This is a genomic window from Candidatus Nitrotoga sp. BS, assembly GCF_927797785.1.
GTDB lineage: Bacteria > Pseudomonadota > Gammaproteobacteria > Burkholderiales > Gallionellaceae > Nitrotoga.
In genome coordinates this window covers 1-40,661 of the sequence record NZ_CAKMLL010000085.1, presented here as the reverse complement: position 1 = coordinate 40,661, position 40,661 = coordinate 1, and the positions used below count along the sequence as shown (strand labels likewise).

The 40,661-nt window shown below is 50.4% G+C and carries 31 protein-coding genes, 1 tRNA gene and 1 pseudogene; 24 read left to right on the top strand and 9 right to left on the bottom strand.

The annotated features are described in order from the left end of the window. The first annotated feature begins 1,104 nt into the window (after positions 1-1,104). The gene (locus tag MJ769_RS10905) at positions 1,105-1,710 is read left to right on the top strand and encodes a 2OG-Fe(II) oxygenase (RefSeq protein ID WP_239237156.1); all 606 of its coding nucleotides are present in this window, start codon (positions 1,105-1,107) and stop codon (positions 1,708-1,710) included. Between the two features lie 328 nt (positions 1,711-2,038). Further along, positions 2,039-3,235 carry a tyrosine--tRNA ligase gene (tyrS, locus tag MJ769_RS10900; protein ID WP_239237154.1) on the top strand — a complete coding sequence of 399 codons (1,197 nt, stop codon included), beginning with the start codon at positions 2,039-2,041 and terminating at the stop codon, positions 3,233-3,235. A 27-nt stretch (positions 3,236-3,262) separates the two neighbouring features. On the opposite strand, the gene folB is transcribed toward tyrS, so the two are convergent. Then, a complete protein-coding gene (gene folB / locus MJ769_RS10895) occupies positions 3,263-3,625 on the bottom strand; it encodes a dihydroneopterin aldolase (RefSeq protein WP_239237152.1) in 363 nt (120 codons plus the stop codon). A 90-nt stretch (positions 3,626-3,715) separates the two neighbouring features. On the opposite strand from folB, the gene plsY reads away from it, so the two are divergent. Beyond that, a complete protein-coding gene (plsY, locus tag MJ769_RS10890; protein WP_239237150.1) occupies positions 3,716-4,330 on the top strand; it encodes a glycerol-3-phosphate 1-O-acyltransferase PlsY in 615 nt (204 codons plus the stop codon). Here plsY and tsaD read toward each other — a convergent pair. Then, a complete protein-coding gene (gene tsaD, locus MJ769_RS10885; RefSeq protein ID WP_239237149.1) occupies positions 4,318-5,340 on the bottom strand; it encodes a tRNA (adenosine(37)-N6)-threonylcarbamoyltransferase complex transferase subunit TsaD in 1,023 nt (340 codons plus the stop codon). The two genes, plsY and tsaD, sit on opposite strands and share 13 nt — an antisense overlap. Positions 5,341-5,687: 347 nt before the next feature. On the opposite strand from tsaD, the gene MJ769_RS10880 reads away from it, so the two are divergent. From MJ769_RS10880 to MJ769_RS10815, 14 genes and pseudogenes are all read left to right on the top strand, one after another. Next, on the top strand, positions 5,688-7,706 hold the full coding sequence (locus MJ769_RS10880) for a TonB-dependent receptor plug domain-containing protein (protein WP_239237148.1): 2,019 nt from the start codon (positions 5,688-5,690) through the stop codon (positions 7,704-7,706). A gap of 3 nt (positions 7,707-7,709) precedes the next feature. Further along, positions 7,710-8,246, top strand: a complete 537-nt coding sequence (locus MJ769_RS10875) for a YfiR family protein (RefSeq protein WP_239237147.1) — start codon at positions 7,710-7,712, stop codon at positions 8,244-8,246. Beyond that, positions 8,243-10,222: a TonB-dependent receptor plug domain-containing protein gene (locus MJ769_RS10870; RefSeq protein ID WP_239237146.1), complete on the top strand. Its 1,980-nt coding sequence runs from the start codon at positions 8,243-8,245 to the stop codon at positions 10,220-10,222. Before MJ769_RS10875 ends, MJ769_RS10870 begins: the two co-directional genes overlap by 4 nt. Positions 10,223-10,249: 27 nt before the next feature. After that, on the top strand, positions 10,250-10,810 hold the full coding sequence (locus MJ769_RS10865; protein WP_239237145.1) for a YfiR family protein: 561 nt from the start codon (positions 10,250-10,252) through the stop codon (positions 10,808-10,810). Next, on the top strand, positions 10,807-13,635 hold the full coding sequence (locus MJ769_RS10860; RefSeq protein WP_239237144.1) for a response regulator: 2,829 nt from the start codon (positions 10,807-10,809) through the stop codon (positions 13,633-13,635). The genes MJ769_RS10865 and MJ769_RS10860 overlap by 4 nt, the downstream gene beginning before the upstream one ends. Further along, a complete protein-coding gene (locus MJ769_RS10855) occupies positions 13,632-15,776 on the top strand; it encodes a two-component system response regulator (RefSeq protein WP_239237143.1) in 2,145 nt (714 codons plus the stop codon). The genes MJ769_RS10860 and MJ769_RS10855 overlap by 4 nt, the downstream gene beginning before the upstream one ends. After that, on the top strand, positions 15,773-17,671 hold the full coding sequence (locus tag MJ769_RS10850) for a GGDEF domain-containing response regulator (protein WP_239237142.1): 1,899 nt from the start codon (positions 15,773-15,775) through the stop codon (positions 17,669-17,671). Before MJ769_RS10855 ends, MJ769_RS10850 begins: the two co-directional genes overlap by 4 nt. Before the next feature lie 454 nt (positions 17,672-18,125). After that, positions 18,126-18,605 carry an rRNA maturation RNase YbeY gene (gene ybeY / locus MJ769_RS10845; protein WP_239237141.1) on the top strand — a complete coding sequence of 160 codons (480 nt, stop codon included), beginning with the start codon at positions 18,126-18,128 and terminating at the stop codon, positions 18,603-18,605. A 65-nt stretch (positions 18,606-18,670) separates the two neighbouring features. Further along, positions 18,671-18,973 (top strand): annotated as a pseudogene (locus MJ769_RS10840) (transposase); the annotation flags it as partial. Positions 18,974-19,274: 301 nt separating this feature from the next. Continuing rightward, positions 19,275-19,541 carry a BolA/IbaG family iron-sulfur metabolism protein gene (locus MJ769_RS10835; RefSeq protein WP_239237140.1) on the top strand — a complete coding sequence of 89 codons (267 nt, stop codon included), beginning with the start codon at positions 19,275-19,277 and terminating at the stop codon, positions 19,539-19,541. 453 nt (positions 19,542-19,994) lie between these two features. Further along, positions 19,995-20,285: a co-chaperone GroES gene (locus tag MJ769_RS10830; RefSeq protein ID WP_239237139.1), complete on the top strand. Its 291-nt coding sequence runs from the start codon at positions 19,995-19,997 to the stop codon at positions 20,283-20,285. 97 nt (positions 20,286-20,382) lie between these two features. Next, positions 20,383-22,050 (top strand): chaperonin GroEL, encoded by a 1,668-nt coding sequence (groL, locus tag MJ769_RS10825; RefSeq protein WP_239237138.1) that lies wholly within the window; start codon positions 20,383-20,385, stop codon positions 22,048-22,050. A gap of 162 nt (positions 22,051-22,212) precedes the next feature. Continuing rightward, a tRNA-Phe gene (locus tag MJ769_RS10820) sits at positions 22,213-22,288 on the top strand. 560 nt (positions 22,289-22,848) lie between these two features. Continuing rightward, positions 22,849-23,010, top strand: coding sequence for a hypothetical protein (locus tag MJ769_RS10815; RefSeq protein WP_239237137.1), 162 nt, complete (start codon positions 22,849-22,851; stop codon positions 23,008-23,010). Between the two features lie 474 nt (positions 23,011-23,484). Here MJ769_RS10815 and MJ769_RS10810 read toward each other — a convergent pair whose 3' ends face one another. The 3 genes from MJ769_RS10810 to MJ769_RS10800 all read right to left on the bottom strand — a co-directional run bounded on the left by MJ769_RS10810 (position 23,485) and on the right by MJ769_RS10800 (position 28,493). Next, complete coding sequence (locus tag MJ769_RS10810) at positions 23,485-26,022, bottom strand: [protein-PII] uridylyltransferase (protein WP_239237136.1); 2,538 nt, start codon at positions 26,020-26,022, stop codon at positions 23,485-23,487. 7 nt (positions 26,023-26,029) lie between these two features. Further along, positions 26,030-26,821, bottom strand: a complete 792-nt coding sequence (map, locus tag MJ769_RS10805; protein WP_239237135.1) for a type I methionyl aminopeptidase — start codon at positions 26,819-26,821, stop codon at positions 26,030-26,032. A 313-nt stretch (positions 26,822-27,134) separates the two neighbouring features. Continuing rightward, on the bottom strand, positions 27,135-28,493 hold the full coding sequence (locus MJ769_RS10800) for a DEAD/DEAH box helicase (RefSeq protein ID WP_239237165.1): 1,359 nt from the start codon (positions 28,491-28,493) through the stop codon (positions 27,135-27,137). A 408-nt stretch (positions 28,494-28,901) separates the two neighbouring features. Here MJ769_RS10800 and typA point away from each other — a divergent pair, with 408 nt between their 5' ends. Next, positions 28,902-30,707, top strand: coding sequence for a translational GTPase TypA (gene typA / locus MJ769_RS10795; RefSeq protein ID WP_239237134.1), 1,806 nt, complete (start codon positions 28,902-28,904; stop codon positions 30,705-30,707). 315 nt (positions 30,708-31,022) lie between these two features. Here typA and MJ769_RS10790 read toward each other — a convergent pair whose 3' ends face one another. The 4 genes from MJ769_RS10790 to ftsY all read right to left on the bottom strand — a co-directional run bounded on the left by MJ769_RS10790 (position 31,023) and on the right by ftsY (position 35,480). Further along, a complete protein-coding gene (locus MJ769_RS10790) occupies positions 31,023-32,234 on the bottom strand; it encodes a tetratricopeptide repeat protein (protein WP_239237133.1) in 1,212 nt (403 codons plus the stop codon). Between the two features lie 716 nt (positions 32,235-32,950). Further along, complete coding sequence (gene ftsX / locus MJ769_RS10785) at positions 32,951-33,859, bottom strand: permease-like cell division protein FtsX (protein ID WP_239237132.1); 909 nt, start codon at positions 33,857-33,859, stop codon at positions 32,951-32,953. After that, positions 33,856-34,509 carry a cell division ATP-binding protein FtsE gene (ftsE, locus tag MJ769_RS10780; RefSeq protein WP_239237131.1) on the bottom strand — a complete coding sequence of 218 codons (654 nt, stop codon included), beginning with the start codon at positions 34,507-34,509 and terminating at the stop codon, positions 33,856-33,858. The genes ftsX and ftsE overlap by 4 nt, the downstream gene beginning before the upstream one ends. Beyond that, positions 34,506-35,480, bottom strand: coding sequence for a signal recognition particle-docking protein FtsY (gene ftsY / locus MJ769_RS10775; protein ID WP_239237164.1), 975 nt, complete (start codon positions 35,478-35,480; stop codon positions 34,506-34,508). The genes ftsE and ftsY overlap by 4 nt, the downstream gene beginning before the upstream one ends. 120 nt (positions 35,481-35,600) lie before the next feature. Here ftsY and MJ769_RS10770 point away from each other — a divergent pair, with 120 nt between their 5' ends. Genes MJ769_RS10770 through MJ769_RS10745 form a run of 6 tightly spaced genes read left to right on the top strand, consistent with a single transcriptional unit; the run spans position 35,601 to position 40,570 of the window. Next, entirely contained in the window at positions 35,601-36,986 is a 1,386-nt protein-coding gene (locus tag MJ769_RS10770; protein WP_239237130.1) for a M16 family metallopeptidase, read from the top strand. After that, positions 36,976-38,319 carry a M16 family metallopeptidase gene (locus tag MJ769_RS10765; RefSeq protein WP_239237129.1) on the top strand — a complete coding sequence of 448 codons (1,344 nt, stop codon included), beginning with the start codon at positions 36,976-36,978 and terminating at the stop codon, positions 38,317-38,319. The genes MJ769_RS10770 and MJ769_RS10765 overlap by 11 nt, the downstream gene beginning before the upstream one ends. After that, positions 38,316-38,867, top strand: coding sequence for a 16S rRNA (guanine(966)-N(2))-methyltransferase RsmD (gene rsmD, locus MJ769_RS10760; protein ID WP_239237163.1), 552 nt, complete (start codon positions 38,316-38,318; stop codon positions 38,865-38,867). Before MJ769_RS10765 ends, rsmD begins: the two co-directional genes overlap by 4 nt. Then, complete coding sequence (gene coaD, locus MJ769_RS10755; RefSeq protein ID WP_239237128.1) at positions 38,860-39,339, top strand: pantetheine-phosphate adenylyltransferase; 480 nt, start codon at positions 38,860-38,862, stop codon at positions 39,337-39,339. The genes rsmD and coaD overlap by 8 nt, the downstream gene beginning before the upstream one ends. A gap of 11 nt (positions 39,340-39,350) precedes the next feature. Next, a complete protein-coding gene (locus tag MJ769_RS10750) occupies positions 39,351-39,608 on the top strand; it encodes a YfhL family 4Fe-4S dicluster ferredoxin (protein WP_239237127.1) in 258 nt (85 codons plus the stop codon). Between the two features lie 53 nt (positions 39,609-39,661). Next, positions 39,662-40,570 (top strand): D-hexose-6-phosphate mutarotase, encoded by a 909-nt coding sequence (locus MJ769_RS10745; RefSeq protein WP_239237126.1) that lies wholly within the window; start codon positions 39,662-39,664, stop codon positions 40,568-40,570. The last annotated feature ends 91 nt before the right edge of the window (positions 40,571-40,661 follow it).

Genomic DNA, 40,661 nt, shown 5'->3' with positions numbered 1-40,661 from the left:
TAAAAACCTGTCAAGTGTTTTCTTGATTATTTATAGGGGTGAGTAGTTACAAAATACTATGGGAGCCATTGGGGGGCTTCGATTTCCGGGATTATGGAAGGTGACGACGAAGTTCGAGTACACCGCAATGGTGTAGCGGTCCAAGGATGGTTCGTACAACCTCTGAGTAAGCGTTGGGCTGCCAGCGCGGGTATGGGGCCTTATGTAGCGATTAATAAACGAGGGAAGGACGATCATCAATTGCATAGCCTGATTTCGTTTCAAGTAGAGCGATATATTGATACTGCATGGAAGGGATTTGTTAACTTCAGCCGAGTCACCACCTTTACATCAAAAAACGATCGAGACCTCTTCAGGATAGGCCTCATGAAACAGTTTGTATTTAGGTTGTATTCCTCATAAAAATGGCAACTCAACTACCACTTGCTAAAGCGTGGTAGGTTGTGCTGGCTGAATAATTTACCTATGGTTGTCTCCAAGCCTCATAGTAAATCTTAAGGGAGCCTCTAAAAATCCAATTTTGCGAGCAGCCGCTTTGCGGCTTGCCTGCTTACCCCAATTCGTCACAATACTGCGTTACTCGAAAAAAATTATCGCTTACATATCAACTATATGCCGCGCTAAAATTTTTTACTTGCGCCTTGACTTGTCTAGAAAATTGAATTTTTAGAGGCACCCTTAAGGCGACAACTAGCCTGACACGGAGCCCCCGTCCCGGTGTAAATCGTCTGACAATTCTGGATGTGCTATCGTTTTTGTGCCATGATTCATTGCGGTCTTCAGAGTTTTATTAGATGCGTGCATGTCATCCATCCTAAGCTCTCTTGCGAGACAGCTTTGTTACTTAACGCGGAAAGTTTTGTGCGTTTTAAGGAGGGTTTGGCTCCGCAGCTATAACTTTAATTTGTAAAGTAATAAAAGATTGGCCTGAATTTATTTAATATAAATTTAAATGCAGGTGATGCGGCAATGTAAATCAAGATACGATGCTGATCTTGGGATTATTATGGATCTACCATGACGGACAGCAATATATGCATGTAGTTTGTGCATTATTTAAAAACTGATGAACCAGGAATTCTGACTTTTTGGGATTAAATAAAAATGATAATTTTACATAGCAAAGATTACATAGCACCTAAATGCGGAGTATTTACACAGGTCGCTAGTGATATATTTTCGACTCCTTTTTGGACGCCTGAATTTTGTGCGGGTCTTATTAAAGAGTTAGATTCAAGACCAGAATTATTTTATGCGCACAATCCAGATGGATATGCCGCTTCTGAACTTAACCTTCATAATTTAAGCAGAGTGTTTTCAATCGATATTTGCAAACAAATTATGGACAAATGTCTTCCTTCGCTTCTTTATGTCTATCCACTGTTGAATATTCTAGGATTTACTTCTCCTTATTTGGTACGTTATGGAGAAAATGATGTAAAAAACATGAGGCTACATCATGATGTCTCTCTTGTATCAATGCTTGTAAAGCTTAATAATGATTATACTGGGGGCGGCCTTTCTTTTCCTCGGCAAGATTACAACAACAAAGATCTTCCCGTTGGGCATGCACTTTTTTGGCCGGGACAGGTTACGCACCCTCATCAAGCTCTTGATGTAACATCTGGAACTAAATACGCATTAACTGTTTGGTCGTGGCCTGTTCCATGGTCTAGTGAGCATGGAATTTCAATTGAGTCTTTAAAATAATGCGGACTCAATTTCGAAGTACCACACTTAGTGGTGGCTTGGTATAGTGCATCGGTGTTTTAGAAAAATAATTACATTTGTTTTTAATTCAATAAGTTATGATAATTGGCAGCGCAATCCACGGCACGTTGTACTTTTCCCCAGGTCACTTGGTTAACCACTAAACGGAGCGGGAGGCAGATAACTCAACCGAACCTGCTTGCGCTGTAGCCTTAAAACATTCCGATCAAATATATCCAATAACGCACGCAAATTTGCGAGCGTTGTTTGGTTTTATGGGTAAATTATTATTTGCCTTGATTAACGAACATAAAAGAATCTGCTCAACATGACATTACAAGAATCAATAGGCGTGATCAAACGTGGTTGCGACGAGTTGCTGTTGGAAACCGAATTAAATCAAAAATTGGTACTGGGACGCCCTTTGCGCATCAAGGCTGGATTTGATCCCACCGCACCGGATTTGCATCTTGGGCATACTGTGTTGCTTAATAAAATGCGGCAGTTACAGGATCTCGGTCACCATGCGCTATTTTTGATTGGCGACTTTACCGGCATGATAGGCGATCCGACTGGCAAAAATACGACTCGCCCACCGCTATCTCGTGAACAGGTAGTAGAAAATGCAGAAAGTTACCGAGAGCAAGTATTCAAGGTGCTGGATCCGGATAAAACCGAAATTGTTTTTAATGCTACTTGGATGGATAAATTTAGCGCGGCTGATTTAATTAAGCTCGCAGCTACCCATACTGTTGCGCGTATGCTGGAGCGCGATGATTTCGGCAAACGCTACAAGAACAGCCAGGCAATCGCGATCCATGAATTTATTTATCCCTTGATACAGGGTTACGACTCAGTGGCGCTCAAAGCTGACTTAGAGTTAGGCGGTTCTGACCAGAAATTCAACCTGCTCATGGGGCGTGAGCTACAAAAACATTACGGCCAGCCTCCGCAGTGCGTGCTTACCATGCCATTATTGTTGGGCTTGGATGGGGTAAACAAGATGTCCAAATCTCTTGGAAATTATATTGGCATCACTGAATCTCCGCAGGAAATGTTTGGCAAGTTAATGTCTGTTTCAGACAAGTTGATGTGGAGTTATCTGGAGTTGCTATCATTTGAGTCGATGAGCACCATTGCCAAATGGCGCGCAGAAGTAGCGCAAGAACGTAATCCACGCGATATCAAAGTATTGCTGGCGCAAGAAATAGTCACGCGCTTCCATAGTCGAGCCGCAGCTGAGAATGCTTTAGCTGAATTCGAGGCGCGTTTCAGGCAAGGTGTGCTGCCAGAAGACATGCCGGAAGTAACGGTTTCCGCCAGTACAGGGAATATCGGTATTGCTCAATTACTCAAGCAGGCCGGGCTGGTGGAAAGTACATCGGAAGCCTTGCGTATGATTACTCAGGGAGCAGTCAAGCTGGATGGTGAAAAGGTCATCGACAAAGCTCTGCAATTGCAAACGGGTGCAGTGGTGGTGGCTCAGGTAGGCAAGCGCAAATTTGGGCGAGTGACGGTAAGCTAGATGAATCAGTTGTGAGAAGTTTCTGTATCAGTTCGGTTTGGTCTGACTGCGTTCAATGCTGATGCCCACCATGCGGTTATTACGTATAGCGTTTAATTTGGCGACACTAACTTTGACCCAAGGTACGTTGAAGTCAGTAAGCAGAATCTGGGCAATGTGTTCAGCCAGTGCTTCCAGCAGGTTGAAGTGGTGGCTGCTTAGTGTGTTTTGGATGTGACGCACGATTTCGGAGTAATCAAGTGCGTCGTGTATATCGTCACTTTGACAGGCACGAGTATTCGGCAGCGCAATCTCCATATCCAGTTGCAGAGTTTGCGGAACGCGCTTCTCCCATTCGTATACACCGATAAGTGTTTCGATTTTAAGTTCGCGTAGAAAAATAATATCCATGAAAAAGCAGTGTGAGTTTGATAGGTTTGGCGTTTGCTGGCTTTGTAAATTTAAAAAAATTTGCCATTAGCACATTTTAAGGTATTTCAAATGATGAACCTGTTTTTTGTTGTATGCGCTTATTTCCTGGGTTCGATTTCTTTCGCGGTGATAATGAGCCGATTGTTTGCATTACCTGATCCACGCACTTACGGTTCGCATAACCCGGGTGCGACCAATGTGCTGCGTAGTGGCAATAAATGGGCTGCGATATTAACATTGTTGGGTGATGCAGCAAAAGGCTGGCTGGCGGTATGGTTGGCTCAACACTTTGAGCCACAGGACGGCAACTTGATGGTGGTTGCAGCAGTGGCGCTTGCAGTATTTCTGGGTCATCTTTTTCCTGTTTTTCTACGCTTCAACGGTGGCAAGGGCGTGGCTACTGGATTGGGTGTGCTGCTAGCGCTTAATGTGTGGTTAGGATTGGCGGTATTGGCGACTTGGGTGTTGGTTGCAATGTTGTTCCGCCTATCTTCATTGGCGGCATTAGTGGCAGCTGTGAGTGCACCTATCTATGCCATGATATTGGATTTACCGTCTGAATATCTGCTGACGTTAACGGGAATTTCATTATTGTTGATTTGGCGCCACAAGAGCAATATTCAGAATTTCTGGGCGGGCAAGGAAAGCCGCATTCTCAAGAAGGGCAGCAATCATTCGGAATAGTTGAGTTGTTGCAAATCCCAGCGCGGTTTGACATTGAAACGATAGTCGCTTTTCGTCTCTTGTTCTTGCAGGCGAAGCGCGGCGGCAAAGGCGATCATGGCACCATTGTCGGTGCAAAATTCAAGCTCAGGATAAAACACGCGAAAGCCGCCATTGCTGGCCGCTTCCTTGAGTCGTGCGCGAAGCTGTTGGTTTGCACTTACTCCGCCGGCGATCACCAGTTGATTAAGTCCAGTTTGCTTTACTGCAGCCACGGACTTGGTGGTGAGTACATCCACGATTGCTTCTTGTGCGGCATAGGCGATGTCAGCACGAGTTTGTTCATCTAGCGTGTGTTTACGCGTTAGAGTTAACACGGCAGTCTTCAGTCCGCTGAAGCTGAAATCCAGATTGCCACTATGTTGCATGGGGCGCGGCAAATGGAATCGACCGGGCCGACCTTGATTAGCCAGCTTAGCCAGTTCGGGGCCGCCTGGGTAGCAAAGGCCAATAAGCTTGGCACTCTTATCGAAAGCTTCACCAGCGGCATCATCTAATGTATCCCCTAACAAAGTGTATTTGCCCACACCATCCACGCGCATGAGTTGAGTATGTCCGCCGGAAACTAACAGTGCGATGAAAGGAAAATTCAGGGCGGAGTCGGATAACAGAGGGGATAACAAATGTCCTTCCAGATGGTGGATGCCAATGGCAGGAATATTGAGTGAATACGCCAGCGAGCAAGCGATACTTGCGCCTACTAATAGCGCACCAGACAAACCGGGGCCTTGGGTATAAGCGATAGCGTTCACATCTTGCAGGCGGCATTTGGCTTCAGTTGCCACCAAGCGTATCAAGGGAAGCATGCGATGGATGTGATCGCGTGACGCCAGTTCCGGCACCACGCCGCCATATTCATTGTGCATGGCCACTTGTGTATGTAGTGCATGAGCCAGCAATCCACGCTCAACGTGATACATGGCGACACCGGTTTCATCGCAAGAGCTTTCAATACCCAATATCAGTTTCATAGCGGCAGTTCATTTAATAATGAGGGACATATTGTAGCGTTTTGCAAGTATGAACACTCAATGTGCAGACTTAGTGCAGTGCTTGTGAATTATTTTAACGGGTCAACTCTTCGCTTGCTGCGCATCGCGGAAATTCTTCATGTGGTGGTCATTATCCACTTCACACCGTGCGCATTTGCAAGGGCTTTGGCACCCTGCGGGCGAGAGCTTTTGTAGATCTAAATAAATAAATCTGAAACAAACGCTCTGCAGAAGGTTTCCTCGTAAGGCATATTGCCGAGATTAAAGTACAGCCCTTGGTTGCCGACAATAGCTATTAGACTTGATCGATTGTAGTTTTTATTGCCATGAATAATGACCTGAATTTGACTTCAAAACGCATCCCCCCAATATTAATCAGCCTCGTCCTGGCGGTAGCCCCTGCGCATTGGGCACATGCCGACAGCGACCTGGCGGCGCTCGACCTCAGTCTGGAAGAGCTGATGCAAGTGGTGGTGACCTCCGTGACTAAGAAGGAGCAGACCCTGCACAAGACGGCGGCGGCAGCCTTCGTCATTCAAGCCGAGGAGATTCGCCGTAGCGGCGCCTCTAATATACCTGAGGCCCTGCGCCTGGCGCCAGGGGTGCAGGTCTCCGCCCTCGGTAACAACAAATGGGCGGTATCCATCCGTGGCCAGGCTGACCGCTTTAGCAACAAACTTTTGGTGCTGGTGGACGGGCGCAGCGTGTACAACCCTGTATTCTCTGGTGTGCTGTGGGAGGCGCTGGACATTCCGCTGGAAAATATTGCCCGTATTGAAGTGATCCGCGGACCCGGTGCCGCAGTCTGGGGCGCCAATGCTGTGAACGGTGTGATCAACATTATCACCAGCTCCCCCTCTCAAAATTTAGGTGGCAAGGTTGTCCTTGCTGCGGGCAGTGAGTTGCGCGGCTACACTCTGGCACGTTACGGCTGGAATCTTGATCCGGACACGTCCGTGCAGATTCACGCCAAGGCGCATGACTACGACGTTTCCCAAAGCGTCACCGGTGGAAAAGGTGCCGACGACTGGCGCAACCAAAGCGCCGGCTTCAAGCTTGAAAGTTTGAAAGAGGCAGGCAGCCTGCAACTACAAGGCGGTGTTTACAATTCTCGCGCGGGGGACGAACTGACGATGATCAGCGCGCCGCCAGCCAACACCCTGGTGCGCGCTACTCAGGAGATGTCAGGCAGCCATTTGCTGGCCCGCTGGGACGACAAGGCAAGTACAACTCGTCAGAACAGCTTTCAGGTTTCTCTGGAGCAATCGAGCTATAAGCATGTCATCTTAACCGAGCAACATTTTACACTGGACCTGCAATATAAGCAGCGGCTGGGCTTGGGTGATCACCATGATGTGTTATGGGGGTTGGATTACCGGCACATCAGCGACCGCATTGACAGCTCTCCCCTGCTCATAGTGAGCGACAGGAAGCGTAACACCGCCCAGTACAGCATCTTCCTGCAGGACGAGATCGTCCTGCAACCTGATCTCTGGAGTTTGAGTATGGGCGCGCGTCTGGAACACAACAATTACATCGGCGCCGTGTTACAACCCAACCTGCGTCTTATGTGGACCCCCGATAAGCAAAATAGCGTCTGGTTATCCTTGGCGCGGGCAGTCCGCACGCCCTCACGCAGTGAGCGCGGCGCGGCAATCAATGTGCAGGCAGATCCGGTTGGAGTGCCGCCTTTTGTACCGCCCTTCGTAGTGCAATTCTTGAACAACCAGTTGCAGGAAGAAAAACTGGATGCCCTGGACCTGGGCTGGCGCTTTCAGATCAACCCAACCACCAGTGTGGATCTGGCCGCTTTTCTTTATCGTTATGACCAACTGCGTGGTGCCGCTAACGCAGCACCCACATTGATACTGCCGGCCGGTTATCTACTTTTCCAGACCCAGGAAAATAATGCCAACAGTGGCCGTGCTCATGGCTTGGAGGCCGCTCTAGACTGGCGACCCAAACCGGACTGGCGGTTGCAGGCAAACTACAGCTGGCTGAACCTGGCGGTGCAGACCGCTGACTTGCCCGGGCAAACCCCTAGCGGATATGCCGACACCTCGCCGGCTCACCAATTCTCACTACGCTCTTCTCTCGATCTGACCAGAAAGGTGCGCTGGGACGCCTGGATGCGGTATGTCAGCGAAATCAAACGATACGCTATTCCCGCCTACACCACCTTGGATATGCGTTTGGCCTGGCAGCCTGAAAAAGATTTGGAGGTTTCCCTGGTCGGTCAAAACCTGCTTGATAGCGCCCATCCAGAGTTTGGCAATCAATTTATACAGTCCACCCTCAACGAGGTGCAGCGCGGTTTCTATGTAAAAGCAGACTGGAAATTCTAAATTATGTCTGTAACCTCAATTTTTGCCTGGCAAAGGGCTTTGCTAGCGTTGCTGATGCTACTGTCTGGGGTAGTCCATGCCGACACCCAGAAGGAAGACAGCATCAAGGCGGGCTTCCTATTCAACTTCGCTAAATATGTGGAGTGGCCCGCCAAGACCATGAAGGATGGCAAGTTGCGGGTCTGCGGTCTGAGTTCTGAACCTTTGTCCGGCAATCTTGTTAAGTTACAGGGTCGTGTGATACAGGAGCGCGTGATACAGGTTTACACGTCGGTGGGCCCGGATGACTGGCACAACTGCCATGTATTGTTTATTTCTGCCGATGAATCGCAACGCGTAGAAACACTGCTGCGTGCGGTGGCCAAAGCTCCGGTGCTGACAGTGAGTGACAGCGAAGACTTCACCAATTCCGGCGGCATAATTGGACTGAAGCTGCACATCGGACGAATACGTTTCAATATCAACCAGGGCGTTGCCAACAAGGCAGGTCTTATTATGAGTAGCCAATTGTTAAAACTTGCTGATGAGGTGCTGCCATGAAAGCACCCGTTAATCACTTCTCTTCCCGCCTTTCCATCCTGATCTTGCTTTCGGCCACCGTTTGGGGTGAAGCTGCCTGGGCAAAGAAAGATCTGACCGAATTAAGTCTGGAAGAGCTACTCAACGTCACCATTGTCGGTGCTTCCAAATACGAGCAAAAGCAAAGCAAGGTTCCCGCAGCAGTCAGCGTTATTACCCGCCAGGAGATCAAGACCTTCGGCTGGCGTACACTGGCAGAGGCAATGGCCAGCTTGCCCGGTATGCAAATCACTTACGACCGTCAGTACACCTATCTCGGCACACGTGGCTTAGGTCTGCCAGGCGATCTGACGGCGCGTGTGCTGATCACTGTCAACGGCAACCGCGTCAACGATCCCGTTTATGACGGTGGTCCCGCAGGACGGGAGTTTCCACTCGACATGGATATGATTGAGCGCATCGAATTTATCCCCGGTCCAGGCGGCGCGGTGTATGGCCAAAATGCCATGTTCGGCGTGGTCAACGTCATCACACGTACCGGTGCCGATGTAGGCGGTACAGAGCTGAGCGCGGCCTACTATGGCTCACAAGCCGCGAACGAAGGGCGAGCAAGCTGGGGCAAGGTGCTCGACAACGGCATCGATGTACTGGTGTCGGTGTCTAGCCTGCGCGCGCGCGGTGAAGACCGCTTCTTTGATTTCGGCTCGACCGGCATTTCCGGCGTGGCCGCTGGCATGGATGCAGAGAGCAGCCAGAAGTTCTTCGCGAGCATCGCCCGCGGCCCCTGGTCTTTCAATCTGGTACATGGCGATCGCAGCAAGGACGATCCCACTGGCGGATTTCGCTCGGACCCGCTTGTAGCAGGGCAGTATCAGGGCGACCGCTATAACTTGGCGCAGCTGCAGTACCAGGACGCCTTCGTCGACGATACGCTGCACGTGTTTGGACGGCTGTTCACGGGTAATTACCGCTACCGTAGTATCCTCAGCTACGACACCTTAGTCTCCTTTCCTGCCAATGGTGACTGGTATGGTGCCGAGTGGCGCCTGATATCCACAGCGGTGGCCGGACACAAGTTGATGATGGGGGTCGAAGCCCAGGACAACGCGCATACAGACCAGGCAGTGCTCGACCTTGCCAACCCGAACAACAACGTCAGTATCACGAAGTCGGGCTACCGCATCGGCACTTATGTCCAGGACGAATGGCGCATCGCCGAGACGCTGACGGGCACCGTGGGCCTGCGGGTTGATCGCAACGATGTCACCGGGATCAAGTCGAGCCCTCGCGCGGCCCTGATCTGGCAGGCCACGGCGGCCACCACATTCAAAATGCTGGCCGGTCGAGCACATCGTGCCCCCAACGTCTACGAACGTGATTTCTACGATGGCCTGGCGCAGGCCCGCAATCCAGAGCTGAAAGGCGAGAGCATCGACACGATGGAAATCGTCGCTGATCATCGTGTGGGCAACGATCTGACGCTGCGAAGCTCGGTATACCAGTGGACCATGCGAGACCTCATCACGCTGGGCATAGATCCGGCGAGTGGCCTGGCGCAATATCAGTCGGGCGAGACAGTCAAAGCCCACGGGCTGGAGCTGTCGGCCGACAAGACCTGGGAAGCGGGCGCACGCCTGCGCGGCAGTATGTCGATGCAGAACTTGGCCTACACCAGCGGTGCCAAGCTGCTCAACTCGCCCAAGGTGTTGGGCAAGCTGAACCTGTCCGCCCCCTTGCCGTGGGCCGGCCTGCGCGCGGGCTATGAGTTTCGCTACGACAGCAAACGACAGAGCTTGGATAGCAGTAATCTGGGCGGCTACGCAATTTCGAACCTGAACCTGAGTACCGAGGCTCTGGCCAAGGGACTGGGCCTTTCGCTGGCTATCTACAACCTGTTCGACAAGCGCTACGCGCACCCGGGCGCCGACACCAATTGGCAGAACGCCTTGGAGCAAGACGGCCTAAGTATTCGGCTGAAAATGCGTTACAGTTTCTGATGCTCGAAGACTTTATATCAATAGCGTATGTTTTGTGAGATCAAGGTGCGCCTGATTAGAAGCTACTCAACCCTAATTCTCGGCTTGACGCTGACAGCCTTTACGGGCTTGGTCTGGGCGGAGTACACCGAGGTTGAGATCAAGGCTGCTTTCATACTCAACTTCGCCAAGTACGTGGAGTGGCCCGCCAATTCCCTGAATGACACGCCGGGGAAGCTGACCATGTGCATGGTGGGTAAGCGGGATGCACTGTTCGATACACTGACGGCGATGGAGGGCAAGATCGTCAATAACCTCAGCCTGCGAGTGCGCGCCGCCGACCGCAACGACAATCTCATGGGCTGTCACGTGCTGGTGATGGCCGAGAGCGAGGCGGAGCACTTCGAGAAAGTCCTCAGACCTCTGGTTGGGACGCCGGTACTGACGGTGAACGGCTCAAGCCGCTTCCTCGAAGCCGGCGGGATCGTCAGTCTGATTGTCGAGAACAACAAGGTGCGCTTCGACATCAACCTGAGCGCGGCACGGCGCAACAAAATTGTGATGTCATCCAATCTACTCAAACTGGCCAGACAAGTGAGGCAGCTATGAAGAATATTTTGAACCAAACTTCTCTAAAACAACGCCTGATATGGCTGCTGGCGGGTATGGCCATGCTGGCTCTGACTCTGTCTTCACTCATCTTCTTCGCGACTGGCGTTCTGCGGCAGCAGGCTGCCATCATGGATCAATTATATGGTATGGCAGAAGTTGTGGCGGCTAATGCTGAATCGGCTGTCGTGTTCGGTGACAGCAAGGCAGCGGGGGTAAGTCTGTCCAGCCTGGGCAATCGGAGAGAAATCCTCGCCGCCCGGATTGTGCTGCCCAATGAACAAGTATTCGCGACCTATCCAGAACATAGTGCGCCCGAGATGTTCACCAAGCTAACGCCCCATTCTTTCACAGAGCGCATGCCGTTCACTGGCTTGCGCCTGAGAGTGGACCACAAATTATCGGCACGAGACGGCAGCGAGTTGCATGGTGGCGCCCAAGGCAGCACGGAAAAACTGGGTACCCTGTCCATTGTCATAGATTTGTCCGACATGTGGAGGCAAATCCGCCAGGATATTTTGACTACTTTTGGAATAAGCTTGCTGGTATTTCTGGTAGCAGTACTGGCGGCAGTACGCCTGCAGCGCCGCATCAGCGAACCAATCCTGAAGCTGGCCGAAGTCGCCCGCCGCGTAGCCCATACCAAAGATTTCGAGTCGCGCATTATAAAGACCAGCAATGACGAGATAGGTATTCTGGTGGACAGCTTTAACGACATGTTGAGCAATATTCAGAGCCGTGAAGAAAACCTGAATAAACATCGGGATCATCTGGAAGAAATGGTGGAGTCACGCACTGCCGAGCTGCGCGCGGCGATGGAGCAGGCCAAAGCGGCCAGCCGAACCAAGAGCGAATTCCTGGCCACCATGAGCCATGAGATTCGCACCCCAATGAACGGTGTGCTGGGCATGAGCGAGCTGTTGTTCGATACCCGTCTGGACGCTACCCAGCGGCGTTACACCGAGTCGGTGCTGAATTCCGGCCGGCATTTGCTGGGCATCATCAACGACATCCTGGATTTCTCCAAGATCGAGTCCGGACACATGGAGCTGGAGGCCGTGGAGTTCAGTCTGGGCGATCTGTTGGAGGAGACGGTCGCTATGTTTATCCAACAAGCTGAGGAGAAAAAACTGGAGCTGGCGATCCAGCTGTCTCCCCCCAATATACCCATCAAGGTGCGCGGCGACCCGCTGCGCCTGCGCCAAATACTGGCCAATCTTCTCAACAATGCGATGAAATTCACGAACAAGGGAGAGGTGGTCGTGCGTGCGCAAGCGAATGTCGAAATGGAGCAGGATGTCCGCATCTATCTGAGCGTGGAGGACTCCGGCATCGGCATTGCGCCAGAGGCCCACGAAAAGATATTCGAGCATTTTGCCCAGGCCGACGGATCTACCACCCGACAGTTCGGTGGCACCGGGCTCGGTCTTGCCATCTGCAAACGTCTGGTGGAGTTGATGGGCGGTAAAATAGGGGTGGAAAGCACGCTGGGGAAGGGTTCCAAATTTTGGATCAACTTCGTCCTACCCAAGAGTCAAGACATGGTGCTCATGCCGGCCTTCAGCCCCAGCCTGGACGGAGTGCGCGTATTGGCGGTGGACGACAGTCACACCAATCTGGAGATCCTGCGGCTCCAGATGACTGGATGGAACATGCATGTGACTTGTGCAGAAAGCGGCGATCAGGCCTTGGAGAAGATGGTCTCGGCCACAGCAGCCGGCACGCCTTTCGATCTAGTGATTCTGGATATGCACATGCCGCAGATGGACGGTTTACAGTTGGCGCACGCCATCACGGCTAGGCCAGAACTGGCCAGATCACGCCTGATTATGCTCACTTCCACTTACATGGTCGGCAATTCCCAGGAACGCAAGCAGGCCGGGATATTGCGCTGCATCAGCAAACCCATCCGTCAGTCAGAGTTGTACGAGGTCATTTGCTGGGCGTTAAAGGAAGGCCAGTCTGATATCAGTTCGGTAGAGGTGGATGGAGAAACTGCGGCAATGACAATAGTTGCACCTAAATCTGTCCTGCATGGTGCTGTCCTGCTTGCTGAGGATAATCGGGTCAACCAGGAAGTGGCCAAAGCCATGCTGGGCAGCCTGGGTCTGACTGCGGATGTCGTCAACAATGGTGAAGAGGCGTTGGCGATCATAAAGAAAAAGTCTTACGACATCGTTCTGATGGATTGTCAGATGCCGGTGATGGACGGCTATCAGGCTACAGCGGCCATTCGCAAGCGTGAAGTAGGCAACGCCAGACGACTGCCCATAGTCGCCATGACGGCCAACACCATGGAGGGCGATCGCGACCAGTGCCTCGCGGCTGGTATGGACGACTACCTGTCCAAGCCCTATTCCAAGAAACAGTTGCAACAGGTTCTTGTCCGCTGGCTGCAGCCAGAAACAAAAGCAGGGATTGCCCCATCTGAAGTAACGGTGGTAGATACGCCCGTTGCAGCAAACCGGGCTGCTGCCATCAACACGAAGTTCATGGGTCAACTGCGCGAATTGGATCCCTCAGGCGGCTTTGATCTGGCACGACAGATTATGCAGGTTTACCTGGAGAGTACAGGCAACATGGTGTGTCAGGTCGAGCAGGCGATCGCCGCAGGCGATTCCGAGGCCTTGCGCCGCGCCGTCCATTCCCTTAAGTCCAGTTCTGCCAACGTGGGAGCCGAGACGTTGTCCGGTCTGTTCAGGCAACTGGAGGGATTGGGTCGAGAGGGTAAGCTGGATGAGGCAAGCGCTCTTTTCGGCGTGGCGCGGCGGGAATACGATCAGGCAGTGAATGAGATCCGCGCCTTACTGGTGGAGTGCGCATGAGCCATCAACCTATGCGCATTCTGGTCGTTGACGATGATCCCACCGCCCGTCTGCTGATGCGGGCGGCACTGGAGAAGTCCGGCTACGAAGTCTGTCTGGCCGAGAATGGCAAGGATGCCCTGTGCCAGATTCGCCTCCAATCTTTTGATCTAGTCATGCTGGATGTGGAAATGCCCGGACTGAACGGCTATCAAGTCTGCGGCCAGTTGCGTCAAGAGATGGGCAACGAGCTGCCCATCATCATGGTAACCGGCATGGATGACTATGAGTCCATCGAGAAAGCCTTTGCTTCGGGCGCCACGGACTTTATTGCCAAGCCTATCAGCTGGGGGCTCATCGGTCATCGGGTGAAATATCTGCTGCGCGCCTATCGAGTGTTGCAGGATCTGCACGCCTCCAATGCGCGCAACCTGGCGATCTTGAATGCCATCCCCGATCTCCTGTTCGAAATGGACTTGGACGGCCGCTACCTGGATTTTCACTCACCACATAGCGACCAGTTGGCCGTGCCGCCCACCCAGCTCTTGGGTAAAACGGTCACAGAAGTTCTTCCACCAGAGGCGGCAGCCACCTGCTTGTCGGCACTGCGGGAGGCGTATGAACAAGGCAGGTCTATCGGTAAACAGTTTGAACTGCCACTACCCCAAGGCACATGTTGGTTCGAGCTTTCTGTTTCGATCAAGAAGGGCATTTCCGCACAAAAGCCCCATTTTATTATCTTGTCGCGCGATATCACCTCGCGGAAAGAGGCCGAGAACAGGATTCACCGTCTGGCCTTTTTCGACCCCTTGACCGGTCTTCACAACCGACTTTCCTTTTTCGATCGGCTGGAACGAGAGATTCAGCGTGCCAGCTTCCAAAGCAACAAATTGGCCATCTTGTTTCTGGATCTGGACGGTTTCAAGAACGTCAATGATACCCTGGGCCATGGCGCTGGCGACTTGCTGTTGCAATGGGTGGCCGATCGGTTACTGCAGGGGGTACGTCCTGCTGACATGGTGGCGCGAAATGCTTCCGTGGAGACTGAAGTCGAACTGGCGCGAATGGGTGGCGACGAATTCACAGTGCTCATTCCCAATCTGCAGTTTTCAGAAGGCGCTATGATCACGTCGCACCGTATTCACGAGTTGTTGCGCCGACCTTTCATCCTGGAGGGGCGAGAGGTCGTCATGACTACCAGCATCGGTATCGCCATCTATCCAGATGATGGCCAGGACGCAGCTACCCTGCTTAAGCATGCGGATACCGCCATGTACCATGCCAAGGATCATGGGCGCGACAACTCCCAGTTCTACAGCGCTTCCCTCACCATTGAGGCTATGCGGCGACTCAACCTGGAAAGCAACTTGCGCACGGCCATTGAGCGTGGCGAGTTTTTCCTGGTCTATCAGCCTCAGCTGGACTTGGCCAGCGGCCGCATACAATCCCTGGAGGCACTGATCCGTTGGAATCACCCGAAACAGGGACTTATTTCGCCCATGGATTTCATTCCCATGGCGGAAGAGAACGGACTGATTGTGCCGATCGGTGAGTGGGTCCTGCGCACCGTTTGCAGCGACTTGGCCCGCTGGCATGCCGCCGGCCATCCGCTACGTGTTGCGGTTAATCTGTCCCCCATTCAATTTAGGGATCCCCAACTGGGCAGCCGAATTAAAGACATCCTGGCCGACACGAAAGTTGCGCCACGATGGCTTGAGTTGGAGGTGACCGAAGGTGCTTTGATGGAAAACAACGCCTCTACCTTGGAAACCCTCATTGCCTTGCGTGAGATTGGCATACAGTTGTCGCTGGATGACTTTGGTACCGGTTATTCCTGTCTGAGTTATCTTAAAAGTCTGCCGCTGAATAATATCAAGGTGGATCAGAGTTTCGTGCGCGGCCTGCCAGCAGACATGGAGAGCCTGGCCATCATTCGGACCATCATTTCCCTGGCCAAAAACCTGGGATTCACAGTCACTGCCGAAGGTATCGAGACTCTCGATCAGGCACGCATCTTGCGTGGTATGGACTGTGAAATACTACAAGGCTACTACATTAGCAAACCGGTGCTCGCCAGTGAAATCCCCGCCTTGCTGGAACGGCGCTGGACTGTGGATGAGCCGTCCTGCACAAAATCAGAACCCTTGCACAGGCAAGCATGAACAGAATCGAACAATTGCGGATAAGCGGCAAGCTACCCAGCCCCAAAGGGGTAGCGCTGACCATCATGGAAATAAGCTTGCGCGAGAATGCGACCCTGAGCGAGGTGACCAAAGTGGTGCAAACCGACCCTGCTCTCTCCAGCCGTCTGTTGCGTCTGGCAAACTCGTCAGCCGAAGCGAGTCGGCCACTAGCCTCCATCAATGATGCGGTCATGCGCCTCGGGATGGTCGCCGTTCGTCAAATAGCCATGGGCTTTTCTCTAGTGGACCAGTACCACGAAGAAACCTGTCAGGGCTTCGACTATCAGGGATTCTGGTCCCATTCCCTGTTCATGGCGTTGGCCAGTCAGGAATTGGGCAGGGTGATACGAATTGCTTCACCGGACGATTTATTCGCCTGTGGACTGCTGGCGCAGATCGGCAAACTGGCACTGGGCACTGCCTATCCTGTGGACTACGCCGCCATACTGGAACAGCAGGCTAGCGGGGAAGAATTGCTGGCACTGGAACGTGAACGTCTGAGCGTGGATCACTGCGAGATTACCGCTGCCATCTTGGCCGACTGCGGCATCGCCAAAGTACTGGCGGAACCGATTTATTATCACGAAGCCCCCGATCTGTCTGACTTTTCTGAGGGTTCCCGGCCTTACCAATTGACCCATGTGTTCTACCAGGCCAGACGCATGGCCGATCTCGGCCTGGCTTTCGAGGCTGAACGCCATAGCAAGATATCCGAGCTTTTGCGCTTGGGCGGCAAAATCGGTTTGGATGTTGAATCTTTTGGCGAACTGTTCGACCGGGTCGTGCAGCAATGGCACGAATGGAGCAAGCTGCTAAAGGTGCTGGCGAACCCGCTTCCCGCGTTCAGCGTCATGACCAGCGCTCCGCTTCCCCGTCCTGAGCAAGAGGAGCCAAAGACGGCCTGCAAGCGGGTGCTTCTGGTAGAAGACGAACCTACAACACGCATCATGATGGAAGGCGTGCTGCACAAACTGCTTGGCTGTAAAGTTTATACAGCCGAAAATGGCAAGGACGCCCTGACCATGGCGTTGGAGGTTATCCCCCAGATTATCATTACCGACTGGCTCATGCCGGTCATGGACGGCTTGGAATTCTGCCGCACACTGCGCGCCACGGACTGGGGTCAGTCTATATACGTGATCATGTTGACGGGCGTGGAGACAGAGGAGAACATCGTCGAGGCCTTCGAGGCAGGAGTTGACGATTACGTGACCAAACCGATGAACATCCGCGCCCTGAATGCCCGCATGCGGGCGGCCCTGCACTATGTGAATCTGTTGGAAACCTGGGAGTACGATCGGGCGCAACTCAAGCAATTCGCTGCTGATTTAGCCATTAGCAACCGACGGCTCGAACACACCGCGATGACTGATCTGTTGACTGGGTTGCCAAACCGACGGGCCGGCATGGAGGCACTGTCCAGGAATTGGAGCGCCTCCATGCGCACCGGCAAGCCTGTGGCGGCGATGATGATCGATGTAGACCTCTTCAAGTCTATCAACGACCGGCATGGCCACGCCGTGGGCGATCAGGTGCTGCAGGAAGTGGCTAAGGCTATCCAATCCTCTGCCCGAAAGGACGACAGCGTCTGCCGTATGGGCGGTGAGGAGTTCCTGCTGTTGTGTCACGACACCGATCTCCAGTCGGCATTGCTGGCGGCCGAGCGTCTGCGCAAGATGGTCAAGGCCCTGAAGATCAGCATCGACGGCATGGATATCCAGACTTCGGTCAGCATCGGTGTGGCTGGCCGGGAGGCAAGCATGGAGGATGCGGACGACATGATTCTGGGTGCAGACAAAGCGCTTTACGCCGCCAAGAACGCCGGCCGCAACCAAACCTGCCTCTTTGCACAGGGTAGGACCCATTGCACCTGAAGTAAAAGTCAAACGCTTTGATCTATCGGCCAAAGAGTTTGCCGTGCTCGTATGACTGGTGAAATACGCCGCGTCTTCTAGCCTGCCGCAGTATGGCGTGCGTATCACCAGGCAAGCGTTCAGGGTAGAATTCCAATCTATATCTTCCCATAGACTGGGCGGGCGATGCAGAGCATCGAAAGGCAGCGGTACGCCTGTACTTGAGCGTCCCTCTCGCAAGCGCTTTGGGACGTTGTCTGTATTGCAATTGGGTATGCCAAAAATTCGTTTGTGACACGGTAATACTAGCTAGAGTTGCAGAACACATTTTCCGAATTTTTATACTGAGGCTGCGCTTAATGAAGCCAAGTGCAATTATTGCAAGGCAGCTTCTGAGTAGTTTGGATAGCCGTTATTATTCCATCGGCAGCACATACAACACGTTGTTCAATAACTTGGTTTTGAATTGAGGACTATGACTGCGCAAAAATTATCTCTATCTGTTCAGTATGCAGTTGAAAGGGTGAATCTGCCCACACGCCAACAGTTCCGTCGTTGGATAAAGGTTGCATTGCAACGCGATGTGCAAATCGTGCTGCGTATCGTAGACGAAATAGAAGGGCGTGCGCTGAACAAACAGTTTCGCGGCAAGGATTACGCTACTAACGTACTTACGTTTACCTACGCAGATACCGATCAGCCGTCTGATACTGTCGATTTTCTGTATGGCGATATCGTGATCTGCGCGCCAGTGGTGGAAAAGGAGGCGCGCGAGCAACGCAAGGATTCGTGCGCTCACTACGCTCATCTCGCCGTCCATGCAGTCCTGCATTTGCAAGGATATGACCACGAAAATGAGCCAGATGCCGCCATAATGGAAGCGCTGGAAACTAAATTGCTGGCAAAATTAGGGCATGTTGATCCTTACGAAGTTGGGCGGAAGTCTAGAGGTTGATCCGAGAAGACCTCAGCCCAGGAAGGATGGTGGTGCGATACGTGCATCTATGCGTACATCATGATTATGAAGCCAAGCGCAAGATATTCATGGTTCTGGATAGCTTGCGACTCCACCATGCCAAGCCAGTTAAGGCCTGGTTCGTGAAACATCAGGACGAGGTTGAAGTGTTTTATCTGCCGAGTTTCAGCCCTGAGTTGAATCCAGATGAAATGCTGAATGCCGATCTCAATCAGGCAGTGATGACCAAGGCACTTGCGCGAACAAAGGGGCAGCTACTTATACTTAAGGCGATTCCCAGCCATACGCGCACGTTACAGAAATCACCCGAGCGTGTAACAAGCTACTTTGAACTTGCTCCTGTATAAGGATGCAGCTTAAGTTAAATAATTTATTACTGGATCAATTATGACTCATCCAGCAAATCAAATGCCGAATTAACTCATATTCGATGAGGCTTCCACTTGCGTGACTTGTTAAGTGAATGTTAGAGTCGTAAAGGATAGCCTTGCTCTGGTTACTATAATTTTTACAGTATGCAGTTGTCGATCAGTGAATGATCGTTCAGAAACAGCTACAACCGTTGCAGTCCGGGTTGACAGTGTTTGATCATTCGACATTTCGATACCGCCTATATAATTTACACATATTTAATTCAAGGAAATAACCATGTCGTGTCACACTACTGATTTTAAAGGCTCCGTCATTGACGCGCTACAAGAGGCAATCGAACGGCAGATTCCTAGTTCACAGGCCGAGGTGAGCGGCGGTGGCGGGCACTTTAGCATTAACGTGACGTCGCCTGCGTTCGCTGGCAAAAACATGCTTGAGAGTCAGCGGATGGTATACAGTGCGATCTCTCATTTGATGGAGGGAGACGCGGCCCCTGTTCACGCAGTCGACAGCTTGAAAACCAGAACTCCTCCCGAAGCATAAAGCCTGAGCGCCTAGCATAGTAAAAAAGGCACAGATTTGACAGCGGCTATGGTGGTGCTGGCCGAGATGAGGTCATACCCTTGTCTCGGCACTTGGTGCCCAGCAAGCAGCTGAGAAAGCAACACTGCGTCAACCGCATTACTGCTCCGCCTCCAAAGCTCAAGTGTTGAGCCATGATGTTCATCAACGACACGGCGCATATGCAACATAAACCAATCAGTTTGAAACTACAGACTGATATTTATTTTTGCATCTCCTACAGCCGGTGAATTCAATGCTTGATGTCGCATTTTAAAGTTATCCGTGACCTTTCTTCGTAATCATTGTTTAAAGAAATTTTCATTCTGCTCTTGAAATTAGTGTGTTCCGCCCTTATTATTAGCACTCTCTGGCATCGAGTGCTAACTAGAGATGTCGTTATTTTGTTAATTGTTTGTTTAAGGAGAATAAAATATGTTGGTCCGTCCTTTGCATGATCGTGTTGTTATCAAGCGCACGGAAGAAGAACGCAAGACTGCGTCCGGAATTGTGATTCCTGATGCTGCCACCGAGAAGCCTGATCAAGGCGCAGTTGTTGCAGTAGGTCCTGGCAAACATAGTGATGATGGAAAACTAATCCCAATGACTGTAAAAGTTGGCGATAAGGTTTTGTTTGGTAGACACGCCTCTCAGACTTTTAAAATTGATGGCCAAGAATACATAACGATGCACGAAGAACAAATTATCGGCGTAATCGAAATTTAATAACCAGATATACAGTCTTGCAGCCCCTTAAATAGGGCGAGATAACCTTCGGTAAAGACCGAAGCGAAGTGACCAAATAACTTTAGGAGAAAGAAATATGGCAGCAAAAGACGTGAAATTCTATGATGCTGGACGCAGCAAAATGGTTGCGGGTGTTAATATTTTAGCCAACGCGGTTAAAGTCACTCTTGGACCGAAGGGTCGTAATGTAGTGTTGGATCGCTCTTATGGTGCGCCTACAATTACCAAGGATGGTGTATCTGTCGCCAAGGAAATCGAACTAAAAGACAAGTTCGAAAACATGGGTGCGCAAATGGTCAAGGAAGTAGCTTCTAAAACCTCTGATATAGCTGGCGACGGTACGACTACTGCGACCGTTCTGGCACAGTCCATCGTACAAGAAGGCATGAAATTTGTTGCTGCTGGTATGAACCCGATGGATCTGAAGCGCGGTATTGACAAGGCCGTCCTTGCTGTCGCAGAGGAATTGAAGAAGCTGTCCAAGCCATGCACTACCTCTACCGAAATTGCTCAAGTTGGCTCAATTTCTGCCAACTCTGATGCCAACATCGGCAAAATTATTTCTGACGCGATGGACAAGGTAGGTAAAGAAGGTGTAATCACCGTTGAGGATGGTAAATCGCTTGATAACGAACTTGAATTGGTCGAAGGTATGCAGTTTGATCGCGGCTATTTGTCTCCATACTTTATTAACGACCAAGAAAAGCAAAATGTAGTAATGGAAAATCCCTACATTTTGTTACACGACAAAAAAATCTCCAACATTCGGGATTTGCTACCGCTGCTGGAACAAGTCGCCAAGGCAAGTCGCCCACTGTTAATTATTGCTGAAGATGTAGATGGCGAAGCGCTGGCTACTCTAGTGGTGAACAACATCCGTGGAATTCTGAAGACAGTTGCAGTTAAGGCTCCGGGCTTTGGCAGCAGGCGTCAGTCCATGCTGGAAGACATTGCTATTCTGACTGGTGGTACAGTGATTGCTGAAGAAGTCGGCTTGTCGCTTGAAAAAGCTACTCTGACGGATTTGGGTCAAGCCAAGCGTGTAGAAGTTAACAAAGAAAACACCATCCTTATTGATGGTGCTGGTAATGAAGAGGCGATCCAAGGTCGTATCTCTCAAATCTCCAGACAGTTCGAAGAGGCAACCAGCGATTATGATAAAGAAAAACTGGTAGAGCGCAAAGCTAAGCTGGCTGGCGGCGTGGCAGTGATTAAAGTTGGCGCTGCAACTGAAGTTGAAATGAAAGAGAAAAAAGCGCGCGTGGAAGATGCGCTGCATGCAACCCGTGCAGCAGTGGAAGAAGGAATTGTTCCCGGCGGCGGCGTCGCATTGTTGCGTGCCAAGGCAGTAGTGGCAAAGTTGAAGGGGGACAACCATGACCAAGATGCGGGTATTACCATCGTGTTGCGTGCCATGGAATCGCCACTACGTTGCATTGTAGATAACGCGGGTGACGAGCCTTCGGTAGTGGTCAGCAAGGTGCTGGATGGCAAAGGCAACTATGGCTATAACGCTGCGAGCGGAGAGTATGGAGACATGCTGGCAATGGGCGTGGTTGATCCTACTAAGGTTACCCGTATCGCACTGCAAAATGCTGCGTCTATCTCTGGTTTGATGTTGACTACTGGATGCATGGTGGCTGAGTTAGATGATGACAAGCCTGCCGTTGATTTGGGTGGCGGTGGTGGTATGGGTGGTATGGGTGGTATGGGTGGTATGGGTGGTATGGGTGGCATGATGTAGTTGTTGCATCTCATGTGCTGCTGAAGCTAACAAACCCTGCCTTGTGCAGGGTTTTTTTTGGAATTTGCAAACAGTAAGGTTGGCATTGTTGCGTGTGTGGCCTATCTCAATTCTAAGGTTCCTTAAATTGTATTTTGTCGTTATAATGCGCACCTTCGCATAGGCCTGGTAGCTCAGTTGGTAGAGCAGTGGATTGAAGATCCTCGTGTCGGTGGTTCGATTCCGCCCCGGGCCACCAAATTAAAGAAAGGCTTGCAGAATTTATATCCTGCAAGCCTTTGTTGTTAGTGCAATGGCTTAAAGAGTTATGCTATTTTTTTGCGGTATTAATCCTTCAGTTTGTCAATTGCGTAGTGGTATGTTCCCTGTTCAGATAGGCTTGGAAGTTTGGCTGAATGAAAATGAAGCCTAACATCTCACAGCTCGTCTAGACCATCCACTCCATCACCTAACCTGGTTCTTCATGCATAGCCATCATGTAACGTTGAATGTGGCTAATCAACAGGCCGATTGACTTGTAGCGGCCTAATAGAAACGTACACTTCGATAGGATTATTATTCAGCTAGCAGTCTGTCGGACTTAAAGAGTCGCAGCGAAAATTGAGCTGAGCGAGGGTAGATCTTGATGATTTTGCAGGGTAATAGTTGTTCTATTGCCCAAAAAGGCGGCGAAATATACACCGTTCAGCTCAATTTGCAGCCGATTTCCTTTAAGTCCGACAGGCTGCTAGAGAGGGATCGCAAATAAGCAAACACCGTAAGCAGTACTACGCCGCATTTTAATTTGAAGTTGCAGGCATGGTAGTTGATCAAGGACTGAGTACGCAAGTGGTTAAAGACATGAGCCTTGGTCGCACAGAGGTGATGAGTCGCTTGATTGAACAATATCGGACTGAGCAACTGGGTAAAACCGGTATCGAGAACCTATCACTGCCGAGCAGCAACTCATACGCCAATTGAAGACCGAGAACTGCCAACTGCGCTCTCTGACAATGAATCCGCCATAGGTCACCTGCAAACGTCACGACATTGGCTTGCTTGTACGACATCACTGTTGCCACCAGCTCGCAAGTGGGAAAGACGCGAAAACGTTCCGGATCGTTCTCGTCGCCCGCACACATTTAATGCACCACTGACACCGGCTCAGGCATGCTTGTCGCCATTGACCGTGCAGCACGGTGGGTATATCCGCATTTACCACAACTAGACTAAAGCCAGCAGCACCGAGTTCTTGCGCCAATTGATAAAGGCCGCACCAATGAGGATGCAAAAGACGCTATAAATTGCTTCTGGCTTTTGTATGCGGCCCTGTGTAATATTTTTGGGGTTATTGGTTGTTTTGCGGACATTTATACATCATGGAACGATAAGTTGTTACATATAGTCATTATGCTGCTATTGCTGAGAGAGCCTTACGTATTCTCCAGATTACGTTTAAGAAATCTTTCTTAATAATTCTTCGCGAAGTGCAGTTATTGACTGCGGTTGGATTAGCTCTGCGCTGGCTAAAAGGAAGGTGTCCTCGGCGCGTGCTCCCAGAGTATTGATCTTGGCGCTACGAATCACTATGCCATGCCGCGCCAGCACATGTGCGATGCGCGCCAGCAGGCCGGGGCGGTCGCCGGCGATAATGGAAAGTAGATAATTACCTTTATTGTCTGACGTTATATTAACTTCGGATGCGATGGGAAAATGTTTGAGTTGGCGGGATATTCTGGCGGTTTTTTGTGCGGAAAGTTCGTCGGCGGCGACTATCTTGCGTGATAGCTCATACTCTATGTAATTCATGATATCGCGATATGCTGGCTTGCTATTGCTTGCATCCATTGCCAGAAAGCTATCTAGTGTGTAACCGTGGTGGGTGGTGTGGATCTTTGCTTCCATGATGTTGTAGTTCAGTCGCTCGAGAAAATCGCAGATGCGCGAAAAAATATAAGGCTGGTCAGGACTGTAGACCGTCAGCTGAATACCTTCCCCGATGGGGCTTAAACGTGTCTTGACGATGGCCGAGTGGCTATTGACTTGATGTGCAAGCAGGCGAGTGTGCCAGGCAATTTCCTGCGGTTCGTGGCGCAGGAAATATTCTGGATCTAATTGTGCCCAAAGTGTTTCGTGTACTTCAGGTGCAATCGCATGCAAGCTTAGTATTTCTAATGTGCGTGTGCGGATTTCGCCGACTTGATCGGCAATCTTACCGTCAACCATATAGCGGCGCGTTGCCCAGAATAGATCTTCAAGTAACTTGCCCTTCCAGGCATTCCATATTTTTGGACTGGTGCCACGAATATCAGCCACAGTGAGCAAATACAACGCTACTAGATAACGATCATTTTTTATTTTTGCAGCGAAGGTAGCGATCACGTCCTGGTCTGACAAGTCTTGTTTTTGTGCGGTGGTGGACATTGTTAGGTGATGTGCTACCAGCCATACCACCAGGTCGGCATCTTCACTCGTCAGTCCGTGCTGTTTGCAGAAGCGTGCAGCATCCGCACAGCCGAGTATTGAATGGTCGCCACCGCGACCTTTGGCGATATCGTGGAATAGCCCAGCGATATATAGCACCTCTACGCGCGCGAAATCCTTGATCAGCTTGTTACACAAGGGAGATTCATGCGCATGTTCTGCCAAGGTTAAACGGCGCAGATTGCGCACCACCATCAGGATATGTTTGTCTACTGTATAAACATGAAACAGATCGTGCTGCATTTGTCCGACGATGCGACCAAACGCAGGTAGATAGCGGCCCAGGATGTCATTTTGATTCATGCGCCGTAGCGCATGAGTAAGTCCGTGCGGTTGGCGCAGAATAGCCATGAACAATGCCCGATTGTGTGCATTGCGTCGGAATGCAGCATCTATTTTATGGCGCGCCCGCCACAGAGCGCGCAAAGTGGGTGCAGAAAATCCGCTCAGCCTAGGATGTTGTTCCAGCAACAGGAAACATTCCATAATGGCTGAAGGTTCCCGTTCGAACAGGGCTTCATCACGCGCTTCGAGCAAATCATCGCGCGTTATGAAGCGTTCATTTAGGGGGTGCATTGTGCTTGCTTCGGGGAACAGGTGTGTGCGCAAGTTTTGCAATAGCACGGCATTGAGTTGTAGCACCGCTTGTTTGGTACGGTAGTAACGTTGCATCAGGTGTTCGCTGGCACGGCGCACACTTGTAGCAGCGATGTGCATTTGTTTTGCCAGTTCGGTCTGGTAATCGAATAGCAGGCGATCTTCACGTCGGCTGGCCAAATAATGCAGGTGGATGCGAAGGTTTTGCAGCAGGGTTTCGTGACGCGCGATGGCGCGCGCCTCAGGCTCGGTAATCATACCTGCCTTGGCTAGTTCACGCCAAGTGTCGCCCAAGTTGCAGGCGCGGCTAATCCACAGCACGGTCTGTAAATCGCGCAGGCCACCGGGGCTTTCTTTTATGTGTGGCTCAAGGTTGTAGTCCGCATCGATGAAGCGCGCGTGGCGCTGTTGCTGTTCATTCTGCTTGGCAAGATAGAATGCGCGATGATCAAGGTGTTGCGTCAGCACGCTGACCATTTCCTCAAACAGTTCGGGTGCGCCGATAATTAAACGAGCTTCTAATAGGTTGGTCTGTACCGTAACATCAACCGATTCCTCTAAACATTGAGCAACGGTACGGATGCTGTGGCCAACTTCCAGGCCAATGTCCCACAGCAGGCCAACCAGTTCCTGCAACTTATGTTGCATTGCCGAATTCGGTTCCTCTGGCAACAGGATTAACAGGTCAATGTCAGATTTGGGATATAGCTCACTACGCCCATAGCCACCTACTCCTACAAGTGTTTGAGTTGGCGGCATGGCGAGAAGTTGCCATGCCGAGCGTAAATGTTCATCTACCAGCTTGGCATGAGAACGCAGCAGGCGCGCTGGTTGCGCGTGATGCTCATAATTCTGTTGCAGGAGTAATCGTGCGGCACGCAAGCTCTGACGAATTTCAGCGGCGCTTTGCATGACTTATTTACGGTGGTGGAGAGGGCGTTCCAGCGGAAACAGTCAGCACTTCAAAGCCGGATTCGGTTACCAGAATGGTATGTTCCCACTGAGCTGATAAACTGTGATCCTTGGTCACGATGGTCCAGCCATCACTGAGTTGAGTGATGCCAGCCTTGCCAGCGTTAATCATCGGTTCTATGGTGAAGATCATGCCCGCTTCTAGTTTCAAACCACTTTTAGGCTTACCATAGTGCAACACTTGTGGCGCTTCGTGAAATCCCCTGCCAATGCCGTGGCCGCAGAATTCACGTACCACGCTGTAGCCCGTCGCTTCGACGAAGCTCTGGATGGCATGGCCGATATCGCCCAAATACGCGCCGGGTTTGACCACGCGGATACCTCGCCACATTGCCTCGAAAGTGGTTTCACACAGCCGTTTTGCCTGGATGGAAGTTTCGCCGACATAGAACATGCGGCTGGTATCGCCGTGATACGCTTGTTTGATGGTGGTGACGTCAATATTAAGGATGTCGCCATTCTTAAGTTTTTTTTCACCCGGCACGCCATGGCATATCTGATGATTGACTGAGGTACAGATGGATTTAGGATAGGGCGCATGTCCTGGCGGCGCGTAATTAAGCGGCGCAGGAATACATTGTTGCACATTCACCATGTAATCATGGCAGAGGCGGTCAATTTCGCCAGTAGTAATGCCAGCTTGAATAAAGGGGGTGATGTAGTCCAGAACTTCGCTGGCCAAGCGGCCTGCGATGCGCATTTTTTCTATTTCCTGAGGAGTCTTGATACTGACGGTCATAATTACTTAGATTTTAAGAAGAAACGGTGGCAAGCATAGTGGATAGCGGCTGTCAGCACAACAGGACACCTTTAAAAATAAAAAAATCTGGGCAATCTGCCATACAAGTTGCTTCGTTAAACAACTCTATTTCCGGCTATTGCGTTTCGACATGGAGAGTTAAACAGCAAATGCTTGAATAATTCAGTCCGCACTTGGCATTTGGTCAAATCCTGAGTTTTTAGAGGCGGCCCAACAGTGTGATAGCCAGTAGAAACAAAAAAGGCACGCCTAGGCATGCCTTTTTGCTTTTAGCGAAAAAATCGTTGAGTGCTTAACGGTTGCCGCTGTTGTAGCCGCGTCCATTCGAGAAGCTGCTTGCTGGACGACGTTCCTGCCCAGCAGGACCCGTGTTGCCGGTGTTCCCATTACGCCGTGGTGCATTGTCGCCGAAACGATTATGAGATTGACCCTCGCGTCTAGCGCCATCAGCGTGAGCATGGCGTCCGTATCCGCCGGGTTTGCCACGTGTACTGGAGGGCTGTGAGCGCGGTTTGAATTTTGGTTCAAGGCCGGCAACGATATGAGCAGTAATGCTTTGCCCCGTGTAGCGCTCGATCTTTTGCAGGTTTCCAGTATCCCGGTTGGATGCGAACGAAACTGCGATGCCGGAAGATCCGGCGCGACCGGTGCGGCCGATACGGTGCACGTAGTCTTCGGCGGCCTTGGGAAGGTCGAAATTGATCACGTGAGAAATACCCGGAACGTCGATGCCACGCGCGGCCACGTCAGTTGCCACCAAAATACGCACTTGACCACGGCGTAGGTTAACCAAGGTGCGGTTGCGTTCGCGCTGGTTCATATCGCCATGTAGCGCGGCGGCCGAATGTCCTTGGGACAACAGTTTGTCAGCCAAAGCATCAGCGTCGCGCTTGGTAGCGGTGAATACCAATGCTTGGTTCAAATCCGTATCACGTAGTAGGTGATCTAGCAAACGGCCTTTGTGTGCCATGTCGTCCACATACATTAGGCGTTGTTCGATGTTTTCGTGGCGTGCATGCGTAGCTGCGATGCTTATGCGTTTTGGATTCGTGAGCAGTCGTTTTGCCAGGTTGCCAATTACACCGTCCAGGGTGGCAGAGAACAATAGCGTCTGGCGCGTGGCCGGAGTGGCTGCTGCGATGCGCTCCACATCATCAATGAAACCCATATCCAGCATGCGGTCGGCTTCATCCAGCACTAACATTTCGAGGCGCGAAAAGTCGATGCGGCCGCGCTCGATGTGATCAATCAAGCGACCAGGAGTGGCCACTAAAATATCTACTGGGCTGGATAACAGTTTGTTTTGTAGTGGGTAGGGCATGCCACCGAGAATGCTCACTACTTTCAGGCGCATGTTCTTGCCATATTTAGCGGCGGCGTCTGAAACTTGTTGTGCCAGTTCGCGCGTCGGAGTTAACACCAGCACGCGCGGTCCCTTGCTACGCACGGCGGCAGGTTCGGCGATGCGGTGTAACGCGGGCAGGATGAAAGCAGCAGTTTTGCCGGTGCCGGTCTGGGCAGATGCCATCAGATCGTGACCCGCCATGACTTCGGGAATGGCTTCGGCCTGAATGGGTGAAGGCACGGTATAGCCCGATTCTTCTACAGCATTGAGGATTAAGGGATTCAATCCCAGAGAAGAAAAGGTAATAACTTTAATAGGTGTAGCTGTGTTATCAATAGACACGATTGTTCCTTAATTAATGATTAAATCAAAGCGCATGCGTGGCTAAAGCCACACATTAGAATTTAGTAGGGAGATCATAGACTCTACCAGCGCAAAACATCGTCGCTAACCGGTAAAAGCAAGACGCGTCGGAGACGCCAGAGGTCAGAAAACGATGAGCCATCGCTGCACAATATCGCAGCGAGGCCGCATTATACACAGCTAAGCAATAATAGCCAGAGAATATATCTGGTCGTGCCGTGAAGTCTGCCAAGATTAGGCTTCAAGTACGTTTACTCCAAATGTAGCTGTTTGGAATGAATTGTAATGTTTAGAGGCGTCCTTTATATGTATGCTAGAATGCGCGCCCTTTATCCAGCTTAGGTAGTAAACATGTCGCGCGTACTCCGTAATATCGCCATCATTGCCCACGTTGATCATGGCAAAACCACTTTGGTGGACAAGCTGCTGTCTCAGACAGCCACTTTCGCCGCGCACCAGCATGTTGCTGAGCGCGTGATGGACAATAACGATCTTGAAAAGGAACGTGGCATCACCATTCTGGCAAAGAATTGTGCAGTGGAATATGAAGGTGTGCATATCAACATCGTGGACACGCCAGGACACGCCGACTTTGGTGGCGAGGTAGAACGTGTTCTGTCGATGGTAGATGGCGTTTTGTTACTGGTAGATGCGGTGGAAGGGCCGATGCCGCAAACCCGATTTGTTACACGCAAAGCGCTGGCACTGGGTTTGCGCCCTATCGTGGTAATTAACAAAGTTGATCGACCCGGCGCGCGGCCAGAGTGGGTAGTAGATCATACCTTTGACTTATTCGATAAGCTTGGTGCAACTGAAGCACAAATGGATTTTCCAATAGTCTACGCATCAGCGTTGAATGGTTACGCGACATTGGATTTGGCGAATCCGAGCACGGATATGCGCCCGTTGTTCGAGACCGTATTAAAGCATGTGCCGGAGCCGACTGGCGATACAGACGGGCCGCTGCAATTCCAAATTTCTGCACTAGATTATTCCAGCTTTGTTGGGCGCATTGGTGTTGGGCGTGTTTCGCGGGGAAGAATTAAGCCTGGTCAAGAGGTTATGCTGTTGAATGGCGATAAACCGCCGAAGAAAGCGCGGGTCAATCAGTTGCTGGGCTTCCGTGGTATAGAGCGGGTACAAATGGAAGAAGCGGCTGCTGGCGACATCATTCTAGTCAACGGTATTGAAGACATCGGTATTGGTGTTACCTTAGCCGATATTAACCAGCCAGAAGCGCTGCCTATGCCTAAGGTGGATGAGCCTACTTTGACTATGACCTTCCAAGTGAACAATTCCCCCTTGGCAGGACAAGAAGGTAAGTTCGTTACTAGCCGACAGATTCGAGATCGTCTGACAAAAGAATTATTGGTCAACGTGGCATTGCGCGTGGAGGATACGGGTGAGACAGACTCTTTCCTCGTGTCGGGACGTGGTGAATTGCACTTGACCATTTTGCTGGAAACCATGCGTCGAGAGGGTTTTGAATTAGCTGTTTCGAAACCGCGCGTGGTGTTTCGTGAAATTAACGGTGAAAAAAGCGAGCCATATGAAATGCTCACTGTGGACGTGGACGAGACAAACCAGGGTGCAGTTATGGAAGAGCTGGGTCGCCGGCGCGGCGATTTGCAGGATATGCAGCCAGATGGAAGAGGCCGTGTGCGATTGGAGTATCGTATTCCGGCACGCAGCTTGATCGGTTTTCAGGGTGACTTTATGACCATGACCCGTGGCACCGGGCTTATCTCGCACGTGTTTGACGACTACGGCCCGGTCAAGCCGGATATGCCAGGGCGACATAATGGCGTACTGGTTTCTCAAGACAATGGCGAGGCTGTGGCCTATGCCTTATGGAAATTGGAAGACCGTGGCCGCATGTTCGTCAGCCCCGGTGATAAATTGTATGAAGGCATGGTCATAGGCATACACAGCCGCGATAACGACCTTGTGGTTAACCCGATAAAAGGCAAGCAACTGACCAATGTGCGTTCCTCCGGCACGGATGAAGCGGTGCGCTTGACCACGCCAATTCAGCTGACACTGGAGTCAGCTGTTGAATTTATTGACGACGACGAGTTGGTTGAAATCACTCCGCTATCCATACGTGTGCGTAAGCGTCATCTTACTGAGCAAGATCGTAAGCGCGCTTCCCGCTAGGTAAATGTTAACAAGGGCGTATGTACCAAACCTTTCTTCAATCGTGTTGATATATTACGGGCAATTTTAAAGCTTAAAACCCTGTTAGGAAACTAGCAGGGCTTTTTTTGGGTGAACAACCAAATCCCATTACAGTGAGGCTTCCAATCGAGTGGCATTTCGATCTCGGGTAGTTACTCCAGCTCACAACCAACACATTTCCCACCTATCGAGGTGTCCATGTAAATTTGACCACTACAGTTTTCTTAGAAGAGAAGACTGTATCAAGGGCTTCGTCAAAACAATATACGTGGGAATGACCAAGGCGTATCTACATTACTTGGTTAAAGGCGAAATAAAAGCGTTCGAATATGCGTTTGCTATTTTAAAATCGAGCTTTCGTAAGATTTGATAATTTTCTAGCACTTTGTCCTGCTGACCTTGGCGGAAATAAGCTTCCCCCAAGTTATACCAGACACTTGCATTTTCCGGTTCGATGCGAACTGCCTCTCGGTAAGCGGAAATCGCCTCCTCATATTGTTTAAAATTGCCATACGCTATGCCCAAATTATTCCAGGCAGAGGTATACTCTGGATTAATGCGTAGCGCCTCGCGATAGGCTCGAATTGCTTGTTCGTGTTGCTTGATGTTGTTGTAGATATTGCCCAGATTATTCCAAGCATCGGCATACTCAGGCTGAATGCGTAGCGCACTTCGATAGGCCTTAATTGCCTGCTCATATTGATTAAGATTTTTGTGAGCGATACCCAAACTAAACCAAGCGTCTGCACTATCGGGCTCACTTTTTACCCACTGCTGCGAAAGCTTCAACATTCCTGGCCAGTTTTTTTTGTGTTCCAACGCAACTACTCGGTTGAGCCAAACCAACCCGCTCTTTTTCGCCATCGCCGAGGTATTTTGGGCTCGTTTCGGCAACTCCCCTATCCAATCTACGGGCAAGGCAAAGTTAAGATTTTGTCCCTCCGCGTGATAAAACGTGGTGATACCGATTAATTGCCCTTGGTCATCGAATAGCCCGCCCCCACTGGAGCCGAGAGAAATCGCGGCAGAGGTCTGAATGTAGTCCGAGCCTTCATGCGGTCGCAAACTAGAGATAAGTCCTTCGCTCAAGGTCAGTTCCAGGTCTTCCGGTGCGCCGATGGCATAGACGCGCTGGCCCACCTTGAGCTTTTTGGCGGTGCCCAGAACGACGGGGGGTGCTTGTAAATCCGGCACATTTAATTGACACAGGTCGCGACTAGGATCCGAGTATTGCATAGTGGCAGAGAATTTTTTTCCAGATTGCCGCACTTGTCGACTTTTTCCTCTTTTCGCAACATGACAATTGGTAATTACCTGGCCGGTGCTTATTACCACGCCACTGCCTTGCCCTATGAAATCATCCTTCGAATCGAAGATATCCACTACCACAACGGAAGGTGACACTTGTTCAAAAATTTGTTCCGGTGTTTTGGCTGCGGCAAGAGAAGAAATCAAAGAAAATGTGACGCCGGCAGCTAGCACAAGGTAAAAATATTGGAATCTCATGATTTCCTCATTTTAATTTTTTTTAGGCAATGCCATATATAAGTATTGGAGTCAGTGATAACAATTTGTTTGCTTAGCGTGAATTTAGTTTCATTCCTGAATTTATTTATTCAACAAATATTCAATATGTTATTGAATTTACAAGTGCTCGGATAAGGAAATTTTTTTAGAGTTTGATTTTCTTTCATTAAAGCCAGATTTTAAAAAAGGCATTAACAAAGCAGTGGTTATTTCAAATTAATTGAGAGCCCAGCTCACCCATGATATTTCACTTTAGCTTGGAAGACACAGCGTTAATTTGAGTCTAACAAGTGAATAAACGATAACACAATCGAAGCAGTCACAATTTTAGGTTAGAGGTCATAATTGCCACTAATACGTTTATTGTTGGGTATAGGGTACCTATAAAATTCAATTTTCGTCACAAGACAGTATTAGAGAGTAAAAATTTTCGCCTACATATCGAATAGATGCTGAGATCAATTGTTTGCTCTCGCCTTGTCTAGCAGCCTGTCGGACTTAAAGAAAATCGTCTGCAAATTGAGCGGAGCGGTGACTATTTCGCCGCTTTTTTGGGCAATAGAACAACTATTACCCTGCAAAATCATCAAAATCTACCCTCGCTCAGCTCAATTTTCGCTACGATTCTTTAAGTCCGACAGGCTGCTAGCAACTTAAATTTTTAAAGGCGCCCTATAGAAAGAAATTTAGGGTCCTTAACGAGGTTCAATTTTCCATAAGTGTTGGGCGACGGACAGCCAAGCTCCTAGCCAGCCAAGGTAAGCGGATAGCAGCAATAGTATAGTGTTCTCGCCTACAGAGGGAAATTGCAGAGTAAAGCTACTGGCGTACAAATGCGTTAACTCAGAGAGGCTGGTATTGAGCAAATACAAGCTGGTGGTAATGATAAGCCACGCTGCCGCACCACCTAGCAGCCCCTGTAGAAAACCGAAGTACAGAAATGGTCGGCGTATGAAGGCATTGGTGGCGCCGATCAGTTTGGACACTTCGATCTCTTCGCGTTGGGTGAGGATGTGCAAACGGATGGTATTGAAGGTAACGGCCACTAGCGCAAAGCTAAGCAGTACGGCGAGAAAGAGTGCGGCCAACAGACCGAATTTGAGCATTGCTTCAAGCTTGTATGCCCAAGCTGAATCCAGTTGCACATGCTCGAAGTTAGGCCATTTTTGCAAATCATCACGCAACGTTTCCAACGCATGCGCATCAGATTTTTTTGGATACACAATATAGGCATCCGGTAGCGGATTTTGTGCTATTCCGCCGATTACGTCAGTCAGTCCGGTGGTCTGCTTTAGTTGTTCCAGCGCTTGGTCACGTGGCACAAATTTTACCTGCTTGATGCCAACGTGTTGCTTGAGTTGTTTGCCGATATGGGCGACTTCGTCCTGGCTGGTATCCATGCTCAAAAATATACTGATCTGCTGTGTTCCAACTTCTTGCGCAGCCAGTCCTTGTACGCTTTTCAGCAATAAATACATGCCCGCCGGTAAGCTGAGTGCGATGCCGATGACCAGAATGTTTAGCAGACTGGACAGCGGTGTGGTGAGGAAACGGCGCAGGGTAATTAGCAACACGTGGACATGAGATATCAGCAAGTTTTTCATGGGCACAATTCCCCATTTTTTAGTGCCAGCACGCGTCCCTTAAACTGGCTTAGAATGTTTTCGTCATGAGAAGAAATCAGCAGCGTAACGCCAACCTGATGGAAGGATTTGAAGATTTTCATGATGTCGCGGGCATAGTCCGCGTCAAGATTGCCGGTCGGTTCGTCTGCCAAAAGGATGGAAGGACGGTTGACGATGGCACGTGCGATGCACAAAAGTTGCTGCTCGCCGCCGGACAGAGCGATCGGACTGGTTTTTTCGCGCTTTAGTAAGCCTACCTTGTCTAATGCAGCTCGAACGCGCTTGGCGCTTTCGCGGTGATCGAAGCCACAGATTTGCAGCGGCAGCATTACGTTGTCAAACACGCTACGGTCGAACAGTATTTTATGATCCTGGAAAATCAAGCCAAGGTTGCGACGCAAGTAGGGCAATGCTCCACTCTTGATCGAACTGACATTTTGTCCTTTGACTACAATGCTGCCAGAGTTAGGTCGTTCAATGGCGGCAATGAGTTTAAGCAAAGTGCTCTTGCCTGCGCCGGAATGGCCAGTGAGGAAAATCATTTCACCCTCGGTGATCTCAAAACTAACATTTTTCAGTGCTTCATAACCTCCGGGGTAGCGCTTGCATATTTGGCTGAACTGGATCATTCCTCCAGCCCCAGCAGTGCCGCGACGAAGTCTTCCGCTACAAATGGGCGCAGGTCGTCCAGACCTTCTCCCACACCGATAAAGCGCAGAGGGATGGGGTGTGCCTTGGCGATGGCAGCAATTACGCCGCCTTTGGCCGTGCCATCCAGCTTAGTCAGTATCAGCCCAGTGACAGCCAGCGCATCATCGAATGCTTTGACTTGGCTTAGAGCGTTCTGCCCGGTGTTTGCGTCCAGTACCAGCAGCACTTCATGCGGTGCGCCGGGTAACGCTTTGGCGATAACGCGTTTAACCTTTTTGATTTCTTCCATCAGATGAATCTGTGTAGACAGGCGTCCGGCGGTATCCGCCAGCACGATGTCGATTTTGCGTGCCTGAGCTGCTTGCACCGCATCGAAAATCACCGCTGCGGCATCGCCGCTCTGCTGGGCGATAACCGTCACATTATTGCGCGCACCCCATTCCATCAACTGTTCCCGTGCAGCGGCACGGAAGGTATCGCCTGCGGCCAGTAGCACTGACTTGCCTTGCCCTTGGAAATATTTCGCCAGCTTGCCTATGGAAGTTGTTTTGCCAGCGCCGTTTACCCCGGCCAGCATAATGACGCAGGGATTATGTAAGGCAGTTTCCAATGGCAGTGCCAGTGGCTTGAGCAGTTTGATCAGGCCGTGCGCTAATGCTTCTTTAAGCTGAGACGCTTCAGTGAGTCGCTGTGCTTTGACTTGCCCGCGCAACTCGGCCAGTAAAAATCGAGTGGCGTTCATTCCGACATCTGCGGTAACCAGGATGGCTTCCAGCTCTTCGTACATCTCGTCGTCGATCTTGCCGCCACGGCCAAACAGATTGGACATTTGATCTGACGTACGCGCCAGCCCGGTCTTAAGTCGGCTGATCCAGCCGCTTTTTTTAGGCAGATCTTCGACAGGGTTGGATTTCCCTTCAACAGGAGATTTTTTTAGGAAGCCGAACATTATAAGGAGATTTTTGGAGGTGGCAGAAAGATAGCTAAATGGCGCATAATACATGTTAGTTGTGGCGGCTTTTGCCGCCATCGTTATTCTATTCTGATTGAGTTGTTTTGGGCTAAAAAAATGCATATACAAATATTAAAATACCTGCTGACTATTGCTGTTTTATGGCCTGCAGTGCTTTTATCCGCTGTTGAGGCAAAGGCGGAAGTGTTTGAAAAGACACTCGGCAATGGCCTTAAGGTAATAGTCAAGGAAGACCACCGTGCCCCAGTTATTGTTCAACAGGTGTGGTATCGCGCCGGCAGCATGGATGAAAATATTGGAGTCACCGGTGTCGCACACGTACTGGAGCATATGATGTTCAAGGGTACAAAGACCGTGCCGGTTGGACAGTTTTCTAAGCGCATAGCCGCTGCAGGCGGACGAGAAAACGCCTTTACCAGTAACGATTACACTGCATATTTTCAACAATTGCACAAATCCAAGCTACCTCTCGCCATGCAACTCGAATCTGATCGCATGCGCAACTTGCATCTGACGGAGACTGAATTCAGTAAAGAAATTAAAGTCGTTATGGAAGAGCGACGCATGCGCACGGATGATGAGCCGCAGGGTCTGGTGAGTGAAAAATTGATGGCCACGGCTTACCAAGAGCATCCCTACCGGACTCCAATAATTGGCTGGATGAACGATTTGCAGACACTTTCAGTCAATGATGCCAAGACGTGGTATAAAAATTGGTATGCGCCTAATAATGCGACATTGGTCGTGGCAGGAGATGTGAAGGCGAGCGAGGTATTTGCGCTGGCGCAACGTTTTTATGGCTCGATTCCAGCGCGTAGCTTGCCTGTGCGCAAGCATTTCAGCGAGCCTCCGCAGTTAGGCGTGAAGCGCATTGTAGTTAAAGCGCCAGCAGAGCTGCCGCATCTGGTAATGGCTTATCACGCTCCCGCGCTACGTGACCCAGAGAAAGATTGGCAGCCCTATGCCTTGCAAATACTGTCCGGCATTCTCGATGGCAATGCTTCGGCGCGCTTGAACAAAATATTGGTACGAGAAAAGCAACTGGCCAGTAATGTAGGCGCCGGATATGACGCAACCTCGCGTGGACCAAGCTTGTTCGTGTTAGAAGGCACCCCCAGCGAAGGCAAGAGTGTGGCAGAGATGGAAGAGGGTTTGCGCGAGCAAATAGCAATTTTGAAACGAGACGGCGTGAACGAAGATGAACTTAAACGTGTTAAGGCACAAGTGACTGCCAGTGAAGTATACAAGCTCGATTCGCTGTTTTATCAGGCAATGCAGATTGGACAAATGGAAAGTATAGGGCTGTCATACAAAGCTATCCCTGTGATCTTAAAAAAACTGCAGGCGGTAACGGCGCAACAGGTGCAGGATGTAGCGCGGGAGTTTCTGCAGGACGACCAGCTGACCATTGCCGTGCTTGAGCCACAGCCGCTTTCCGGCAAACCGAAACAAATGAATAAAGGGGCATCGCATGCACACTAAGTTATTTGCCGTTGTGGTCTTGTTTCTAGCCGGTATCGCACCTGCACTCGCCACTCCCAACATCCAGCATTGGAAATCGCCGAGCGGCGCGCGTGTCTATTTTGTGGAAAACCATGATCTGCCAATGCTGGATTTAACCGTTACTTTTGCTGCAGGAAGTAGCTTTGATGTGGCAGAAAAATCCGGATTAGCAGGGCTGACCCATAAAATGCTGGATCTCGGTGCAGAAGGTTTGAGCGAGGACGACATCGCGCGAAATCTGGCCGACATTGGTGCGCAACTGGGAATGAATTTCGATGCCGATCGTGCCGGTGTAAGCTTGCGGACATTGAGCAGTAGTGCGGAACGTATTCAGGCGTTGGATATAGTGGCACGAGTGCTGCAACATCCGCTATTTCCAGAAAATGTGTTGGTACGAGAAAAGACGCGCTTGATCGCGGGTCTGAAAGAAGCGGAAACCAAGCCGGAAAGCATTGTTGCCAAAGCCTTCGGCAAGGCCGTATTCGGTACCCATCCTTATGGTTTGCCGTCGTCGGGTGAAGTCGCCACCGTGGAAAAAATTCAGCGTGCTGACATCGAGGCATTTTTTCGTACACATTATTTAGCCAAAAATTCTGTGGTTGCCATTATGGGCGATGTGACGCGTGTCGAAGCTGAAGCCATCGCGCAAAAGCTTACCGAGCAATTACCACAAGGCGTTGAGGTGGCAGAGATTGCACCAGTGGTCATGCAAATTAAAGCGAATGAGCAGCGCATAGATCATCCGGCCAGTCAGAGTCATATTCTGATGGGCGTACCCGGTATGGCACGTAATGACCCGGATTATTACCCCCTCTATGTAGGCAATCACATTCTCGGCGGAGGGGGATTTGTGTCCCGCCTGATGCATGAAATTCGCGAGAAGCGCGGCCTTGCTTATAGTGTCTATAGTTACTTTATGCCGATGAAGCTGCCAGGCGAGTTTCAAGTCGGGCTGCAAACCAAAAAAGATCAAGCCGATGAAGCGCTGCAACTAGTGCGCGCTACGCTACGCGAGTTTATTGATAAAGGCGTGACAAAAAAGGAATTACAAGCATCCAAGCAAAACATCATTGGCGGTTTTCCGTTGCGTATCGATAGCAATAGAAAAATAGTTGACTACCTCAGTGTTATTGGATTTTATGAGTTACCTTTGACCCATCTAGAAGACTTTGTAGGAAATATTAATAAAGTCACCGCCGCGCAAATTCGCTCAGCCTTTAAACGGCGCGTGAATCCAGATGCGATGGCAACTGTGATAGTTGGTGCGCCGGAAACAAAAAAAACCAGTAATAAAGAGGGAGCCGTGCAATAAATCGGGTACGCATTATCGGCGGCAGTCATCGTAGTCGTTGGGTTGAGTTTCCGGACGAAGAAGGCTTACGCCCCACGCCGGATCGCGTGCGCGAGACTTTGTTCAACTGGCTGGGACAAAATCTTAGCGGCAGGCGCTGTCTGGATCTGTTCGCCGGTAGTGGCGCATTAGGATTTGAAGCAATGTCACGCGGTGCAATAGAAGTGGTAATGGTCGAGCGCAATCGTACGGTCTTTCGCGCCTTGCAAGAGTCCACCCTGAAATTAGCCTGTACTAACGTCTTGCTGCGATGTGAAGATGGGTTAAAATTTGCGCACCACAAAAATGGGCTATTCGATGTGATTTTTCTGGATCCACCATTTCAGAGTGACTATCTGCCAAAATTGCTTCCACTGCTTGTTGACCAACTAACGCAAGACGGCTTGGTGTACGTTGAAAGCGGTGAGGTATTTGAGCCTGACCCGGCTTGGCAGGTGGTGAGGCACGCTAAGTCGGGTACCGTGCATTATCAATTATTGAGATGCGAAGGTGCGTTAGAACATGATTAAAGTTATTTATCCCGGCACTTTTGATCCAATCACGCGCGGACATGAAGACGTAGTCCGTCGTGCCGCAGGCCTGTTCGACGAAGTTGTGGTGGCTGTGGCCGAAAGTCGAAGTAATACCTTGTTCACCCTGGATGAGCGTGTCGCCATGGCGCGTGAAATCTTCGCTGACTTTGTTAATGTGCGGGTGGAAGGTTTTTCCGGGTTATTGATGAATTATGTGCGAGCGCAAGATGCACGCGTCGTATTACGCGGCTTGCGTGCAGTATCCGATTTTGAATATGAATTTCAGATGGCGGGAATGAACCGCAGCCTGCATCCTGATGTTGAAACTTTATTCTTGACGCCGGCGGAGCATTACACTTTTATCTCAGCCAGTATGGTGCGTGAGATCGCGCGCTATGGCGGCGACGTAAGTAAATTTGTTTCTCCTTTGGTGGCGATCAAATTGACTGAAAAAATTAACTTAATTTAAAGAGAAACAGCGTGGCCCTGATTATTACCGATGAATGTATCAACTGTGATGTGTGTGAACCGGAATGCCCGAACGATGCTATTTCGCAAGGCGATACGATTTATTACATTAGTCCAGGCAAATGTACAGAGTGCGTGGGACACTATGAAACGCCTCAGTGCGTGGAAGTTTGCCCGGTAGACTGCATTCCACTCGACCCGGATCATAAGGAAAGCAGAGAGCAGCTTCAAGCTAAGTATGAAAAACTAATGGCGGCGAAGGCTGAATAGCAAGCAGCAGCCAATAGTTTTTGTTTGACGTGGAATAATACTAAGGATTAAAAATGAGCCAGTTGAATGTAACCACGCTGAACCAGCAATTCGCCATTCCTGGACAACTTGAGTTTACTGAAGATGTAAGCGGTTTGGTTCTTGCGTGCATTGCAAACAAACAAGCAAAATCTACCATTTCATTACAGGGTGCGCATGTCATGTCCTTTGAGCCGGTGGGCGAAAAACCGGTCATTTGGCTTAGCCCCGCAGCCAAATTAGCACCTGGCAAATCTATTCGTGGCGGCGTGCCAATTTGTTGGCCGTGGTTTGGTGCCCACGCAACCGACAGCACTTTCCCAAGCCATGGATTTGCCCGCACCGTTCCTTGGCAAGTTGTGGCCAGCGAAGCATTACCAGATGGCAGCACGCGTATCACCTTTGAACTGCCGCAGAGTTCAATTCCTTCTGCGCAATGGCCGCATGCTTGTCGGGTGCGAAACGTCGTTACGATCGGCAAGGAGATGACCGTGGAACTGATCACCGAAAATACCGGCCAAACCATGTTTGAAATTGGCGAAGCGTTGCATACTTACTTCGCTATCAGCGATGTAGACCAAATTCGCATCACCGGTTTGGAAGGCTGTGCGTATCTTGACAAAGTGGGTGATTGGCAACGCAAAACACAATCTGGCGCAATTACGATAGCCGCTGAAGTAGACCGCCTCTATGTGGATACCGACTCAGACTGTTTGATTGATGACAGTGGCCAAAAGCGCAGTATTCGTATTGCCAAGCGCGGTAGTCGTTCCACAGTAGTGTGGAATCCATGGGTGGAAAAAGCCGCGAAAATGGGTGATTTTGGCAGCGACACAGGCTATCGCGGCATGGTCTGCGTGGAAAGCGTGAATGCAGCGGAGAATGTAATTAAAGTCGCAGCGGGTGCAACCCACTCGTTGCATGTAACCTACAGCATTGAGTAAAGTGTAATAGTAAAGATGCTGTGATGGAATGAAATATTTGAATGTTAGCGCAGTAATCGGCGGTTGCCGAAAATCGCGCCGAAGAAACAAG

Excerpts from the sequence above, each read along its gene's own strand:
- ftsE (WP_239237131.1), bottom strand. The coding sequence starts at position 34,509 with ATGATCCAGTTCAGCCAAATATGCAAGCGCTACCCCGGAGGTTATGAA.
- map (WP_239237135.1), bottom strand. The coding sequence starts at position 26,821 with ATGACCGTCAGTATCAAGACTCCTCAGGAAATAGAAAAAATGCGCATC.
- MJ769_RS10860 (WP_239237144.1), top strand. The coding sequence starts at position 10,807 with ATGAAGAATATTTTGAACCAAACTTCTCTAAAACAACGCCTGATATGG.
- folB (WP_239237152.1), bottom strand. The coding sequence starts at position 3,625 with ATGGATATTATTTTTCTACGCGAACTTAAAATCGAAACACTTATCGGT.
- MJ769_RS10855 (WP_239237143.1), top strand. The coding sequence starts at position 13,632 with ATGAGCCATCAACCTATGCGCATTCTGGTCGTTGACGATGATCCCACC.
- MJ769_RS10770 (WP_239237130.1), top strand. The coding sequence starts at position 35,601 with ATGCATATACAAATATTAAAATACCTGCTGACTATTGCTGTTTTATGG.
- coaD (WP_239237128.1), top strand. The coding sequence starts at position 38,860 with ATGATTAAAGTTATTTATCCCGGCACTTTTGATCCAATCACGCGCGGA.
- MJ769_RS10870 (WP_239237146.1), top strand. The coding sequence starts at position 8,243 with ATGAAAGCACCCGTTAATCACTTCTCTTCCCGCCTTTCCATCCTGATC.
- MJ769_RS10875 (WP_239237147.1), top strand. The coding sequence starts at position 7,710 with ATGTCTGTAACCTCAATTTTTGCCTGGCAAAGGGCTTTGCTAGCGTTG.
- typA (WP_239237134.1), top strand. The coding sequence starts at position 28,902 with ATGTCGCGCGTACTCCGTAATATCGCCATCATTGCCCACGTTGATCAT.
- MJ769_RS10815 (WP_239237137.1), top strand. The coding sequence starts at position 22,849 with ATGGTAGTTGATCAAGGACTGAGTACGCAAGTGGTTAAAGACATGAGC.
- MJ769_RS10880 (WP_239237148.1), top strand. The coding sequence starts at position 5,688 with ATGAATAATGACCTGAATTTGACTTCAAAACGCATCCCCCCAATATTA.
- MJ769_RS10745 (WP_239237126.1), top strand. The coding sequence starts at position 39,662 with ATGAGCCAGTTGAATGTAACCACGCTGAACCAGCAATTCGCCATTCCT.
- MJ769_RS10790 (WP_239237133.1), bottom strand. The coding sequence starts at position 32,234 with ATGAGATTCCAATATTTTTACCTTGTGCTAGCTGCCGGCGTCACATTT.
- MJ769_RS10905 (WP_239237156.1), top strand. The coding sequence starts at position 1,105 with ATGATAATTTTACATAGCAAAGATTACATAGCACCTAAATGCGGAGTA.
- tyrS (WP_239237154.1), top strand. The coding sequence starts at position 2,039 with ATGACATTACAAGAATCAATAGGCGTGATCAAACGTGGTTGCGACGAG.
- ftsY (WP_239237164.1), bottom strand. The coding sequence starts at position 35,480 with ATGTTCGGCTTCCTAAAAAAATCTCCTGTTGAAGGGAAATCCAACCCT.
- MJ769_RS10865 (WP_239237145.1), top strand. The coding sequence starts at position 10,250 with ATGTTTTGTGAGATCAAGGTGCGCCTGATTAGAAGCTACTCAACCCTA.
- MJ769_RS10850 (WP_239237142.1), top strand. The coding sequence starts at position 15,773 with ATGAACAGAATCGAACAATTGCGGATAAGCGGCAAGCTACCCAGCCCC.
- ftsX (WP_239237132.1), bottom strand. The coding sequence starts at position 33,859 with ATGAAAAACTTGCTGATATCTCATGTCCACGTGTTGCTAATTACCCTG.
- tsaD (WP_239237149.1), bottom strand. The coding sequence starts at position 5,340 with ATGAAACTGATATTGGGTATTGAAAGCTCTTGCGATGAAACCGGTGTC.
- MJ769_RS10830 (WP_239237139.1), top strand. The coding sequence starts at position 19,995 with ATGTTGGTCCGTCCTTTGCATGATCGTGTTGTTATCAAGCGCACGGAA.
- MJ769_RS10765 (WP_239237129.1), top strand. The coding sequence starts at position 36,976 with ATGCACACTAAGTTATTTGCCGTTGTGGTCTTGTTTCTAGCCGGTATC.
- plsY (WP_239237150.1), top strand. The coding sequence starts at position 3,716 with ATGATGAACCTGTTTTTTGTTGTATGCGCTTATTTCCTGGGTTCGATT.
- MJ769_RS10810 (WP_239237136.1), bottom strand. The coding sequence starts at position 26,022 with ATGCAAAGCGCCGCTGAAATTCGTCAGAGCTTGCGTGCCGCACGATTA.
- ybeY (WP_239237141.1), top strand. The coding sequence starts at position 18,126 with ATGACTGCGCAAAAATTATCTCTATCTGTTCAGTATGCAGTTGAAAGG.
- MJ769_RS10835 (WP_239237140.1), top strand. The coding sequence starts at position 19,275 with ATGTCGTGTCACACTACTGATTTTAAAGGCTCCGTCATTGACGCGCTA.
- groL (WP_239237138.1), top strand. The coding sequence starts at position 20,383 with ATGGCAGCAAAAGACGTGAAATTCTATGATGCTGGACGCAGCAAAATG.